This window comes from Ruegeria sp. BHSC223 (genome assembly GCF_059613025.1).
In genome coordinates this window covers 55074-109501 of sequence record NZ_JBXWRR010000006.1, presented here as the reverse complement: position 1 = coordinate 109501, position 54428 = coordinate 55074, and the positions used below count along the sequence as shown (strand labels likewise).

Genomic DNA, 54428 nt, shown 5'->3' with positions numbered 1-54428 from the left:
CGCCTCGTAGATGATACGGTCATTGGGAGCATGATCGCCCAACGGGCGCTCGAACTGAAACGCCTTGGCGGCACGGATGAAGTTCTTCAGGTGCCACGTGCCCGCGCCCACCTGCTGGCTGCGCGACATGTCGATGGGCGCGCCCATTTCCAGCGACATCGCCTGCGCCAGATCCTCGCCACGGGACTGGTAAATCTCGATCAGCTTTTCAACCAGGGCGATCCGCTCGGCGACGGGGGTTGCCATCCATCCCGGCAGCGCCGCTTTGGCGGCGGCGACGGCGGCATTGGTATCGGCCTCGGAGCCGAGGGAGATGACGGCACAGGGCTCTTCGGTCGACGGGTTGATGACCTGGAAATCATTGCTGACGGCAGGTGCAACCCAGGCCCCGTTGATGTAGAAATCACGCTTTTCGATCATGTCTGCCTCTCCTGATCAGACGGTTTTCGACCGGGCGGTCGGGAATCGGAGCCACTGTGTCACCCAAGACAGCGCGCGGCAAGGGGTGGTCGCAAAATTTGATCAAATTTTGCCGTCCCGCAGATTTCTTGTGGCGGCACCTTGTCGCGGGTGGTGTATCCGGGCGGACCAATCGCTAGATTGGGCGCAACTGACTCGCATTCACAGCAAAGGAGATCCCCCATGGGTTTGCGCATCAACGATATCGTTCCCAATTTCGAGGCCGATACCGACAAGGGGCGCATCGCGTTCCATGACTGGATCGGCGACAGCTGGGCCATCCTGTTCTCGCATCCCAAGGATTTTACCCCGGTCTGCACCACCGAATTCGGCGCCGTGGCGCAACTGGCCGATGAATGGGCCAAGCGCAACACCAAGGTGATCGGCGTTTCGGTCGACGGGGTCGAGGATCACAAGAAGTGGAAGGGCGACATCGAGAGCTTTGCCGGCGCCACCGCCGGCTTTCCGATCATCGCCGACGAAGGTCTGGCAGTCTCCAAGGCCTTTGACATGCTGCCCGCCGACGCCTATCTGCCCGATGGCCGCACCCCCGCCGACAGCGCCACGGTGCGCTCGGTCTTCATCATCAGCCCCGACAAGAAGCTGCAACTGTCGATGACTTACCCGATGTCGGTCGGGCGCAACTTTGCCGAGGTGCTGCGCGCGCTTGATGGGCTTCAGCGCACCTATCAGCAGCCGCTGGCCACCCCGGCCAACTGGGAAACCGGGCAGGACGTGATCGTCGCGCTGGCGCTGGACAATGCCGCTGCTGAAGAAAAATACGGTGCGCTGGACATCAAACTGCCTTATCTGCGGTTTGCAAAGAACCCGGGCTAAGCCCATCGCGGGCGCGGGGTGACCCGCGCCCGTCAACGATAGAAAGACCTTTGCCATGGCCTCTTTGAAACGCTGGCTCGACCTGCGCCGCAACCCCTGGAAGGCCGAGCATTATGCCGGGCTCAAGGCCTGGCGCGCCGACAATGCGTTGAAGACGCGGTTTCACACCTATGACGATCTTGCCCCCGAAGCGGTGGTTCTGGATGTGGGCGGGTTCGAAGGTGGCTGGGCCGATCTGATCCTGTCCTTTCAGCCGCAGGCGCGAGTACATGTGTTCGAACCTCACCCCCGATTTGCCGATACGCTGAGGGCGAAGTACGCCGACCAGCCGAATGTATCGGTTCATGATTTTGCCATGGGCGGGGCCGAGGGCACCCTGACGCTCAGCGACGATGGCGATGCCTCCTCGGCCTTTGGCGGTCAGGGTGGCGCGCTCACGGCGCCGGTGCGTCCTGTCGGCGCAGTCTTTGCCGAGCTGGGGCTGGACAGGGTCGATCTGATGAAGGTCAATATCGAAGGCGGAGAATACGATCTGCTGCCCGCCCTGCTAGAGAGCGGGCTGATGCCCCGCATCGCGCGGCTTCAGGTGCAGTTTCACCTGTTCGAACCGGCGCTGATCGACACCCGCGCGGCGATCTGCGCGCGGCTGGAGGAAACTCATGACTGCGCCTGGTGCTATTCGTTCATCTGGGAGGAATGGCGCCTGCGCTAAGGCGCCTTCAGCCGCGTGACAGCCGCCGCACCGCCGCACGATAGCGTGCGCGATGCCATTCGCGGGTCAGCCGTTCACCCAGGCTCTTATTCGCACCGATGGTGCTGCCGCCGATGGCCCCGGTCCGGTCGCTCAGGCCCGACGGGCTGATCACCCCCAGTCGCAACCCGGTATGCCAGTGCATCTGCAGGAACGTGTCGACCGGCCGGTCAAACGGTTCGGTCAGGGCCAGCAGCCGTTCCGCCGCCCAGCGCGCTACCAGCTGGCCCGAGGTGCGCAGCGGTGTCAGATCGGGCTGCATCAGCACTGCCTGCCCTTGCTGATCTATCGCCGGCGCGGTCAGGGTGCGGGTCTGGAACTGAATATAGCCCATCTGCGCCACATGGCGCTGCGCCAGCGCCAGCGCATCACCAAACCCTGCCTCCAACGCCATGTCATCCTCGATGATCAGTGCAGCCTCTGCTTCGCTCTTGACCAACCGGGCCCAGGCGGCACGATGGCTGAGGAAACAGCCGATCTCGCCCGGGCGCAGAGCAAAGGGATAAGCGGGTTTCAACAGCCCCGGTCGAAAGGCGCGGTCTCGCGCCTCCGGTGCCAGTGCCGCACCATCGACCGCAGGCAGAAGCACGGCATAGGGCAGCTTCGCCACCAGCGCCTCGGCCTGCGCGCGCCGGTCCTTGGCGCGTTCCAGATGAATGACGAAACCGATCGGATCCATCCCGGACCTCCCTGTCGCCGCCTGTCCAACGCGCGGCCCGAATGGAAAAGGCCCAGACAGGATGTCCGGGCCTTTCCGTCTGTGCAAGACCAGAGGCTTATTCCGCCTCAGAGGCCTCTTTCTTTTCCGGCACGATCTCTTCGCCGGTTTCCTGATCGACAACCTTCATCGACAGGCGCACCTTGCCGCGATCGTCAAAGCCCAAGAGCTTGACCTTCACTTCCTGGCCTTCCTTCAGAACATCCGAGGGATGGTTCAGGCGGCGGTTTTCGATCTGGGACACGTGCACCAGACCGTCGCGCTTGCCAAAGAAGTTCACGAAGGCGCCGAAATCGACGATCTTCACGACCTTGCCGGTATAGATCTGACCCTCTTCGGGCTCGGCCACGATGGACCAGATCATGTCATAGGCCTTCTTGATCGAGTCGCCGTTGGGCGAGGCGATCTTGATGATGCCATCGTCGTTGATATCGACCTTGGCGCCCGACACTTCGACGATCTCGCGGATCACCTTGCCGCCCGAACCGATCACTTCGCGGATCTTGTCGGTGGGGATCTGCATGGTCTCGATGCGCGGTGCATGGACCGAGAAGTCGGCAGCGCCCGACAGCGCCTTGTTCATCTCGCCCAGGATGTGCATCCGCCCATCCTTGGCCTGCGACAGGGCTTTCTCCATGATCTCGGGCGTGATGCCCGCAACCTTGATGTCCATCTGCAACGAGGTGATGCCGTTTTCGGTACCTGCCACCTTGAAGTCCATGTCGCCCAGGTGGTCCTCGTCACCCAGGATGTCGGTCAGAACCGCATAAGATCCATCGTCTTCCAGGATCAGGCCCATGGCCACGCCGGCAACGGCGGACTTCAGCGGCACGCCCGCATCCATCATCGACAGCGACCCGCCGCAGACCGATGCCATCGAGGACGAGCCGTTGGACTCGGTGATCTCGGACACGACGCGGATGGTATAGGGGAAGTCGGTCGGCGCCGGCAGCACCGCCTGAAGCGCACGCCAGGCCAGTTTGCCATGACCGATCTCACGACGGCCGGGCGAACCCACGCGGCCAACCTCGCCCACCGAGTAGGGGGGGAAGTTGTAATGCAGCAGGAAGTTCGATTTGAAATTGCCGTGCAGCGCGTCGATGAACTGTTCATCGTCGCCGGTGCCCAGCGTGGTCACGACCAGACCCTGGGTCTCGCCCCGGGTGAACAGGGCAGACCCGTGGGTCCGCGGCAGCAGGCCGGTTTCGGCCACGATCGGGCGCACGGTGGTGGTGTCGCGACCGTCGATCCGCTTGCCGCCCTTGACCACGTCGCCGCGCAGGATGCCGGCTTCGAGTTTCTTCAGGGCCGAGCCGAGATTGCCGTCTGCCAGCTGTTCCTCGGTCAGGGCGGCCTTGATGGCCTCGCGCGCGGCGGCAACGGCTGCGGTGCGTTCCTGCTTGTCTGTGATCGCGAAAGCGGCGCGCATCTGCTCTTCACCGGCGGCTTTGACGGCGGCGTAGAGGTCAGAGTAATCCGGCGGGGTAAAGTCGAACGGTTCCTTGGCGCACTGCTCGGCAAAGGCGATGATCAGGTCAACCACCGGCTGGATCTGCTCATGCGCAAAGGTCACGGCGCCCAGCATCTCGGCCTCGGTCAGTTCATAGGCCTCCGATTCCACCATCATCACGGCGTCCTTGGTCCCGGCGACAACCAGGTCCAGACGCTGTTCGGGGTTCAGGCGCAGGTCCTGCATGTCGTCGACGGTCGGGTTCAGGACATATTCGCCATCAACATAGCCGACGCGGCAGCCTGCGATCGGGCCCATGAACGGCACGCCCGAGATGGTGAGCGCGGCCGAAGCGGCGATCATCGCAACGATATCGGGATCGTTGACGAGATCGTGGCTCAGCACGGTGCACATCACCAGCACTTCGTTCTTGAAGCCGGGCACGAACAGCGGGCGGATCGGCCGGTCGATCAGGCGCGCGGTCAGCGTTTCCTTTTCGGTCGGGCGCGCCTCGCGCTTGAAGAAACCGCCCGGCACCTTGCCCGCGGCGTAGTATTTTTCCTGATAGTGGACCGTCAGGGGAAAGAAGTCCTGACCCGGTTTTTGCTCACGGGCAAAGGTCACGTTGGCCATCACGCGGGTCTCGCCCAGGGTGGCAACCACCGAACCGTCGGCCTGACGGGCAATCTTGCCCGATTCCAGTGTCAGCGTTTCCTCGCCCCACTGCATCGATTTCGTCGTTACATCAAACATGTGCGTATCCTAGATGGGAGCACTCCCAGGCGTATCCCGGGTCTCCCGTTTCAATGGCGGCCCCATTGCCGCCGACCCCGTTATCATTTCCTTCACGGTGCCGGGGTCCGGGCACCACGTCTCAGATTTTGCGCCCATACAGGAGTTTGCGACGGATTGAAAGAGGAATGGCGCGCGCCGGGAGCGCGGCGCGCGACCAGATGGTTTCCCAAATCAGATTGGGCGCACGATCAGTTGCGGCTGGCCGTCCGAGGTACGCCGGCTGGAGCGGCCATCCCATCCGATCTCGCCACTGACCCGTTGGCGCAGGGCCGAGAAACTGTCGAACCGGACCACATCGACCGGTTGGTCGAAATGCAACGTGATGCGGCGGTGGCCACCATCTCCCAGCACGGACAGGCCCCGGACTTCGGCGGTGAAGGGCTGGCCCAGATACTCGCCGGACACCCGGTCACCCACGCTGAAATGCAGCCGGTTGCCAGCCTCGGCCACCAGCGTGTTCCAGTCGCGGACACCGTGTTGGTGTGCCACGAGTTCAAGCGCGCGCGAATGGCTGATCGGGGTGCCCGCAGCGTGCAGATCGTCGCGCAGGCGACGGGCCTGCGCCTTGTACGCCTCGATGGGCGCGGTGGGTATTCTATGTGTCATCTTTGCCTCGTTTTCCAAAACGGGCGCATCAAAACGGACGGGGCTCGCATTGCCATCCAAGCGCCGGAAAAGGGCAAGGATCGTGATCAAGCGGGTTTCACCATGGCCAAATGGCCGCGAGCGGCAGGGAACCCGAACCTGGCGGTTAGATAGGCAAGAGACCCCGACCTGTCAACAAGCCCCCATGGAACAGCGTTTGAACCTACACAACGCCTCACGATTTCTTTACTAAGTGCCGAAACATAGAAGTACGTATTCATGATCACCACCCGCCTGCACGGCCGCCTTGGCAACCAGATGTTCCAATATGCCGCCGCGCGCGGTCTGGCCGCGCGTCTGGGCACGCAAGTCGCGCTGGACACCCGGTTGGCCGAGGCGCGCGGCGAAGGGGTGTTGACCCGCGTCTTCGATCTGGACCTCGCTACGCCCGACCGCCTTCCACCGCTGAAAGGCGACGGCTTCCTTCGTTATAGCGCCTGGCGGCTGCTGGGCCTGCCACCGCGCTTTCGGCGCGAGCGCGGGCTGGGCTACAACCCGGCGATCGAGGGGTGGGGCGACGGCAGCTATCTGCACGGGTATTGGCAGTCGGAACGTTATTTCGCTCCTATCGCCGACCGCATCCGCGCCGATTTCACCTTTCCCGCTTTTTCCAACAGCCAAAACGCGGAAATGGCCGCGCGGATCGGCGAATGCCCTGCAATCTCGCTGCATGTGCGGCGGGGGGACTACGTGGCGCTGGCCGCCCATGCGCTGTGCGACCAGCGCTACTACGAGGCCGCGCTGACCCGGCTCCTTGAGGGGGTCGCGGGCAATCCGGTTGTCTTTGTCTTTTCGGACGATCCCGGCTGGGCGCGGGACAACCTGCCGCTGCCGGTGCAAAAGGTGGTGGTGGATTTCAACGGACCCGAGACCGATTTCGAGGACATGCGCCTGATGACTCTGTGCCGCCACAATATCATCGGCAACTCCTCGTTCTCGTGGTGGGCGGCATGGCTGAACGCAAACCCGGACAAGCGGGTAGCCGGCCCCGCCCGCTGGTTCGGCGATCCGAACCTGCATAATCCCGACATCCTGCCGCCCAACTGGCTGAAGATCGAGGTTTGAGCATATAGCAAACGCCGCGGCGGGGGGCGCTGCCCCCCTGCACCCCCCGGAGTATTTGCGGCAAAGTGAAGGGAATTACGGTCGTTCAGAAGGGCGCGGGTGCGCGAAACGTCATCGAACGGCCGCTTTCCGGGTGCTTGAGGCGCAACTCCTCGGAATGCAGCATCAGTCGCGGAAACGCCTGCGCGGCGCCCGTGGCATAGAACGGATCGCCCAGGATCGGGTGACCCAGCGCCTGGCAATGCACCCGCAGCTGATGCGACCGCCCGGTGCGCGGAAACAGGCGCACGCGGGTGGTATCGCCTTCGTATCGCAGGACCCGCCAATCGGTCACGGCGGGTTTACCTGTCTCGTGACACACCATCTGGCGCGGGCGATTGGGCCAATCTACGATCAGCGGCAGATCGACGGTGCCTGTCTTGGGTTCAAGCTTGCCCCAAAGCCGCGCCACATAGGTCTTGCGGGTCTTGCGTTCTTCGAACTGGCGGCCAAGGTTGCGCTGCGCATGCGGCGTCTGGGCAAAGACCATAACCCCCGATGTATCCCGGTCGAGCCTGTGCACCAGCAGCGCACCGGGAAATCCCGCCTGCACCCGCGACAGCAGGCAATCGGCCAGATGCGCACCCCGCCCCGGCACCGACAACAGCCCGGCGGGCTTGTTCACCACGATCAGTTCGGCATCCTCGTGGATAACGTCCAGCGGGTCTTGTGGGGGAGTGTAGTTGTCGTCCATGACCGCATGCCCTAGCGCAGACGACGGCCTCTCGCAACGTCGTGCTTGCGCCGCCGGTCAGGTGGCGCAAGGCTGCGGCCAAACCATCGAGAGGAGAACGCAGATGCACCCCACGATCGCACGGATGCAAGAGGTGGTGGCCAAGGGCGACGAGAGCCTGATCCACGCCCTGCTGGCCGAGGATGTTCGCTTCTTGCCGCCGACCTACTACAAGACCTGGACCGGTCGCGACCCGGTCGCCGCGGTTCTGGGCCATGTCGGACAGGTGTTTTCCGAGTTCCGCTATCGCCGCGTCATGGGTGAGGGCAAGGATTGGGCGCTGGAGTTTCAGTGCAAGGTTGGTGATCTGGACGCGGTCGGCGTCGACCTAATTACCCTCAACGACGCCGGACTGATCCAGGAATTCGAAGTGGTCATGCGCCCGTACAAGACCATCGGCGCCCTGCGCGACGCAATGAACGCGCGGGTGATGACCGATGCACGTTTCCTCAAGTATCGCGAGGCGCTCAGCTGATCGGGATCGACCAGATTCTGCGCCTGCCCCTGTTGCCGGTTCTGGCCGCACAGGGACTGGCGGTACGGCGCAAGGCGCAGCTCTTGCCCGAACCCGCAGGTTCGCGCGCCGGCACGGCGGGCAGTGGCCCCCAGTTGCGGTTGCTGATCGCGGGCGACAGTTCGGCCGCCGGGGTCGGCGCCACGACCCAGGCCGAGGCACTGAGCGGCCGGCTGGTGGCGCGGCTCGCCCTGGAACATACGCTCGACTGGCGGCTCGAGGCGACAACAGGCCACACCACCCGCGACACGCTGGACCGGTTGGCCCGGCTGACCGGACCGTTCGACATCGCAGTCACGGCGCTGGGAGTGAACGACACCACACGCGGGTCGAGTGCGCGCGGCTTCGCCCGGCGTCAGGCGGCACTGCTGGATCATCTGACGGGCCCGCTCGGGGCGCAGGTGGTCATTGTCACTGCGGTACCAGACATGGCCTTGTTTCCGGCCCTGCCGCAACCGCTTGCCTGGATACTGGGTGCTCAGGCCCGGCGGCTCGACCGCGCCTTGCAACAGGTCGCGGCGCATCACCCCCAGGCGGTGTATCACCATCCCGTCATTCCACCCGATCCGGCAATGGCCGCCCGCGACGGCTATCATCCCAGCCCGCTGGCCTATGATCGGTGGGCCGAGGGGCTGGCCGGTCTGATCCGCGATCAGGCCGCGCGCCGCATCTGCCGCAGCATCGGGACGGAATAGATCACCAGCGCGGCCCAGATCATCGGAAAGGCAATCATGCGCGCGCGGTCGATCTCCTCGCCAAAGAGCGCCACGGCGGTGACAAAGATCATCGTGGGCGCGATGTATTGCAGGATACCCATGGTCGACAGACGCACCAGTTTGGCCCCGTTGGCATAAAACAGAAGCGGCACCGCCGTCACCACACCGGCCCCGGCCAACAACAGGCTGTCGGCCCCGAAGTCCCCGAAATGCCCCTGCCCCTGCGCCTTGATCCAGACCACATAAGCCAGCGCAAAGGGCGACAGGATCAACACTTCGAGCAGGAACCCCTGATTGGGACCGATCGGCAGCGACCGCTTGAACAAGGCATAAAACCCCCAACTGAAGGTCAGGCCCAGCGCCACCCAGGGCAATTCTCCCGCTTGAGCGATTAAAACAGCCACCCCTGCCGCGGCCAGCAGAATGGCACCCATCTGCGCCCGGCTCAGCCGCTCTCCCAGGAACAGCCCCGCCAGCGCGATGCTGAACAGCGGATTGATGTAATAGCCCAGCGCCGCGTCCAGCGCGCGACCATTGGCGATCGACCAGACATAGATCGCCCAGTTGACCGAGATCAGCGCCGCCGTCAGGCAGGCCATGCCCAGCATGCGCGGATTGCGCAATGCCGCGCGCAGATCGCGGGTGCGTCCCAGCGCCACCAGCAGCGCTCCGGCGACAGGCACCGACCAGATCACCCGGTGCGCCACCACTTCGACCGACGGAACATGCGCCAGCGCCTTCATGTACAGAGGCAGAAACCCCCACAACAGATAGGCGGTGATCGCCAGCACCAGCCCTTTGGGCGTATCCACATTCTCGGGCCGGTGATCGCTCATCTCGCATTCTCCTCTGCCCGCCCGTTGTGAACAGGCACGCCAGGAAAGAAAAGCACCAAATCCGTGAACTGGCCCATCAACACCCGTGATATCGCCCCTTCCTCTTGCCCGAAATATCCCGGAGCGCGAGGCAGCGCCTCGCACCCCGCGCGGAACGCGCGGCACCAACAGAGCGCGCCGCAGGCGCTCCTCTTGGCAGAACGCTAGACCTTCACCCGCTCGGATTTCGGATCATACATCGGGGCAAGCGCGGCCTCTGCACGGACACGTGTGCCCATCACGTCGATCTCGTAGGTCGAAGCCAGAACATCCGCCGCGCTTTCGCCTGCGCAGGGGACATAGCCCATGCCGATGGCACCGCCCAGGTGGTGGCCATAGGCGCCCGAGCTGAGATAGCCGACGATCTGGCCGTCCCTGAGCAGCGGCTCGTTATGATAGAGCAGCGGTTCGGGGTCGGTCAGGCGGAACTGGACCATGCGGGTCTTGAGCCCCTCGTCTTTCTTGCGCAGCACCGCGTCGCGGCCGATGAAATCGGGCTTGTCGGTCTTGACCGCAAAGCCCAGCCCGGCCTCCAGCACGTGATCCTCGGGCGTGATGTCATGGCCGAAATGGCGGAACGCCTTTTCGATCCGGCAGCAATCCATCACATGCATGCCGCAGAGTTTCAGGCCCAGGTCCTGGCCCGCCTCGAACAGGGTTTCAAACGCATGCCCCGCCATGTCGGAGGAGACGTAGATCTCCCATCCCAGCTCGCCCACGTATGTCACGCGGTGGACGCGGGCAAGGCCCATGCCCAGTTCGATTTCCTGCGCGGTGCCAAAGGGATTCACATCGTTGGAAAAGTCGTTCGGGCTGACCCGCGCCATCAACTCGCGCGCCTTGGGCCCCATCACCGCCAACACGCCTTCGCCCGCGGTCACATCGGTGATCACCACGCGGAAATCTCCCGCAAGGCGCATCATCCGGGTCTGGTCGGCATAGCGGGTGGCGGCAGGGGTGACCACCAGATAGGCGGTCTCGCTCAGGCGGGTGACGGTGACGTCGGCCTCGATCCCGCCATTCACGTTCAGGAACTGGGTATAGACGATGCGGCCAACCGGCACATCGAACTGGCCACCCGCGATATGGTTCAGATATGCGGTGGCGTCCGGCCCTTCGACGCGGATCTTGCCAAAGGAGGACATGTCATACATGCCCAGCCCGGTGCGGATCGCCTTGTGCTCCTCGGCCACGTTGTCGAAGAAGTTCTGCCGCCGCCAGCTGTAGCGATATTCGCGCTCCTGATCCGGGCGCGCGTACCAGTTGGCGCGCTCCCAGCCCGCCAATTCGCCGAACACGGCCCCTTGCGCCTTGAGATGTTCGTGGAACGGGGTGCGGCGCACCCCGCGCGAGGTGGCTTTCTGCCGATAGGGGAAGTGATCGGCATAGAGCAGGCCCAGCGTCTCGGTCGAGCGTTCGACCAGATAGCGCTTGTTGCCCTGAAAGGGCTGCATGCGGGCGATGTCGACATCGCCCAGGTCAAAGGGTTTCTCGCCGCTGTCCATCCACTGGCTGAGCGCACGGCCCGCGCCGCCCGCCGACTGGATGCCGATCGAGTTGAACCCGGCGGCGACCCAGACGTTGTCCATCTCGGGCGCAAGGCCGAGGTGATAGGCGTCGTCGGGGGTAAAGCTTTCGGGTCCGTTGAAGAAGGTGTGAATGCCCGCGCTGCCCAGCATCGGCATGCGGTTCACGGCGGCCTCAAGGATGGGTTCGAAATGGTCGAAATCCTCGGGCAGCTGGTCGAATTCGAATGTGTCGGGGATGCCGTCCATGCCCCAGGGTTTCGATTTCGGCTCGAACGCACCCAGCATCATCTTGCCGGCGTCTTCCTTGTAATAGGCGCATTCGTCGGGGACACGCAGAACCGGCATCTGGGTCAGGCCCTGGATGGGTTCCGAGACGATGTAGAAATGTTCACAGGCCTGGAGCGGCACGTTGATGCCCGCCATGCGGCCCACCTGATGGCCCCACATACCGGCACAGTTCACGATCATCTCGCAGGCGATATGGCCCTGCTCAGAGCCATCGTCGCTGATCCAGTCGACGCCGGTGACCCGGCGGCCCTGTTTGGCGATGCCGGTCACCTTGATCCGTTCCTTGACCACGGCGCCGCGCTGGCGGGCGCCCTTGGCCAGCGCCAGCGCGATATTGGCCGGGTCGGCCTGCCCGTCGGTCGGCAGCCAGACACCGCCGGTGACACCGTCGAGGTTGATGTGCTGATAGCGCTCCTTGACCTCGGCAGGCGACAGTTCCTCGACCGGGACGCCAAAGGCGCGGGCCATGGCGGCGTTGCGATAGAGCTCTTCCAGCCGCTCGCCCGTCAGCGCGACCGAGACCGACCCGACCTGCCGCATGCCGGTGGCGACGCCGGTCTCGGCCTCGAGCCCCATGTAGAGCTCGGCCGAATAGCGGGCGAGCTTGGTCATGTTGGAACTGGCGCGCAGCTGGCCGATAAGGCCCGCGGCATGCCAGGTGGTGCCCGAGGTCAACTGCTTGCGTTCGAGCAGAACGACGTCTTTCCAGCCGAGCTTGGTCAGGTGATAGGCGACCGAGCAGCCGACGACGCCGCCGCCGATGATGACCACGCGGGCCTGGGTGGGAAGATCAGCCATATATGTCTCCACAACTTGCGATTTGCCCGACAATGCCACGGGTGGGCGACAGGAAATCCATCAAAAACGTCACGGCAGCGGTGAAAATCACCGCTGCACAGCCGCACGTTTCTGCCGCCTCAGCACAAAGGGGGTAACCCCGTAGAAGCTTTTGTAGACCGCCGAGAATCCGTTCGGAAAACCGCAGGCCAGCCCGATTTCGCGTACGCTCATCGCGGTATTCAGCAGCAGAGAATTGGCCTTGGCCAGCCGCATCTCGCGATAGAAGTTGTTGGGCGTTGTCCCCATATAGGTTCGGAACTTGCGCTCCAACGAGCGATTGGACAGACCGAGCGCCGCAACGATCTCACCAATGGGCAGAGGGTCCTCGATATTGGCCTGCATCATCTTGATGCACTGATCCAGCGCCTCGTCCCCGGTCGAGGTGGTCTTGATCCCCGAGAACGGCTGCATCGTGGCAAAGTCGCGGATATGTTCGTGAAGCATGATATCGGCAACCGTCATCTTGGCCGGGCCCGAAACATGTCGCCCGATCACTGACAAAACCACGTCGACCGTCGCCCCCATGCCCGCGCAGGTCACCACCGGCCCCTGCTCTGTCGCCAGCGAGAAGGTCGCATCAAAGCGCGCGCCGCGTTCGCGCAGAAACGCGGCGTTTTCCCAATGGGTGGCCAGATCGGCGGTGCCGCGTTCGTTGATATATCGGCTCGCGGCCTCGGCCAGCAAAAATACCTGCGCCCCGCGAAAGGTGTAATCCTTGACGACGCGTCCCAGCGACAATTCGGGCTGGTCGGGATCGGAATTGCCGATGACGAACAGGTAGTCCGCCCTTGGTTGGGCCGGCACCCGCTCGGTCGCGACCACGGCGCCGCTGCTGCTTTCGATCAGACCGCCACGCAGGGAACGGTAAGTATAGGCAAAGGGGGGGTGCGGGCAGACCCGATTGGCGATCCGCAATACGTCGACCAAAGCGGCCAGTTCGGTCAGCACGAAACCGGGCGCGACGATGATATCGAACTGCGTTTGCCGGGTTTCGGCCTTGACCAGTTTCAGCGTTGTTTCGGCCCCCATGTGCCGCACTCCTCAGACGATACGATGCCCCGCCGCGCGCAGGCGACGGGCAAGATGCGCGATATGCTCGGGGCCGACCTCGCAACAGCCGCCGACGATGGTGGCGCCCTGACCGACCCAGCCCATGGCAAAATCGGCATAGGCCTCGGGCGTCAGGTCGACGCGGGCGGAGAGCGCCTCGACCGTGGGGCGGTCCTTGAGGAACCCTTCGGTGATGCGGGTGAAGCCGTTGGCATAGGCGCCGAAGGGCAGGCCAAAGCCCGCGATGATGTCGAGCGCGGCGGCCATGGCCTCGGGGCGGGAGCAGTTCACCAGCACCGCCTGGGGCTGGTATTGCGCGACGATGGCGGCCAGCTCACCCACCCCTTCGCCCGAGCGCAGGCGGCTGCCGTCGTCGTCCATCACGGTGACCGACAGCCAGACGGGTTTGCTGCCAAGGGACGCACCCCGGAGCGCGCCCTCGGCCTGAGCGACCGAGGCGGCGGTTTCGATCAGGAACAGGTCGACCCGGTCGTTCATCGCCCGGACGCTGTCGGCATAAAGCGCCTCGGCTTCCGCAGGCGGCGGGCAGATGTCGGGGCGGTAAGAGGCGCCGAGCGGCCCAAGGGCGCCTGCGATGCGGCCCGTGCCATGCGCGGCGCGGGCGGTTTCGGCCTGGGCCAGCGCGGTGTCGATCAGCGCCTCGAACTGGTCACCGATCCCGGCCGGTTCCAGCCGGTCGCGCAGCACCGCATAGGTGTTGGTGGTGGCGACAGTGGCGCCCGCCTCGAAATAGTCGCGATGGACGGCGCCGACGTGATCGGGCGCCTCGAGCATGACCGAGGTGGACCAGAGCGGCGTCGGGCGCTTGCCCGCGCGTTTGACCAGTTCCTGGCCGATGGAGCCATCAAGCAGGGTAATGTCGGTCATGGGTGCTCCTGTGGGGGGATGAGGACGATCTTGCCGGGCAGGCGTTTGGTCATGAACTCGGCCTGTGCCTGGGCGATCTGGTGGAGGGGATAGGTGGCCGAGACCAGCGGGCGAATGGCGCCCGTGTTGATCAGGTCGATGAGGCGGGCAAAGACCGCGCGCGGTTGGTAGGTGGCGCCGTGGAGGGTGATGTCGGGCAGGTAGATCTGGCGCAGATCGGCGGTGACCATCGGCCCGGCGATGGCGCCCGATACGGCGTAGTGGCCGCCGGGTTTCAGGGCGCGGATCAGGTCGGGCCAGAGCGGGCCGCCCACAACGTCGATCACCCGGTCGAAACGGGCGGGCGGGGGCGTGTCGTCGCGGCCCAGGATGGTTGTCGCCCCGGCGGCTGTGACGGCCTCGGCCTTGGCCGGCGCGGTCATCGCAGTGACGCTTGCGCCCAGATGCGCAGCCAGTTGTACGGCGGCGAGCCCCACGCCGCCCGAGGCGCCGGTGATCAGCACCATATCGCCCTGCCCCACGCCGCAGCGCGCCAGCAGGTTCCAGGCGGTGCCATAGGCACAGGGCATGGCGGCGATTTCGATGTCCGAGAGCGGCGAGGCGGTGACGTCGAAGAGGTCACCTGCCTCGAGCAGGCAATATTCGGCAAAGGCGCCGTCCAGCTCCGAGCCCAGCGCTACGAAGCCGAAGGGATTTTCCGGCGCCGGACGCGGCAGGTTGATCTGGCAGGTGACGCGCTGGCCGGTGGTCCAGCCGGTCACGCCCGCGCCCAGCGCCACGATGCGTCCACAAAGATCGCCGCCCTGGATGCGGGGGAAGTTGAGCGCCCCGGCCCAGCCGCCCGCCTCTCCGGTCTCGCCGCTGTCGGTAGCGCCGGTCACATCCGAGGAATACCAACCGATCCGGGTGTTGATGTCGGTATTGTTGACCCCGGCGGCCAGCACCCGGACCAGAACCTGCCCCCGCCCGGGGACCGGGACGGGGATGTCATCACACCACGCCAGTGCCTCTGGCCCGCCGTGGCGGGTCAGATAAACGCCGGACATGGTGGCGGGGATGGTCATGCGCGCAACCGCTCGTTTTCCGGATCCCAGAGCGGTTGATCGGGCTGCACCACGGCGCGGCATTTCTGCCCGTAGATCTCGACCTCCAGCTCGGTGCCCGGCACCGCCAGATCGGCGCGCACCATGCCCAGCGCGACGCTGGCGTTGATACGGTAACCCCAGGCGCCCGAGGTGGTCTCGCCCACGATCTGCCCGTCATGCCAGAGGCAGGACATATAGGGCGCATCGCAATCTCCGGCCTCGACCAGCAGGGTGACAAAGCTTTTCTTCACCCCGCGCTGTTTCTCGGCCAGGATCGCGGCCTTGCCCGGGAAATCCTGTGGCTTGTCGAGCTTGACGAAGCGTTCCAGCCCGCCTTCGAGCAACGAGTAGTCGGTGGAGAGGTCGCCCTTCCACGCGCGATAGCCCTTTTCGAGGCGCAGCGAGTTCAGCGCCCACATGCCGAAGGGTTTTGCCCCGGCGGCAAGGATCGCGTCATAGATGGCGGGCATGTGTTCGTTGAGCGCGTGCACCTCCCAACCCAGTTCCCCGGCAAAAGAAACGCGGATCAGAAAGGCGGGTTGGCCCGCGACGGTGGCGGCCTGATGCGTCAGCCAGCCTTGCGACAGGTCGGCGTCCGACAGCCCGGCGAGGATCTCGCGCGATTTCGGGCCGGTGACGATCAGCGTGTCGCGGGTGGTGGTCACATCCTCGACCGTGACACCGGCGGGCATGGCACCCAAAAGGATATCGCGGTCATGCCATTGCGCGGTGGCCGCGGTGATCATCACGAACTCGTCCTCGCCCAGCCGGATGCAGGACATCTCGGTCAGGATGCGGCCACGGTTTTCTGAAATATAGACAAGGTTCATCCGCCCCACCTTGGGCAGGCCGCCGGTGATCAGGCCGCGCAGCGCCTCGGCCGCACCTGCCCCCTTGACCAGAAAGCGCGAGAAGCCGGGCAGGTCGAGCACGCCGCAATGATCGCGCACGGCCTCGCATTCCTCTTTGATCCGCTGCTCCCACGGGCCGGAGCGGCCCCAGGTGTGGGTGCTATCCTCAGACGTGTCATCGCCCGGCTGCGCGAACCAGTTGGCGCGTTCCCAGCCGTTATAGACCCCCATAACGCCCCCCTGCGCCTTGACCCGGTCATGCACCGGCGAGAGTTTCTTGTCAGGGGCTGCAGGCCAGCGGTGCCAGGGGAAGTGCATGGCATATTCGTTGCCATAGACCTCCATCCCCTTTTTCACGCAGTAGTCGTGATCGGTGTAATCGGTATAGCGGCGCGGATCGCAGGACCACATGTCCCATTCGGTCTGACCATCGACGATCCATTCCGCCAACACCTTGCCCGCGCCGCCGCCCTGGGCGATGCCGAAGGTGAACACGCAGGCCTCGAAGGCGTTTTTCACGCCTGGCATCGGGCCGATCAGCGGCAATCCATCGGGGGCATAGGGGATCGGCCCGTTGATGATGCGGCTGACACCTGCGGTGGCGGTAACGGGCACGCGTTCCATTGCGTCGGCGACGATATCCGCGATCCGGTCGAGATCGTCGGACCAGAGCTGGAAACTGAAATCGTCGGGCATCGGGTCGCTGTCCACATCCCAATGGGCGCGGCAGTTGGGCTCGTAGGGGCCGATATTGATGCCGTTCTTTTCCTGCCGCAGGTAATAGGACACGTCCACATCGCGCAAGAGCGGCAGCTTGCGACCGTTCTCCTTGGACCAAGCCTCAAGCTCGGGGATCTGTTCGGTCAGCAGATACTGGTGGCTCATCACCATCATCGGCACGGTGCGCCCGCCATAGGGTTTGAACCATTCGCCCACCCGCTGGGCATAATAGCCTGCGGCGTTGACCACATAGTCACAGGCAATGTCGCCCTTGTCGGTATGCACGATCCAGCTGCCATCGGGCTGCTGGGCGACACCGGTCGCGGGACAGAAGCGGATGATCTTGGCCCCCATGTCGCGCGCGCCCTTGGCCAGTGCCTGGGTCAACTGCGCCGGGTCGATATCGCCATCGGTCGGATCGTAAAGCGCCCCGGCCATGTCATGAGTTTCCAGGAAGGGATAACGCGCCTTGGCCTCGTCGGGCGTCAGCATCTCCATCTTGATGCCCTGATAACGGCCCATGGCGCAGGCGCGCTCGAACTCCTGCATCCGCTCCTTGGTATGCGCCAGACGGATCGAACCGGTCTGATGATAGTTCATCGGGTAGTCGACTTCCTCGCCCAGACGGGCATAAAGCTCGGTCGAGTACCGCTGCATGTTCATGATCGACCACGAGGTCGAAAAGGTCGGCACGTTGCCAGCCGCATGCCAGGTAGAGCCCGCGGTCAGCTCGTTCTTTTCCAGCAGAACGCAGTCGGTCCAACCCTTCTTGGCCAAGTGATAGAGCGAGGACACCCCCACCACACCGCCGCCGATGATGACCACGCGGGCCTTGTTGGGAAAATCGGACATGTTCACTCCCTAGTCCTTGTGCGGCGCATCGTCCGCGATGTCGTAATAGTCGCCCTTGTCGGCGACAAAGATGTGCTTGGTCAGGCGCAGGCCGGTGGGGCCATCAATGGATCCAAGCGAAAAGCTGATCGTGTCTTCGTCATTGGCCTTCCAGAACAGGAAAGAGCCGCAACGAGCGCAGAACCCCCGCTTGGCGCTGTCGCTGGCGGCAAACCAGCTGACCGGGCCGGTGATGGTCAGTGCTGTCGCGGGCACAAAGGCCGAGGACCAGATGCCGCCCGATTGCCGCCGGCACTGACCGCAATGGCACATCGAGGCGCCCTGGGGCTCGGCTTCGGTCGCGTAGCGGATATCGCCGCACAGGCAGGAACCTTTGATCATGGCATTCTCCTCAATACACCGGTGGCGCGATCACCCAGACAGCAACGGCGGGTTCGTCATAAGGATTGGCCCATTGATAGGGTTCATGGCGGATACGGAAACTGTCGCCCGGCCCGACCGAGAAGACGCGCCCGCCAATGGTCAGCTCCAGCCGCCCCGACAGCATGTATCCAACCTCTTGCGTGGGTCGGTTGGCCGGGGTCTGCATCCGCGAATGCGGGGCAAAGGTGGAATGCACCATCTCGAAATCGTCGGTCAAATCCGGCGATAGCAGCTCTTCGATCAGCCCCTCCTCGCCCGAGCCCATGGGCCGCCGCGCGCCCGCCCGCACCACGTATCCCTGTTCCTCGGCCGGGGCGGCGGCATGGGCAAAGAGCATCGACATCGGCACGCCCAGGCAACCCGCAATCTGGCGCAGGTCCGAGATCGAGGGTTCGGACATGTCGCGCTCTACCTGACTGAGCCAGCCGACAGAGCGCCCCAGCCGCGCCGCGATCTCGCTCAGCGTCAGGCCACGCGCCTTGCGCAGGGCGCGCAGATCGGCGCCAAGCGTCGCGCTGGACGGGGCTTGCGTATTCACCGGCGCCTCCCAAGCTTCGTGAAAAAACTCCATAGAATTTCATGATGACGCGATTCTCGTGAAATTCTCAACACAAATTTCACGAACCAACAGAACACCGCTTCACTTTGCAGCAAATACTCCGGGGGAGTCGCCGCTTTGCGGCGGCGGGGGCAGCGCCCCCCCTTTTCCACCGCCGGTTCTTGCATCTCTAACCGGGCAAACGCTAAGACCCGCCCATGTGGAACGCGATCCTCTATCTCTGGGTCCTCAATGGGCTGACGGTGGCTCTGTTCGCCTGGGACAAGCTCTCGGCACGCTGGAACCGTGGCCGGGTGCCCGAGCATCTGCTGCTCTGGCTGTCCGCCCTTGGCGGCAGCCCGGCGGCGCTGTTGTCGCGGTGGCTGTTCCGGCACAAGACCCGCAAGCAGCCTTTTGGCCGCTGGCTCTGGTCCATCGTGCTGTTTCAGATCACCGCCCTGGTGATCCTATTGGGCAAAGACCTGCTCTAGAACTGCCCCCAGCGCTTCGGCATCCGCGACCGTAAAGGCATCCGGCAGGTCGCTGTCGATATCGAACACCGCGATCAGCGCTCCAGTCCCGTCAAACACCGGCAGGACCAGTTCCGACCGGGTGGAAGAGGCGCAGGCGATATGGCCGGGAAAGGCATCCACATCCGGCACCAGTTGCACCTCACCGGTCCGCGCCGCGGCACCGCAGACGCCCTTGTCAAACGGGATGCGCAAACAGCCGTGACCGCCCTGATAGGGGCCAATCTTGAGCACACCGGGCTCGGTCACCCGGTAGAAACCGGTCCAGTTGAAGCGGTCGTCCGAATGATGCACCTCGCAGGTGACCGTCGCCATCAGCGCCACCGGATCGGTCTCGCCCTCGGTCAGGGCGGCGATGGTCTTGGCGAGGGTGTTGTAGTCAACGGTCATGGCGGCTCTCCGCTGGGTCTGGCGTGAAACAAGCCTATCGCGCGGACAGGGAGCAAAGACAAGAGACGGGTCAGCCCAGAAGGCGGAACAGATGCGTGACCGCTGCCGCCCCGCGGGCCTGGCACGCAGCCTCTGATGGTACGGTCAGGCGCCCGATTACCCGGCGGATCTGCTGGTCGCCCACCAGCAAATCGAGGTAAAGGCCCGCCGCCGCCCCGGCATCGTCGAAACGCAACAGGCGCTCGGCCCGCGCCGCCTCCAGTACCTGCACGATCAGCGGCATCACGCTGTCACGCCCCGATTGCGCGATCAGCGCACCCAACTCGCCGCTTGGGTCGGCGGCGGCGGCACGGTTCAGCGCCACCGCCCGGTCACCCAGCAACAGCATCAAGAGCCGTGGCCCGAGCGCATGCAACGTGTCGCGGGATGGTCGCGCCGCGGCCAGATCGGCCTCCAGCTGCGCGCGAACCTCGGCAGCGTTGCGGATGACCAGCGCCCGGAACAGGCCCTGTTTGTCACCATACCAGCTGTAGAGCGTCTCGTTCGAGGCGCGCGCCAGCCGCGCGATCCCCTGCATCGAGGTGCCCGCATAACCCTTTTGTTCGAGCAGCGCATAGGCGGCTTCCTCGATCTGCTGTTGGCGGTCGGCGCGGCTGTCATCCTTCATCGGGTTTCCTTTCGCTTGACGTCAACCGTAATCATCATTACGGATACAGGCAACCGTAATCACAATTACGCTTTCGATGACACCGATTCAGGAGAATGACATGACCCAGACCGACCGCCCCAGCCTTGCCGCGCTTGTGGTGCTGATCCTGTTGCAGTTGATCATGCTGTCCGCACTCTACGCCGGAGTGCTCCCGCACCCACCCATCGCGACGCCGCTTTTCGGCATCGGGCCGTTCATAGGTGCTTCGGTCTCGGCGGCAATCGCGGCGATTGTGCTGGGAGAGAGCCGCGCCGGGCGGGTGCTGGCCGTGCTCGCCGTTTTGGGCGCGCTAGTCTCGTTCGGGCCGCAGAAATACCTCGACCCGCAGTTTCCGCTGATCTGGCCCGCCGTTATCGCGGCACAACTGGCCGCAATCACGGTGCTGGTGCGCCTGTTCCCTGCACTGTCGCGGCAAGGGGCCTGATCCGATGGAGCTGATGCTTGCCGGTTTCCTGCTGACCGCATTGGCCGCCATCGCCACCCCCGGGCCGACCGTCTTGCTGGCGTTGGGCAACGGGGCGCGGGGCGGCATGCGTGGCGCGGTGCCGGGGATCATGGGCGCGGCCCTGTCGGATATCCTGTTGATCACGGCGGCGGCGCTGGGCCTGGGGGCGGTGCTGAGTGCCTCGGCCCTGCTGTTCGGGTTGGTGAAATGGGCGGGCGTGGCCTATCTCGCCTATCTCGGGTTCCGGCTGATACGAGGGGCGACGCATCCCGGTACGATAGAGAGCGCCCCGCAGGAGCGCGCCACGACGGTCTTTCGCCGCAGCTTTCTGGTCGCAGTCACCAACCCCAAGGGTTATCTGTTCTTTGCCGCCCTCTTGCCGCAGTTCATCGACCCCACCCAGCCTGCGGCCCGGCAATATCTGGTGTTGGCCGCGCTCTTCGTGGCGACGGACCTGATGGTGATGAGCCTCTATGCAGCTGTTGGCGCCTGTTCACAGCGCCGGGGCGGGCGCTTGGCGAGGCAGTGGCTGGGCCGGTTCTGCGGCCTGGCGATGATCGGGGTTGCCGCGTCGCTGGCCCTGATGCGCCGCGCAGGGGCCTGAGGAACGCGCCGGATCGCTTCGGCGCGCCACTTTTTCAAAGGGTCAGACCCGCTCGATGGCGATGGCGGTGCCTTCGCCGCCACCGATGCAGATCGCGGCGACCCCACGCTTCAGCCCGCGCTTTTCCAACGCGTTGAGCAGCGTCACCATGATCCGCGCGCCCGAAGCGCCAATCGGATGGCCCAGCGCGCAGGCGCCGCCGTTGACGTTCACCTTGTCGCGGGACAGGCCCAGTTCATGCATGAAGGCCATCGGCACCACGGCAAAGGCCTCGTTCACCTCCCACAGGTCCACATCCTCGACGCTCCAGCCGATATTGGCGAGCAGCTTCCTGGCAGCCGGAACCGGGGCGGTGGTGAACCAGCCCGGCGCCTGGGCATGACTGGCATGCCCGAGGATACGGGCGCGCACGGTCAGGCCCTGGGCGGCGGCGGCCTCGGCCGAGGCCAGCACCAGGGCGGCGGCACCGTCCGAGATCGACGAGGCATTGGCCGCGGTCACGGTGCCATCCTTTCGGAAGGCGGGTTTCAGCGTCGGGATCTTGTCGGGCCGGGCGCTTTTGGGTTGTTCGTCGGCATCGGTCACCACCTCGCCCTTGCGGGTCTTGACGGTGACGGCGGCAATCTCGCCGTCAAAGGCGCCCGAGGCCTGCGCGTCGAGCGCGTTTTGCAGCGAGCGCAGCGCATAGTCGTCCTGCGCCTCGCGGGTGAACTGGTAATGCTCGGCGCAATCCTCGGCAAAGGTGCCCATCAGGCGGCCCTTGTCATAGGCGTCCTCCAACCCGTCGAGGAACATGTGGTCGATCACCTGGCCATGGCCGATACGGGCGCCGCCGCGCATCTTGGGCAAGAGGTAGGGGGCGTTGGTCATGCTCTCCATCCCGCCCGCGATCATGGTGTCGGTATGGCCCAGCGCGATCTGATCAAAGGCGATCATCGCCGCCTTCATGCCCGAGCCGCACATCTTGTTGAGCGTGGTGGCGGGCACCTCTTCGCCCAGACCGCCGGCGAAGCCCGCCTGGCGCGCGGGGGCCTGACCCTGACCGGCGGGCAGGACGCAACCCATCAGCACCTCGTCCACGGTGGCGGCCCCTGCCCCGGCCAGCGCGGCGCGAATCGCGGCGCCGCCCAGTTCGGCGGCGCTGACGCCGTCATACATGCCCTGGAACCCGCCCATCGGTGTGCGCGCGGCACCGGCGATGACAACTTCTTTCATCCTGTCCTCCTGAGGAAAGCTCTGCGCCTAAATACCGAATGGTAAGAATTGCCGTCTACCCTCGTGCGGCGAAAAGTAGCCACCCGAGGAGTGGGAGTATGAGTCTGACCAGCACCATGGCCGGTGACACAAGGGTGATCACCGTGAATGTAGAACGAATAGACGCCGCCATGGCGATCCAGTTCAAGGAAGACATGCGCCGTGAAACCGAAGCGGGACCCGATCGCGTGATTCTCGACCTGTCGCAGGTCACGTTCATCGATTCGAGCGGGCTGGGCGCGATTGTCGCTTCGATGAAGCAACTCGGCGGCAACCGACGGCTGGACCTCGCCGGGCTTACCCCGATCGTGGACAAGGTGTTTCGCCTAACCCGCATGGATACCGTGTTCAATCTGTTCGCAACGCTCGACGACGCGCTTGCGGTACACCCGAATTAACCCACCGGGGAGGCTGGCACGGTGCAGTTCAACGCGGATCGGCAAGGCTTTACCCTGAATTTCCGAGCCACAGAGATGGAGGCGCGAGAGGGGATTCGCGCGGTTGCGACCCAGTTGCGCCAGCGCGGCCTGTCCGAGGACCGGGCCGGCGATGTCGAAATCGCTTTGGCCGAAGCGATCAACAATGTGGTCGAACATGCCTATGCCGACATCAAACCGGGTCAGGTCCGCATCCGGTGCCAGATGCGTAGCAATAAGCTGCTGATCCGAATCTCTGACCAGGGACGCCCGCTGCCCGATGGGCAATTGCCCAAGGGCGAACCGGCCAGTGTCGATACCAATCTGGCTGACCTGCCCGAAGGGGGGTTCGGCTGGTTCCTGATCCGGCAACTGGTCAGCGAAATCCGTTATGAACGGCGACAGAACAGCAATTTGCTGTCGCTGCGGTTCGATCTGCCAAAGGTATCGTGATCAAAATCGAGTGCGCCACAATCTCGCCACAATCGCTCCGAACTCATGCCGCAATGAACGGTCAGAAACGAACCTGTAGCTGCATATGGCTTCCCTCGGCGTTGCGCGTTACAGCCCCCACCCAGTGCGCGGCGCCGAGGACTACCTCCCTGACATTCCCTCCTGAAAACCTCGTGTTCGCGAGATCGCTGGATTGATTTCCCGCGCCCGCCCCCTAGTGTCGCGGTACCACGAGGGAGACATCGATATGCGCGATTTTCACCTGCCCGGACGTTCGCCGGCCTATGCCACCGAGGGGATGTGCGCCACCTCGCACCCGCTTGCGGCGCAGGTTGCGATCGATCTGCTCAAACGTGGCGGCAACGCGATGGATGCGGCATTGGCCGCCGGTCTGGTTCTGGGCATCTGCGAGCCGCAGATGACCGGGATCGGTGGAGACTGTTTCGTGCTTTATACCAGACCCGGTGAAGACCACATCCGCGCCCTGAACGGCTCGGGCCGTGCCGCCGCTGGCGCCTCTGCCTCTGCTGCTGCCCTGCGCGCGCAAGGGCTGGAGCGCGTTCCGCTTGGCAGCCCCCATGCGGTCACCATGCCCGGCGCCATCGACGCCTTTTGCCATCTGGCCGAAGCCGAGGGGCGATTGGGTCTCGACACGCTACTGCAACCCGCGATCCATTATGCCGAGCACGGAGTTCCGGTGGCCCCACGCGTGGCTTTCGACTGGGCGCGAGAGGCGGGCACACTCAAGGGCGCGGCGCGGCGCCACTATCTACTGGAAGGGCGCGTGCCGAAGGCCGGCCAGGTCTTCGCCGCCCCCGGACAGGCCGAGGTTCTGCGCCGCATCGCCCACCTCGGGCGCGACGGGTTCTATACCGGAGAAGTGGCCGAGGACATGCTGGAAGCGCTGAACGCTCTGGGCGGCCCGCACCGCGCCGAGGATTTCGACGCCACCGCCTGCACCCCGACCGAACCTATCTCAGGACCCTACAAATCCGCCGATCTGGTAGAACATCCGCCCAACGGACAGGGTGCCACGGCGATCCTGCTGCTCAACATCCTGTCGCATTTCAACATCGCTACGATGGATCCGCTGGGCGCCGAGCGCATCCATATCGAGGCCGAGGCGGCCAAGCTGGCCTATGACGCGCGCAACCGGTTCCTAGCCGATCCCGACCATACCGACCGGCTGAATCACATGCTGGCCCCGAAAACGGCAGCGCGGCTGGCGGCATTGATCGACCCGAAACGCGCCATGGCCGCTGCCGCACTGCTGACCGAGGCGGTGCACAAGGACACAATCTATATCACCGTCGTTGACCGCGACCGCATGACGGTTTCGCTGATCTATTCGATCTTCCATGGCTTCGGGTCGGGCATCGCCTCGGAGAAATTCGGCATACTGCTGCAAAACCGCGGCGCCGGCTTCACCCTGCAAGCGGGCCACCCGAACGAGATGGCGGGTGGTAAACGGCCAATGCACACCATCATCCCGGGCATGCTGCGCGAGGGGCCCGGTACGTTGACCCCATTTGGCGTAATGGGCGGTGCGTATCAGCCGGTGGGCCATGCACGCTTCACCTCGAACCTGGTCGATTTCGGGATGGATTTGCAGACCGCCATCGACGCCCCACGCGCCTTTGCCGATGCGGGCGTGTTGAAGCTGGAACGCGGTTACCCGGACGCTGTGCGCCGGGCACTTGCCGATATGGGTCACAAGGTGGTCACACCGGAGGTCCCGCTGGGCGGCGCGCAGGCGATCCGCATCCGCACCGATGGTGTGCTGGAAGCCGCCAGCGACGCACGTAAAGACGGTTGCGCGCTGGGTTATTGAGCCCTGCGCGCGCTGCGCCGATTAGTTTAACTGGAAGTGCAGGGGATATGTCCCATCTTGGAACGGCCCGAACATGTCGGGAATATCCGGGTGCTCCACCGGCTCGCCGGAATAGTCGGCAATCAGGTTCTGTTCGGACACATAGGCCACGTAGTAGCTCTGGTCGTTCTCGGCTAGCAGGTGGTAGAAGGGTTGATTCTTCAGTGGCCGGCTATCCTCGGGGATAGCCTGGTACCACTCCTCGGTATTGGCAAATTGTGGATCCACATCGAACACGACACCTCGGAACGGGTGTTTGCGATGACGGACCACTTGCCCCAAATGATATTTGGCGTGTGATTTCATCATTGTCATTTCAGCCCCTAATGCAATTAGTACCGTCAACCGCCGCCCGGTGTCCAACAATTGATCGATAATTAAGGGAAACAGTCTGTGAACCTTGCCGTAACAGTGCTTGAAATTGTCGCACCTGTTTTTCTGCTGGCAGCTATCGGGTTCGGCTGGGTGCGGATGGGATTCGAGTACAGGCTGCAATTCGTAACCCGGCTGGGAACCATGTTGGCCGTACCCTGCCTGATCTTTGTCGCGCTGATGAAGACCGAGATTCCGGGCGGCGATCTCAGCCGCTTCAGCCTCGCCTCGGCGCTGGCGATTCTGGCGCTGACCATGGTGTTCGGATTGATCGTGCGGGTCAGCGGGCTGGACCGGCGAACCTATCTGCCGCCGCTGTTGTTCGGAAACACCGGCAATCTGGGCCTGCCGCTGTGCATGTTCGCCTTCGGGGTCGAGGGGCTGAGCTATGCGGTGGTGTTCTTTTCGCTCAGCGCGCTCTGGTCGTTTTCCTATGGTATCCACGTCGTCGCGGGTCAGGGATCGCTGTCCAAGGTCGCGCGTGAACCGATGGTCTGGGCAACGCTGCTGGGGGCGCTGTTCCTTACCCAGGGCTGGCAGACCCCGCGTTTTCTGACCAACGCGCTGGAACTGATCGGACAGATGGCGGTGCCGCTGATGCTGATTACGCTGGGTGTGGCGATTGCCCGCCTGTCGATCCGACGGATCGGACAGGCGGTGGGACTGTCGATACTGAAACTGGCGGTCTGTTTCCCGATCGGCTGGCTTGTCGCGCAAGGCTTTGGCCTAAGCGGCCCGGCACTTGGGGTACTGGTGGTTCAGATGTCGGTCCCCGCAGCGGTTTCGGCCTATCTGCTGGCCGAACGATTCGGCGCCGATGCCGAGGCGGTGGCCGGGATGGTGATGGTCTCGACCCTGCTGGCGGTCGGCGCCTTGCCTCTGGTTCTGGCCGCAGTTCTCTAGCGAATGTGATTCCATCATTTCGCAGAATGCGTTAAACTGCCCAAAAAAAGGCAAGAGGCAGATGAGCAGATCTCTTTGCGCGCTGGTTGCGGTGCTGTTGATGGTATCGTGCAGCGGTGGGTCGAAAAACCCGCCGCGCAATCTTGATGATGCTTGCAGTATTGCGGGCGAGCGCCCCGAATACATCAAGGCGTTCAAGCAGACGGAACGCAAATGGGGCGTGCCCGTGCATGTCCAGATGTCGACCATTTATTACGAAAGCCGTTATCGTTCCGACGCGCGCACGCCTCACCAGTTCGTGCTGGGCGTGATTCCGGTGGGTCGGCAAAGCAGCGCTTTCGGCTATAGCCAGGCGCTGGACGGAACCTGGGACCAGTATCGCAAGGAAACCGGGCGGCGCGGCGCCAAACGCGACCGGATCAAGGACGCCTCGGATTTCATCGGCTGGTACATGAACAAGACGCGCGAGAAAAACGGCATTTCGCTTGGCGATGCGCGCAACCAGTATTTGGCTTATCACGAGGGGCATGCAGGATATGCCCGTGGCAGCCATAACGGAAAGTCCTGGTTGCTGCGTACTGCCGATGATGTAGCGGCACGGGCAAACATGTATCAGCGGCAGCTTTCAAGCTGCCGCCGCTATCGGAATTGACTCTGGATTCCGGGGGCCTGCTCAGCGGTTGACCGAGACGCCCGGCTGACCGTCGATGAACAGGTTCTGATTCAGGCTGTTACCCTTGGTCAGTTGCCCGAGGATCACCGTGGTGCGCGACCCGGCGCCATCATGGACCACCCATTTGCGCAATTCGACCGGATCATCGGTAAAGCTGAGGTCGATACGCCCGTAGTCGGGGTTCTCTGGGTCCTGCGCGGTGACCACGGTGGCGGTACCGTCAAAGGCATGCCCCACCACCATATTGGCCCGGTCCAGGTCCACCGTTCGCGCCAGAACGATCGACAAGGGCGTCCGGTTCAGCGGATACTGCTCGGGCGGCTGGTTCGATTTGGGATCGTGGATGATCACGGTGCCGCCCTTGGCCAGCACCACCGAGCGGTCGGGCGGGTCGTATTCGAACCGCATCCGGCCGGGCCGTTGCAGCCACAGTTTGCCGGTACTCAGCGAGCCGTCATCGTTGATCTGGGTGAACGTGGTCTGAACGGTTTTGAGACCGTTCAAATAGGTCGATATTTCAGCCAAAGGCAGCTTGTCCGCCGCCCAGGCCACAGGCGCGACCAAGGTCAGCGCAAGTGCGAGTGCAATCCGTTTCATGTCACCCCAGATAAGCATTCGCCCGGCGCCGGAAAAGATCACCCCTGCTCCGGCACCAGGATTTCGCGTTTGCCCACATGATTTGCCGAAGAAACAACGCCTTCGTCCTCCATCTGCTCGACCAGCCGGGCGGCCTTGTTATAGCCGATGGCAAGTTTCCGCTGAATGTAGGAGGTCGAACATTTGCGGTCCTTGATGACGATGGCCACCGCCTGATCATACAGCGCATCCTCGCCATCGGTGTTGCCGCCGGTGTTCAGCCCGAGCACCGCGTCGATATTGTCGGCCTTGTCATCGTCCGGGCCTTCGACCACGCCACCGATATAGTCGGGCGGGCCGAACTGTTTCAGGTGGTTGACGATCTCCTCGACCTCTTCGTCGCTGACAAAGGGGCCATGGCAGCGCGTGATCTTGGCCCCGCCCGCCATGTAAAGCATGTCGCCCTGCCCTAGCAGCTGTTCGGCGCCCATCTCGCCCAGGATGGTGCGGCTGTCGATCTTGGAGGTCACCTGGAAGGAGATCCGGGTGGGGAAGTTGGCCTTGATCGTGCCGGTGATGACATCGACCGAGGGGCGCTGGGTGGCCATGATCAGGTGAATGCCCGAGGCGCGCGCCATCTGGGCCAGACGCTGGATACAGGCCTCGATCTCCTTGCCCGCGACCATCATCAGGTCGGCCATCTCGTCGACGATGACGACGATATAGGGCAGCGGGATGGGCTGGAATTCCTCGGTCTCGAACACCGGTTCGCCGGTCTCGTCGTCAAAGCCGGTCTGCACCGTGCGGCTGAACATCTCGCCCTTGGCCAGTGCCTCGCGGACGCGACCGTTGAATCCCTCGATGTTGCGGACGCCCATCTTGGACATCTTGCGATAGCGGTCCTCCATCTCGCCCACCACCCATTTCAGGGCAACGACGGCCTTTTTCGGGTCGGTCACCACCGGAGAGAGGAGATGCGGAATGCCGTCATAAACCGAGAGTTCCAGCATCTTGGGATCGATCATGATCAGCCGGCATTCGGCGGGCGTCAGCTTGTAGAGCAGGCTGAGGATCATGGTGTTGATCGCCACCGATTTACCCGAACCGGTGGTGCCCGCGATCAGCAGGTGGGGCATCTTGGCGAGGTTGGCCACCACCGAGTCACCACCAATATCCTTGCCCAGCGCCAGCGGCAGACTCATGTTGCTGTCGCCAAAATCACGGCTGGCCAAGATTTCGCGCAACACTACCTTTTCACGATTCTCGTTTGGCAGTTCGATTCCGATTACCGAGCGACCCGGCACGGTCGAGACACGCGCCGACAGGGCCGACATCGAGCGCGCGATATCGTCGGCCAGACCGATGACGCGGCTGGCCTTGAGGCCCGGTGCCGGTTCCAGCTCGTACATGGTGACGACCGGACCGGGGCGAACCGAGACGATCTCACCCTTGACGCCATAGTCGTCCAGCACGTTCTCCAGCATGCGCGCATTTTCCTCGAGCGCCTCGTCGCTGAGATGGTGACGCTGGATGTTGGTGGGGTTGGAAAGCAGGTTCAGCGGCGGCAGTTCGAAGGCGACAGCGGGTTCTTCGAAGGCAAGCGCGGGCTGCGCCTCCGCTTGCGCGCGGCGCGATGGCACAGGGTTGCGCCGCACCGGCTGCTCGACCACCGGCTTGCGCGGTTGAGCGGCCGGGATGTTGGACATCGGTTGCGGTTGTGGCGTCGGGACGGCCTGATACGGCGAGGCGTCGTCTGACGGCAGCGTGCCGGATTCGAACCGGTCTTCCGTCTTCCAGTCCTCATAATGCTCCTCAGTCGGCATCGGCTGGAAACCCGAAGCCTGGGTCATGTCCGGGAAGACCGAGGATACGGCGGTAACTGTCTCAGAAACCGCCGCGGCCTGCTGCGGCGCTCGCTGCGCGGCGGTCACCGGTGGTTCGGCGGGCAGATCGCCCCGGCGGCGAGTATCCAGCACCAACGGATCGGGACCGCGTCCGCGCCCCTTGGTCAGCGGGCGTTGCGGATCGGGCGTTGGTGCAACTACGCCCGCCGCCTCTTTGCGACTGCGCACGACGGCGGCGATCTTTGAGGCGATATGATCGGCTCCCGGCATCTTGTCATAGCCCTGAACCGGTTCGGGTTCGACAAGTTCCAGCTGGGGCATGGGTTCGGGTCGACGGATCAGCGCCGGCATCCGTGCCAGCAGGCCGGATTTCGGTTGCGGTGCCGATCTGGGGAGATCGTCGTCCTCGAGCAGAGCCTCGGCATTGGCCGCCTCTTCGGCCATTCTGGCCTCTTCGGCGGCAAGCCTGGCCGCTTCGCGCCGCTCGGCGCGCAGCGCCTGTCGCGCCCGAGCCGCCGCAACCCCGGCCGATGCGCCACGGCCCAGCAGGGTCATCACCCCGCCATAGACCAGGATCGCGCCTACCATCGCATGGCGCAGACCGCGCCGGATCTCAGACGAGGTAAAGCCCAGTACAAAGGCCGCCATCGTCAGCATGATCACGGCCATGGCCAGCGAGGTCAGCTTGACCATCAGATGCGACCCCAGCGGAACCAGCGTCAGCAGCGCCCCCATCACGGTATCGCCAAACAGACCGCCCAGACCGAAGCTGTGGGTTGCGCGCCAGGCCTCGCCGGGAACAAGAGTGGCGGCATAGACCGACACGACCGCGATCCAGATCGGCATGAAGACCAGCCGGCCAATGGCCCGGTCCTCACCTGAATGCAGGGCAAAGCGCAGACCCCAGGCGATCAGCACCAACGGGATGCCCCAGGCGCCGCCACCGACGATCATGAACAGCGGCGCCGCGATCGACGCACCAATCCGCCCGGTCCAGTTCTGCACCGGCGCATCGGTCGACACCATCCAGTTGGGATCGTCGGGCGTATAGGTGCCCACCATCGCCGCTGCGAGCAGGCCCAGCACGATCAGCGCCAGTCCCAGCAATTCCTTCCCGCGCCGCTCGATCGCGGCCTGCATGTTGCTGTCCAGAAGTGGATCGCGACTGCGTGCGTGATATGATGCCATGCTACCCTCGAACCTCAGCGATAGATGCAGTCGCGAAGGGCGATCAGCCCGCGCTGCAAGTCTTGTTTTGGGGCCACCATCGCGACCCTGATATATGTCTCTCCAGGGTTCTGCCCCGGTTTTCCCTGTGCCAGATAGGCGCCGGGCAGCACCCGGACGCCGGTTTCGCGCCATGCCTTGAGCGATGCTGCCTCGCCATCATCGACGGGCAACCAGAGAAAGAAGCCAGCCTCGGGCGGCTGATAGCCCTGCACCCCGGCAAAGACCTGATCGGCCAGCGCGTATTTCTCCTGATAAAGCGCGCGATTTTCGGCGACATGCGCCTCGTCCGCCCAGACCCGCGCGGCGGCGGCCTGCAACGGACCGGGCAGCGGCGCTCCGGAATAGTTGCGCAACTGCTTGACATGTTTCAGCGTTTCCGGCCCACCCGCGATCAGGCCCGAGCGCAGGCCCGCCAGGTTCGAGCGTTTCGACAGAGAGTTGAACAGCACCACCCGCTCGGGATCGGCGCCCATCTCTTGGGCGACGGTCAGCGCGCCCGTGGGCGCTGTGTCACGGTAGATCTCGGAGTAACACTCGTCGGCGAAAATGCGGAAATCGTATTGTTCGGCCAGACCGATCAGTTCCATCCAATATGCACGGCTGGCGACTGCGCCCTGCGGGTTGGCGGGCGAACAGATATAGGCCACGGCGGTGCGGTTCAGAACCTCGGTGGGCAGGCTGGCGTAGTCGGGCAGATGTCCGGTGGCGGCGGTCGCGGGCACGAAATGCGGCTCGGCGCCCACTGAAATCGCGGCAACCATATAGACCTGATAGAACGGGTTCGGACACAGCACGATTGGTCGCTGTCCGTTCTTCTGCTCGGGGCAGAGCGCCATGGCGGCGTTGTAGAGACCCTCGCGCGTGCCATTCAGCGCCATCACGTTTTTCTCGGGGTCGAGCGTCACGCCATAGCGGCGCGCGATCCAGTCCGTGATCGCGCCGCGCAGTTCGGGTGAGCCCTCGTTCGGCGGATAACTTTGGAACAGATGGGCATTCTCGACGATCACTTCGGTAACCCAGGCCGGGAAATCGTGCTTGGGCTCTCCGATGGTCATATGCACGACTTCGCCGCCCGCCGGATGGTGGTCGAGCAACGCACGCAGGCGCGGGAATGCATAGGCCGGTAGGTTCGAAAACCGCTCGGGGAAGTTCATCTGGTCTGCCTCGTGTCGGGATCGTCAACGCCCCGTTTGCAAACCAAAGTATAGACGATCCCCGCGTGCGTCCAGACAAAGCGTTGCCTGCGCAGGGAATTGTGGCATTCAGGTCAGCGCCTGCTCTGCCGCCGCGCCCACGCGCAACAGCGCCTCTTCGCCGTCCGGGCGCCCCAGCATCATCAGACCGCAGGCCGGCATGCCCGTGGGCAGGCTCAGCCCGCTGAGGCCCATCAGGTTGCCGATGCGGGTATTGCGCAGCGCCAGCAGGTTTTCGGACACGTAATAGTCGTGGTCGCTGAGCAGCCGGTCACGGTCGGGCGGCAGGATTGGTGCGGTGGGCATCAGCACCGCATCGAACCCGGCAACCGCGCCATCCCAGGCCGCGCGGCAGGTTTCCAGCCGCGCCCAGGCGGCTACGTAATCGGGACCCGAGAAACCAGCACCGGCGCGGAACCGTTCCAGGATCTGGTCATACATGGCACTGGGATTGGCCTCGATCACGTCACGCCACAGGCCATAGGCCTCGGCGGTATAGAGAACACCCGACAGGGCCATCGCATCGACCAGCTCGGGCACATCAAGCGGCACGATCTCGGCCCCTGCGGCGGACAGACGCGTCAGCGCGGACTCGAACCCCGCGCCCGGCGCCTCACGCAGATCATCCAGCGCCACGGTTTGCAACACGGCCAGACGGCACCCTTTGAGCGATACGCCCCGCAGGTCAGCGGCGCGCCCCCCCTCCAGCAGGGCCAGCGCCTCGGCCGCATCCTCGACCGAGCGGGCCAGCGGGCCGACCGTGTCGAACTTCAGGCAGAGCGGCACCACCCCTTCGAGGCTGAGCCGCCCCGACGTGGTCTTGAGCCCGACCAGATCGTGCCATGCCGAGGGGATGCGGACAGACCCACCGGTATCCGAGCCGATGCCACAGGCGGCAAGGCCGAACGAGACCGAGGCCGCCGCCCCCGAAGAGGACCCGCCCGGCACCCAGGCCGGATCATGCGGGTTGGGCGGGGTTGCGGTCACCGGGTTGAGGCCAAGACCGGAAAAGGCCAGCTCGCTCATATGGGTCTTGCCCAGGCAGACGGCGCCCGCAGCGGTGGCATTACGCAGCACCAGGGCGTCCGCCTCGGGCACGCGTCCCGCGAGCAGGGCCGAGCCGGATTCGGTGGCCACGCCCGCGCTGTCGAACAGGTCCTTCCAGCTGAGCGGTACACCATCGAACAGCGACCGGCGCAGGCCCAGCCTGGCGCGTTCGGCGGCGGCGCGCGCCTCGACCCGCGCACGGTCGGCGGTGACGCGGGCATAGATGCGGTCGCGGTCTGGATGGGCATCGATAGCGTCCAGATAGCATTCGGTCAGTTCGACAGGGTCGATCTTCCCCGCCGCGATGCCGCGCCCCAGACCGCTTGCCGTCATCGTCAGCCAATCGCTCATCTTACCCTCCCGCTTGCTTTTGCCGCGACGGTAGCGACAGGACTGCGCATGGACAATCCCGAACCGGCGCGCATATTGCGACTCATGGAACATAGAGCCGATATCGCAATCGTGGGTGGCGGGCTGAACGGTCCGGTGCTGGCCCTGGCGCTGGCCCAGAGCGGGCAAAGCGTCACCCTGGTGGATGCCCTGCCCGACCCGCTGCGCACCGACGCCGCATTCGATGGCCGCGCCTATGCGCTGGCGCTGGCCTCGCAACGGCTGCTGGCCGCTGTGGGCGTCTGGGATCATGTGGCGGGTAACGCCCAACCGATGCTGGAAATCAAGGTCAGCGACGGCCATGCCGGCGCAGGCCCCTCCCCCTTCTTCCTGCATTTCGACCATGCCGAGATCGAAGAAGGGCCAATGGGCTATATGGTCGAGGACCGCTATCTGCGGCGCGCGCTGCTGGCCGCGATGGAGGCGGCACCGGGCATCACCCGGCTGAACGGCACCACCGTTACCGCGCAACAAACCGATGCCACCGGCGTTACGCTGACCTTGGCGGATGGCTCGCAGTTGCGTGCCGGGTTGGTGGTGGGCTGTGACGGACGCAAGAGCGGCACCGCCGCGCGCGCGGGCATCAAGCGGACCGGTTGGGACTATGGCCAGACCGCGCTGGTCTGCGCCATCGCGCATGAGCGGCCGCATCATGGCATTGCGCATCAGTTCTTCATGCCGCCGGGGCCGCTGGCGATCCTGCCGCTGCCCGGCAATCGCAGCTCGATCGTCTGGAGCGAGCGGACCGAGGCCGCCACCCGCATCAATGCCCTGCCCGAGGCGGAATACCTGGAAATCCTGCGGCCCCGGTTCGGCGATTTCCTGGGCGAGATCCGGTTGGAGGGTGCTCGCTTCACCTATCCGCTGAACCTGACCGTGGCCAATGCCTTTGTCGGCGAACGGTTGGCGCTGGTGGGAGATGCCGCGCATGGCATGCATCCTATTGCCGGTCAGGGGCTGAACGCGGGCCTGCGCGACGTGGGCGCGCTGGCCGAGGTTCTGATTTTGGCCACCCGCCGGGGCGAGGATATCGGCTCGGTATCCGTATTGGAGCGGTATCAGCAATGGCGCCGGTTTGACACGGCGACGCTGGCACTGGCGACCGATGCCTTTAACCGGCTGTTTTCAAACGACAACCCGATCCTGAGGTTGGGCCGCGATCTCGGTATGGGCGTGATTGGCGCCTTTCCCGGGTTGCGGCGCGGCTTCGTGCGCGAGGCGGCCGGGCTGACCGGTGACCTGCCGAAACTGATGCAGGGCCGCGCGATCTGAGCGCGGCTCCTCCGCCCTGGCGGGCGTCCTCGCCTCAGGCGTGACCCGCGCGCTGTGCCCGATAGCGCTGCGCCCAGTCCCGGCTTTCTGCGCCGGAGAGTTTGGCAACCGCCGGGGTCAGCCCCTGCGCCCGGCCCGGATCTTGCTCCAGATGCGCAAGAATGGCCGAGACCACCTCTATCGGCGTGTCCGCGAGGTCTTCGTAGTCGATGACGAGCGGCGTGATGCCCTGAGCAGCGAACCATTTGGTCCAGCCCGCTTCATAAGTCTCAAGCGCGCGCACTTGGGTGTCTATCGCGGCGAAATCGTAGACCGGGTCGCGATGGGGGGCGAGGCGTTCGACCTCGCTGCCATCGGGCGCGATATGCCAGAGGCCCGATTGCTCGGCCCGTACCCGCGACACCGCTTGCGCCACCTTGTCCCGGCGGCGCAGATGCAGATAGCGGGTTGGTCCAAATGCCGCCTCGATCAAGGCCGTATCGCCGGGCGATCCGGGATAGAGATGGTCGAGCATGCCCAGCATGTCGCCCAGATTCTCGCGCATCAGGCGCAGCCCGAACACAGGCGTCCCGCCTCGCCCCTCGACCAGCGCCGCATCGAGATACGCACGGTCAAATCCGGCCGCGCCCAGGCGCAGCGTCTCGGGCAGGCCCCAATCCTTGGCCCACCAATCAACGGATTGTGTGCGAAAGAAGGAATCAGGGGCTCCGGCCACGCCGGTGGCCGCCAGATAGCCGCAAAGAAGGGTGCTGCCGCTGCGCGGCGTCCCGCAGAGGATATAGGCCGCAGGCCGTTCAGTCATCCAGCGGGCGCGCCTCGTCCACCAGCATCACCGGGATCCCGTTGCGGATCGGAAAGGCCAGCTTGGCCCCCTTCGAGATCAGTTCCTGCGCCTCGGCATCGTATTCCAGCGTGGCATGGGTGAGCGGGCAGACCAGCGCCTCGAGCATGCGGCGGTCAAAGGCAGCGGGGGTTTCACTCATTGCAGGGGGTCCTTGCCGCTGTTGCCGCAGAGGGCGAATTCGATCAGGGTGACCAGCGTTTCACGCCGGGTCTTGAGGCAGGGTGCTTCGAGCAGGGCCTGTTTGTCCTCGGGTGTGAAATCCAGCAGCATCGACAGCGAATTGACCAGCAGCTCATCATCGGCCTGGGTCAGGCTGTCCCAGTCGGTGCACATGTCGCGCGCCTCGAAGAACCGTTGCAGCAGTCGCAGGAAGGCATCCCGGTCGAACCGGGGATCGGGCGCGCAAGCGGCGGCCAGATCGTGATCGAAGCTTTTCCAGCAGACGGTGCAGCGGCGATAGGGTGCAAACCCGTCGACCTCGGACTTTATCCGAAAGCGCGACACACCGGTCAGGGTGATCATGTAGCGCCCGTCCTCGGTCTCGGAGAACTGGGTGACCCGCCCGGCACAACCGATCTGATGCAGCTTGCCGCCATCCTGACGACAGGGATTGGGCTGTACCATACCGATCAGACGCTGCGGCGTGCGCAACGCGTCATCCAGCATCTGAAGGTAACGCGGTTCGAACACATGCAGCGGTAGCCGAGACCGGGGCAGCAGCAGCGCTCCGGGCAGCGGAAAAACCGCCAACGTGTCGGGAAGGTCAGCGGATTGCATCATGCCTTCAACTGTAGCTCTATCGCACGATTAGGCAAATATCATCGAGCTGAGTTTGCGACGGCCATTGAGCACGATCGGATCGTTGGGCTTGAGCGCATCGAAGATGGTGAAAAGCTGCGCCTTGGCGGCGCCCTCGTTCCACTCGCGGTCACGGCGGAAAAGGTCGAGCAGTTCGGTAACCGCCTCTTCGGTCCGGCCAGCGGCATGCAAAGCCTGGGCCAGATCAAACCGGGCCTGATGGTTGTTCGGATCGGCCTCGACCGCGGCGGCAAGTTCGGCGACCGGACCGGCATTCGACGCCTGACGCGCCAGTTCCAGCTGGGCATGGGCGGCTTCCAGCTCGGGCTTGGTCGAGATCGCGGCGGGTGCACCGTTCAAAATGGCTTCGGCCTGGTCCAGATCGCCCAGCGCGATATGGGCACGCACCAGCCCGCCATAGGCGGCGGCATGGTCGGGCTCTTCGCCGAGGATCGCGGCAAAGGTTTCTGCCGCATCGGCAGCGGCGCCCTGCTCCAGCATCTCCTCGGCGGCGGCTACCGCCTCGTCGAGCTGGGCGCCGGGCGCCTCGCCACCGGCGGCGGCGACCACCCGGTCGATGAAGCCCTTGATTTCGGAAGCGGGCAACGCCCCCTGAAACCCGTCGACCGGCTGACCCTGATAAAAGGCATAGACTGTCGGGATCGACTGGATCCGCATCTGGCCTGCGATCATCTGGTTTTCATCGACATTGACCTTGACCATCTTCACCGCGCCCTTGGCGGCGGTCACGGCGGCCTCGAGCGCGGGGCCAAGCGTCTTGCAAGGGCCGCACCACGGCGCCCAGAAATCGACGATCACCGGAACCGTCTGGCTGGCCTCGACCACGTCGGCCATGAAGGTGGCTTCGCTTGTGTCCTTGATCAGATCGCCTGCGGGGGTCGCACCCGCGCCATTCAGAAGTTCCATCGTCTCTTTTCTCCGGTTCGGATTTGGCCCCTATATGCGCCTGACATGCAGGGAAACCAAGGCCTCAGTTCTCTCCTGGGGCCGGATTCTATTCGATCAAAGGTCGAAACTGGCAAAGACCGGGGCGTGGTCGCTGGGTTTCTCCCATCCGCGCGCGTCGCGCAGAATGCGACTGGAATGGCCCGCACGCGCGATATCCGGCGTGGCCCAGACGTGGTCCAGCCGACGGCCCTTGTCGGCGGCATCCCAATCCTTGGCCCGGTAGGACCACCAAGAATACAAAAGACCCTCGGGGATGTCCTGGCGAGTGATGTCGACCCATTTGCCCGCGTCCATCACCTGGCCCAGATGGTCGACCTCGATCGGCGTGTGCGACACGATCTTGAGGAGCTGCTTGTGGCTCCAGACATCGTCCTCGCGCGGGGCGATGTTGAGATCACCCACCAGAATGGATTTCTCGGGACTGTTGGCGTGGAACCAGTCGCGCATCTCGGTCAGGTAGTCGAGTTTCTGGCCGAACTTCTCGTTCACCTCGCGGTCGGGCACATCGCCCCCGGCGGGGACATAGAAGTTGTGGATCGTCACCCCGTTTTCCAGCCGCGCCGCGACATGGCGAGCATGGCCGAGGGTGGCGAAATCCTCGCGCGCGACTTCCTCGATCGGCAGGCGCGACAGGATGGCGACGCCGTTATAACCCTTTTGACCATGCGCCACGACATGCCGGTATCCCAGCTCGGCAAAGCTTTCGACCGGCATCTTGTCGACCGGCGACTTGATCTCTTGCAGGCACAGGATGTCAGGCCCCTCTTCGGCCAAAAGCTTGCACACGATGGGTTCGCGCAGGCGGACCGAGTTGATGTTCCAGGTGGCAAGGGTAAAGGGCATGGCGCGTCTCGCTTTCGTCGGGTCCGGCGAAACCTATCGCCTTGTCCGTCGATGTCCATGGCCTGTACAAAAAAAGGGCCGGGCACTAGGCCCGGCCAGTCCAACAGGGAGGTGCATGTCATGACCCGGACATGCGCGGGTTGGGGTCAGGCTAAAGTTACCACAAAGATTCCACTTTGACCTGAATCAATATCAAAAATTACGCCACCAGCCTGTATCCGCCGGATTCGGTGACCAGCAGGCGCGCGTTTGACGGGTCTGGCTCGATCTTCTGGCGCAGGCGATAGATATGGGTTTCCAGCGTGTGGGTGGTGACCCCGGCATTGTAACCCCAAACCTCGTGCAGCAGCACGTCGCGCGGCACCACGCCGTCGGTCGAGCGATAGAGATACTTGAGGATGTTGGTTTCCTTTTCGGTCAGGCGGATCTTGCGATCATCCTCGGTGATCAGCATCTTCATCGCCGGCTTGAACGTATAGGGCCCCAACTGGAACACAGCATCCTCGGATTGTTCGTGCTGGCGCAGTTGCGAGCGGATGCGGGCCAGAAGAACCGGGAACTTGAACGGTTTGGTCACATAATCGTTGGCGCCGGCATCGAGACCCAGAATGGTGTCGGCGTCGCTGTCATGTCCTGTCAGCATGATGATCGGGCTTTTGACGCCCTGCTTGCGCATCAGGCGGCACAACTCACGCCCATCGGTATCGGGCAGGCCCACATCCAGAATCACCAGATCATAGATCGCCTCTTTGGTCCGCTCCGATGCCGCATGGCCGGTCTCGGCCTCGAAGACATCGAAATCCTCGGTCATGACCAGCTGTTCGCTCAGCGCCTCGCGCAGGTCGTCGTCATCATCTACCAGCAGGATTTTTTTCAGCTGCGCCATACCCGCATCCTCCAGATTTCGTTTCCCAACAGGTGAGGGCGCAGCACGAATTCGGCAAGTTTTGCTGCATATCTCTCACGCGGTCGTGTTTTACTTGCGAGATTTATTTCACATTTCCGCCGACAGCGACTAGGTAAAAGCCGTGAACGTTATAGGATAACACCCGATGAGTCTGATCCCGGATATCACCGAGCTTTTGGCCCGCGCCCGTGCCGACCTGCGTATGGGGGTGCCGGTCGTGTTGCGGGACGAGGACGGGGATTGCACTCTGGCGCTTGCGGCCGAGACGCTGACAGCGGAGCGGCTGGCGGATATGCGGCAGTTGGGCGATCCGGTCATCGCTATCACCGGGCGCAGGGCGGAAACGCTCAAGGCGCGGGCCTATGATGGCGATCTGGCGCGAGTAAGCCTGCCTGCCGGGGCCGATCTGCGCTGGGTCCAGGCGGTGGCCGATCCATCGGACGATTTGAATACGCCGATGAAGGGGCCGCTGACGACATTGCGACAAGGCAAGGCCGGCTTGCACCGCCTGGCGATCAACCTGACCAAATCCGCCCGTCTGCTGCCGGCGGCGGTGCTGGTGTCGCTGCCCGAAGGACGCGATTTCGCCGCCGCGCACGGGCTGACCACGATTGACCACGCTTCGGCCGCGCCGCATCTTTCCGAGCGCAGTCCGCTGCACGTGGTCTCGGCCGCGCGCTTGCCGATGGAGGTCTCCGAGGCCGGGCGCCTGCATGTGTTCCGCCCCGAGGATGGCGGCGAAGAGCATTACGCGGTCGAGATCGGCCGCCCTGATCGGGACAAGCCGGTTCTTGCCCGGCTGCATTCGGCCTGTTTCACCGGCGACCTGATGGGCAGCCTGAAATGCGATTGCGGCCCGCAGTTGCGCGGCGCGCTGGCACAGATGGGGGCCGAGGGCGCGGGCGTTCTGCTCTATCTCAACCAAGAGGGGCGCGGCATTGGCCTTGCCAACAAGATGCGCGCCTATTTCCTGCAAGATCAAGGGTTTGACACGGTCGAGGCCAACCACAGGCTGGGGTTCGAGGATGACGAGCGCGATTTCCGGCTCGGCTCGGACATCCTGAAATCGCTGGGCTTCAAATCGGTGCGGCTGCTCACCAACAACCCCGCCAAGATCGCCATGATGGAACGCACCGGCATCGCGGTGACGGAACGGGTGCCGCTCAAGGTAGGCGAGACCGCGCATAACCGGGGCTATCTGGCGACCAAGGCGGCCAAATCGGGCCATATGTTGTGAGCCCGCAGGACTTGGTCCTGACTCCGCGCGGGGTGCGGTTCTGGGGCCGCTATCTTCCCTGCTCCATCGGCAAGGGCGGCATCCGGGCCGACAAGCGCGAGGGCGACGGGGCGACCCCCGTCGGCATCCATCGCATCGTCGGCATGCTGTATCGCGCTGACCGGATCGCACCGCCTGCCCCATGGGCACGGCCCATCGGTCCGGGCGATCTGTGGTCGGACGATATGGGCGACGCGGCCTATAATCATCTCGTGCACGCGCCATACGGGCATAGCCACGAACGCCTGCGCCGCGGCGATCCTCTTTACGATCTGGTATTGGTGACCGACTGGAACTGGCCCGAGGCGGAACCGGGGCGCGGCTCGGCCATTTTTGTCCATCAATGGCGAAGGCCCGGCTATCCGACCGAGGGCTGCGTGGCCTTCAGCCGCGCCGATCTGCACTGGCTCGCGCGTCGGGTGCGGCCCGGAACGCGGTTGATCATCCCGCCGCTTTGACCCGGTCGCCGAAAATGGCTGAGCCGACCCTGACATGGGTGGCTCCCAGCGCGATGGCGCTTTCGAAATCACCGCTCATGCCCATGCTCAGACCCTCTAGCCCGTTGCGCGCAGCGATCCTGGCCAGCAACGCGAAATGCAGCGCGGGCTCCTCTTCGACCGGGGGGATGCACATCAGCCCGCGCACCGGCAGGTCAAGCGCGCGGCATTCGGCGATGAACCCGTCCGCTTCCATTGGCAGAACACCCGCCTTCTGATCCTCTTCGCCGGTGTTGACCTGAATGAACAGGTCGGGACATTTGCCCATTTCCTGCGCCAGCCGGGCAAGTGTCGTGGCCAGCTTGGGGCGATCGACCGAGTGGATGGCGTGCACCAACTCCATCGCCTGACGCGCCTTGTTGGTCTGGAGCGGGCCGATCAAATGCAGTTCCACACCCTCGTACCGCTCCATGAAGGCAGGCCATTTTCCTGCCGCCTCCTGCACGCGATTCTCGCCGAAGATGCGATGCCCCTGCTCCAGCACCGCCTCGACGCGTTCGTTGGGTTGTACCTTGGACACCGCGATCAGCTTGACCGACCCCTCGGGGCGGCCTGCGGCCTGTTCGGCCCTTGCGATGCGGTTCGTAATCTCTTGCAGCGACATGTCGTCCCCCGATCTGGCTTGCTGCAGAAAAACACCATGTCGACGCAAAAGAAAAGGGCAGGTCCGAAGACCTGCCCCCATTCGATACCGTCAAGCGGTGTACAGCTTAGAAGCTGAAGTACACACCGGCCTGGAAGGTGTCGTTGTCGTTCGACGCACGACGGTAGCCTGCTTCGAAGGAAGCGCCGCCGCCCAGGTCGTACGAGTAGTGGATACCGTAGGAACCACCTTCGTTCTGGTTCGAACCGGCGATTGCATCGCGGTTGTCGCCACGACCGGCCAGAACGTCAGCTGCGCTGACTGCTTCTTCGTCGGTGTAGAAGACCAGCAGGTTCGAAGCCGAGCCGATGTCCATGTTGCCATAGATGCCGAACTTCGAGATGCCGTCGTTGTCAGCATATGCAACGCGTGCGCCGAACTGGCCACCGTCCCATGCGACCGACACCAGGGTCTTGTCTTCCCACATGGCGTCCGACGACTGGTGCGCAGCTGCGACAGTCCAGTCACCGAAGTTGTAGGCCAGCATCACGCCGATACGGTCCGAAGCAACGGCGCCGTTACGGGTCGAGTACGACAGGTGGCCGGTGAAGCCGCCGGTCGAGTACAGAGCTTCGATGCCGTTCACGCCGGTACCTGCCGACGAGTATGCATCCCAGTTGAAGAACTCGTTGTTCACGTTACCAACGTGCGAGTAGAAGCTGGCGCCGTCGATACCGATACCTGCGGTACGGGTCTCGAGGTAGGTGCCGGGCATGTTTTCAACTGCGCCGATGATGTTGCCGACGTTCACGCGGAAGCCCTGGTAAGACACACCAAAGCGAGCGCCGTTGAATGCTGCGCCACCCGGGGTGTTGTCACGGCTTTCGGCCTGTGCACGGAAGCGAGCGTCGAACGCAACACCGGCGTCGGTTTCTGCCGACATGTCGAACTGCAGACGCAGACGGCTGGTGATGGTGGTCTTCGAGACACCGTTCACGGCGCGGTCGTTGGCGTCGTTGTAGTCCAGACCGAAGCGGCCGTAACCGCTGAGACGAACGTCTGCTGCTGCGACGCTTGCGGTAGCGATCAGCGCAGTCGTTGCGAAGAGAACTTTTTTCATCGTGTTTCCCTCGGTTTTCATTCATACGCCCAAACCAGTGAATCCGGCGTGGGTATGGACAGGGGTTTCGCTCTTTCGCCCCCCTGTTTGCAAGTCTTGGCGGCAAGCCCGGCGCAAAGTCGTCACGGATGGTGCAGCTTTGCCACAGTCCGGTGACCCGGCAGCGGATTTTCCGCCTCACGGCCCATCAGAAAGCGGACAAATCCGCCTCGTACGCGCGCGTTCCCCCTATAGAGGCTTGCCCCCCTCACGCGGCTTGGGTAGGACATTTCCCAACAGAAAGCAGTGGGACCGTCCAATGACCTTGCAGAACGCGTTCAAAACCACCCTCGTGCTTGCCTTGGGCCTGGGCCTGGCCGCTTGCGGCAACCGTGGTGGTGGCGTGCGCATCGCCGATGCGCCTCCGGCGGACGATTCCTATATCACCAACAACCGCGAAAGCGCGCCCACCAACTACGAGAAATCATCGATCTGGGACGTTTTCGGCCCGTCCAAGGCTGAACAGACCGTCCAGGTGAACCGTTATCTCTGGGCGGCCTCGCTGGATGTGCTCAGCTTTCTGCCGATCCAGTCGGTCGATCCGTTCACTGGCGTGATCGTAACCGGCTACGGCACCCCGCCGGGTGGCGGACGCTCGTACAGGGCCACCGTGCACATCAAGGATCCGGCGCTTGAAGCCCGCGCGCTGAAAGTGTCGCTGCAAACCAGCGGCGGCGCTCCGGTCAATGCCGCCACCGCCCGCGCGGTCGAGGACGCGATTCTATCGCGCGCGCGCCAGCTGCGCATCGGCGACGACAAACTCTAGAACCTCGCGCCAATTCGCTTTATCACCACGCCGGGTTCACGCCCGGCGTTTGCATTCATCAAGGACCAGAACCGCCATGTCGCGCTATTCCGCCACCGAAATCGAAGCCAAATGGCAAGAGGCCTGGGACAAGGCCGGTATCTTCAGGGCCGCGCGCACGGCGGACAAGCCGAAATACTATGTGCTCGAGATGTTCCCCTATCCCTCGGGGCGCATCCATATCGGCCATGTGCGCAACTACACGATGGGTGACGTGATCGCGCGTTACAAACTGTCGAACGGGTTCAATGTGCTGCACCCGATGGGGTTCGACGCCTTTGGCATGCCAGCCGAAAACGCCGCCATGGCCAGCGGCGGCCACCCCAAGGACTGGACCTACACCAACATCGACACGATGGTCGCGCAGATGAAGCCGTTGGGCTTTGGCCTCGACTGGTCGCGGATGTTCGCCACCTGTGACCCGGAATATTACGGTCAGCAACAGGCACTGTTCCTCGATTTCCTCGAAAAGGGGCTGGTTTATCGCAAGAACGCGGTGGTGAACTGGGACCCCGTCGACATGACCGTTCTGGCCAATGAGCAGGTCGAGGACGGGCGCGGCTGGCGGTCTGGCGCGCTGGTCGAGCGGCGCGAACTGACGCAATGGTTCTTCAAGATCTCGGACATGTCGGGCGAGTTGCTGGATGCGCTCGACACGCTGGATGACTGGCCCGCCAAGGTGAAGCTGATGCAGGCCAACTGGATCGGCAAGTCGCGCGGGCTGCAATTCTCCTGGGCGCTGACCGCACCCGCCCATGGCATCGAGGCGCTCGACGTCTATACCACGCGGCCCGACACGCTGATGGGGGCCAGCTTCCTCGGCATCTCGCCCGACCACCCGCTAACCAAGGCATTGGAGGCCGAGAACCCGGAACTCGCCGCCAAGGTGGCCGAGATGCGCAAGGGCGGCACCACCGAGGAAGCCATCGAAAAGGCCGAGAAGCTGGGGGCCGATACCGGGCTGCGCGTGCGCCATCCGCTGAACCCTGACTGGGAGCTGCCGGTCTGGGTCGCCAACTTCATCCTGATGGATTACGGCACCGGCGCGATCTTTGCCTGCCCTGCGCATGACCAGCGCGACCTTGATTTCTGCCGCAAATACGACCTGCCGGTGATCGACACCTTTGTGGCGCTCGACGATCCAAAGCCGGTCGAGACCGAGGCCTTTGTGCCCCTGAAGACCGAAAAGGTGAAATGGATCGACCATTTCGCCGGGCTGGATGTGGCCACCGGACAAGAGGCGATCGACGCCACCATCGACTGGATGGAGGCAAAGGGCCTGGGCACTGGCGTGACCAAGTTCCGCCTGCGCGACTGGGGCCTGTCGCGACAGCGCTATTGGGGCTGCCCGATTCCCGTGGTCCACTGCGATAGCTGCGGCGTGGTGCCCGAGAAAAAGGAAAACCTGCCCATCCGGCTGCCCGACGATGTCACCTTTGACGTGCCCGGCAATCCGCTGGACCGGCACCCGACCTGGCGCAACTGCGCCTGCCCGTCCTGCGGTCAGCCCGCCCGGCGTGAAACAGACACGATGGACACGTTTGTCGATTCGTCTTGGTATTTCGCGCGCTTCACCGCCCCGCGCGCCGAAACGCCCACCGATATGGCCGAGGCCGAATACTGGATGAATGTCGACCAGTATATCGGCGGCATCGAACACGCGATCCTGCACCTGCTCTATTCGCGCTTCTTCGCCCGCGCGATGCATATTTGTGGCCACCTGCCCGAGAAGTCGAAAGAGCCGTTCAACGCGCTCTTTACGCAGGGCATGGTGACCCATGCGATCTACAAGACCACCGGCGCCGATGGCCGCCCGGTCTATCACTACCCCGAGGCTGTGCGTCTCGAAGGCGGCAAGGGCTATCTGGAGGATGGCACCGAGGTCGAGATCATCCCCTCGGCCAAGATGTCGAAATCCAAGAACAACGTGGTGGACCCGGTGGCCATCATCGACCGTTTCGGCGCCGACACCGCGCGCTGGTTCGTACTGTCCGACAGCCCGCCGGAACGCGACGTGGAATGGACCGATGCCGGCGCCGAAGCCGCGCACAAGCACCTGAACCGGGTCTGGAACCTGTGCGACAGGATCGCCGCGATGGACCCCGCCACCCCCGGCGAAGGTGACGACGACCTGTTGCGCGAGATGCACAAATGCATCCGCGACGTGACCAACGGGATCGAAAGCTTTGGCTTCAACGCCTCGATCGCCAAGCTCTATGCCTTTACCAACACCCTGGCGAAATCCAAGGCCGGGGCGGCGGCACAGAAACAGGCGATCATGACGCTGGCACAACTGATGTCGCCGATGACCCCGCACCTGGCCGAGGACATCTGGGCCCATCAGGGCGGCAAAGGCCTGATCGCGGCAGCCCCTTGGCCAGTCGCGGACGAGGCGATGCTGGTCGATGCGCTGGTTACCCTGCCGGTGCAGATCAACGGCAAGCGCCGCGCGGAAATCAGCGTGCCCGCCGATATGGACAAGACCGAGGTTGAAAAACTGGCACTCTCCACCGATGCTGTGCAAAAGGCGCTGGATGGCGCCGCACCGAAAAAGGTGATCGTCGTGCCGGGCCGGATCGTCAATGTGGTCGTTTAATCGCAGAACCCTGCTGATGCTGCCGCTGGCGCTGGCCGCCTGCGGCTTTCAGCCGGTCTATGGCCCTGGCGGAGCGGGCGATGCGCTGCGCGGCCGGGTCGAGGTTTCGGCCCCCGATGATGTCGAAAGCTATTGGCTGGTGCAGAATCTGGAACAGAGCCTGGGCCGGACCGCTGCCGCCGGCACCGACTATCTGCTGGACGTCAAGGTGCGCACCGCCTCGCAGGGGCAGGCAATCACCGCCTCGAACGACACCACCCGCTATTCCATCGTCGGCACCGCCGCCTATACCTTGACCGACAAGGAAAGCGGCGCAGTGATGGCCTCGGGCGAGGTCCGCAATTTCACCGGCTATTCCGCCACCGGATCGACCGTCGACACGCTGGCGGGGGAACGGGACGCGCGCCAGCGCCTGATGGTGATTCTCTCGGATCAACTGGTCACCCAGCTTTACGCAACGCTGGACCAACCGGCATGAAGCTGTCCCCGCGCGAGGCGGATGGCTATTTCGCCCGACCCGACGCGGGCAAGACGGGCATCCTGATCCACGGGGCCGATGCCATGCGCATCGCGCTGAAACGCCAGCAGATCATCGCGGCACTGATTGGTCCGGGGGGCGAGGAAGAGATGCGCCTGACCCGAATGCCGGGGGCTGAATTGCGCAAGGACGCGGCCCAGCTTTTGGACGCGGTCAAGGCGGTTGGGTTCTTTCCCGGCCCGCGCGTTGTCTTTGTCGAGGATTGCCCCGAAACCTCGGCCCCCGCAGTTCTGGCAGCGCTTGAGGACTGGCAGCCGGGCGATGCGCAGATCGTGGTGACCGCCGGTCAGTTGAAGCCGAGTTCCAAGATCCGCAAGGCCTTCGAAACCCATCCCAACGCCTATGCCGCCGGCATCTATGACGACCCGCCCTCGCGGGCCGAAATCGAACGGATGCTGACCGCCGCCGGCATCCGCGACGTCCCGCCCGAGCCGATGACGGTTCTGTCCGATCTGGCGCGCGATCTGGGGCCGGGCGATTTCGCGCAGACGATGGAAAAGCTGGCGCTTTACAAGCTGGGAGACGCGGCACCTTTGGGGCTCGAGGACATTGCGGCCTGTGCCCCCCGCTCGACCGAGGCGGCGCTGGACGATGTTCTGAACGTGGTGGCCGAGGGCAAGGAGGGCGAGATCGGACCATTGATCCGTCGTCTGCAAGCCCAGGGCACGACGCCGGTCAGCCTGTGTATCGGGGCAACCCGACATTTCCGCACGCTCTATGCCTGTGCCTCGGCCCCCGGTGGCCCGGCGCAGGGCATCGGCACATTGCGCCCGCCGGTCTTTGGCCCACGCCGCGACCGCATCCTGAGCCAGGCCAAGCGTTGGGGCGCAAGGCGACTGGAAGCGGCCCTGACGGTGCTGACTGATACCGACCTCGCCTTGCGCTCGGCCGGGCAATCGGCGCCCCAGATGGCGCTGGTCGAGCGGGCGATGATCCGGCTGGCGTGGCTGTCCCGGTCACGGTGACGTTACGGCCTCGCACGCAGGGCTTGACCCCGCGCGCGCCGACACCATCCTGCAACGGGATCATCAGAATGGGAGAGGATCATGTACAAGGTCTATGGGCGGGTCAAAAGCCGTGCTTCGCGTGTTTTGTGGCTGCTCGAAGAGTTGGGGCAACCCTACGAATTCGTCGATGTCGGCCCGCATGACCCACAGGTCAAGGCCCTGAACGGCAGCGGCAAGATCCCGGTGCTGGTCGATGGAGAGCACGTGATCACCGACAGCTCTGCCATCATGACCTATCTTACCGACAAGCATGGCGACCTGACCTACCCCGCCGGAACGCCCGAACGCGCCAAGCAGGACGCCTTGTTCCACACGATCCTTGACGAGATCGACGGGGTGCTGTGGGTCGCCGCCCGCCACGGGTTCATCCTGCCCGAGGACAAGCGCGTGCCTGCCGTCATCGACTGTGCCAAATGGGAGTTCGAGCGCAATCTGGCGCGTCTGGAATCCCGTCTGGGCGACCCGTTCGCAATGGGAGACAAGATGACGATCGTCGATATCCTGTTGGTACATTGCCTCAACTGGGCCTTTGGTGCCGGTTTCCCGATCACTTCGGACCGGATCAAGGCCTATGGCAAGGCGGTACGCGCGCGCCCCGCGTTTCAGCGCATGGGTGCATTGACCCCGGCCTGAACCCAAGCCGCCGCCGCGCGGCCGGCCCAGCGGCCGGTCGCCAGGCATCCGGTCAGGAGGTAGCCGCCAGTCGGCGCCTCCCAATCCAGCATCTCGCCCGCGCAGAACGTGCCGGGCATCTGCTTTAGCATCAGTCCCTCATCCAGCGTCGTGCGCGGCACCCCGCCTGCGGTCGAAATCGCCTCGTCCATCGGGCGCAGGCCAGCATGGTGCACCGGCAATCGCTTGAGCAGCGCTGCCAATGCCTCGGGCGCCTGCGGCAACGGGCGGCCGAATTCCATCAGCAATGCCCGACATTCCGGAGCCAGTTTCAGCACCTTGCGCAGATGCGACGACAGGCTGGCCTTGCCCCGCGGACGCGCCAATCGAGCGGCCACCTCTTCCAGCGGCAGGTCGGGCAACAGATCGACAAACAGGGGAACGCCCTGCCGGACCGCCGCCGAGACCGCATAAATGCCGCCGCCCTCAAGCCCACGGGCAGAAATCACCGCCTCGCCCCGGCTGCTCAGCGCGCCCGCCTGCCAGGCCACGCCCTTGACCGGGTGACCGGCCAGCGGCGCCATATGCGCGGACCAATCGACCAGCAGCCCGGCATTGGCGGGTGCAAAGGGTGTCAGCTCGACCCCGCGCGCGCCCAGCACCCCGGCCCAGGCCCCGTCCGAGCCGAGCCGGGCCCAGCTGGCCCCGCCCAGCGCAAGCACGGTGACCAAAGGTTCGATCCGTTGCGCCCCCTCGGGCGTGTCGAAACAGAGCGCACCACCCTGCCAACCGGTCCAGCGCCAGCGGGTACGAATCTCGACCCCGTGTCCCGCCAGTTCCGCCAACCAGGACCGCAACAGCGGAGAGGCCTTCATCGCGGTCGGAAACACCCGCCCCGTCGAACCGGTAAACAGGTCCTGCCCCAGGTCGCGCGCCCAATCCTGAACCGCATGGGCATCAAAGGCCGCCAGCATCGGGCGCAGCCAGCCAGCCGCATCGCCATAGGCGGCAAGCAGCCGCTCAAGAGGTTCGTCCTTGGTCAGGTTCAGACCCGACTTGCCCGCCATCAGGAACTTGCGCGCAACCGAGGGCTTGGCCTCGGCCACCAGCACCGGCAGGCCGGCGCGGGCCAACTCGCCAGCGGCCATCAGACCCGCGGGTCCTGCCCCTATGACGACCGCCGGTTTCATGCCTGCCGCGTCTCGATACTGCCGGAAAGTTCCACCACCCGATGCGGATAGGGGATTTCGATGCCGTTCTCCTTGAGCGCGTTCCAGATCAGGAACAGCACATCGGACATGAACTTGTTCTTGCCGTCATCGATCCCCTCGACCCAGAATTCGACCGCGAAATCGACCCCGCTATCGCCGAAACCGCGCAGCTCGCAATCGGGTGGAAAGGGGCTTGCCAGCACACCGGGATGTGTCGCCACCGCCGCTTCGATGATCGCGGGCACCCGGTTGATATCCGTGTCATAGCTCACCGAAAACGGTGCCTCGTACCGGTTGGCGCTTCCCTGATCCGAGAAGTTCACTACCCGCGTGGTGATGAAATCCTCGTTCGGGACCACGATCCAGCGCCCGTCGAATGTCTCGAGGATGGTTGCGCGCGCGGTCATCTTGACGATGGTGCCGGCCTCTCCCCCGTCGAGTTCAACGTAATCGCCGACGGTTGCCTGCCCTTCGAGCAGCAGGATGACGCCCGAGATGAAATTCGACGCGATCTTTTGCAGGCCAAAGCCGAGGCCGACGCCGATGACACCACCCAGAACGGCCAGCGAGGTCAGGCTGATCCCCATGATGTTCATCACCAGCAGGAAGGCGATGCCGAAGATACCGATCTCGACCGCCTTGACGGTCAGTTCGCGCATCGCCGGGCGCATTTCACGCTGTTGCTTGATGAATTGCGCCGACTGGTCGTTGGACCAGCGCCCGAGCCAGAAAATGGCGCCGCCCACGACAAGGAAACGCAACGCGAAGAGCAGCGAAAAGGACAGGTTGCCCAGCGGCACCACGGTCTCGTCCAGCCTGGCCATGGCCGGTTCCAGAAGGCCCAGCGCATAGAGCGCCGCCACCGGGATCAACACGTAACGGCCCAGCAGCTTCATCAGCGGATCGTCGAGGATTTCGCGCACCAGAATGCGGGCGGCCAGGAACAGGAACACCCGCTTGCCAAAGGCAATCACCGCGCCCGAGCCGAACAGCGAGCGGGTGACACTCTCGCCGATGCCGGTAAAGACATAGGCCAGGAGCGGCAGCAGAAGCGGCACAAAGACCAACACGAAACGGCGGGTCCGCGACAGCGGATCCATCTGTCCCGATGGTGGGGTCAGCAGGCGCGACAGTGGCCCACGCAACCGGCGCGCGGCATAGAGCGCCACCAGATAGGCCACCATCAACAGGGCGAATTGCGACCAGGCGGCCGCGCTCGACAGCCAGCCCAGCGCAATTGTCCAGAGACGCTCGCCCTGTTCGATCAGGCTGTTCAGCAGCTCGGTCTGGGCCTGTGTTCCGAATTCCATGGGTCTCTCCACTTGCGCCGTTTGCACGGTGGTGCATCCTCTTGCCCATGACAGACAAGGAAAACAAGTGCTCGGATCTCCCCCCACCCGAAGGGGTCTGCCCGTTATGCGAACGGCCGATACCCGAAGGCGACGGCAGCCAGCACCACCTGATCCCCCGGCTGAAGGGTGGCAAGGGAGGACCGACGGTCCTGTTGCATGTCATCTGCCACAAGGAGGTCCATGCCACCCTGACCGAGGCGGAACTGGCGCGCAGCTTTCACACGGTAGAGGCTCTGCGCGCCCATCCCCGGTTGGCGAAGTTTCTCGCCTGGGTGCGCAAACGACCCCCCGGGTTTCGCTCGAAAGTGCCGGGCGGGCGGCGCAAACGCTAGCAACTCAGAGCCTTGACGCGCGACGGCGACCGGAAACCTGCAAGGTTTCCGGCCCGGTTTCGGTGCACGAAACCGGCGCTGTCCTGAAGGGCTGGTCAGGAACAGAGCCGGGAAATACCTGCCGCAACCGCCGGATCGGCGGCCAGGGAATCGGCCACCAGCGCGCGGGCGGTCTCCATCAGCTGTTCGGCGGCTACGATCCGGTCGATCAGGCCGAAGTCATAGGCCTCCTGCGCAGAGATTTTTTGCCCCGCCATCAGGATCAGCCGGGTCCGCGCCGGGCCGATCAGCGCCGCCATGCGGGCCGGATCGGAAGGTTGCGGCAGAAAGCCAAGCTTCATCACCGGATAGAACACCTTGGCCTCGGGCACCGCGATGCGCAGGTCGCAGGCCAGTGCCATGCCGTTGGCGCCACCCGCCAGTGTGCCGTTCAGGGCCGCGACCGTCAGGCAAGGCAGCGCCGCGATCGCGCCTGACAGCCGCTCCCACAGGTCCGAGGTCGCCAGCCCCGCCCGCGCGGCCTCGAGATCGGCGCCGGCGCTGAACACCTTGCCACGCCCGGTCAGGATCAACGCCCGCGCCTCGCCCGCCGTCTCGGCGATCTCGACCAGCCGTTCCAGCATGGCCGCCGTCAGCGAATTGGCCTTGTCGGGGCGGTTCAGGGTGACGGTCCACAGACCGCCCTCCTTTTCGAGTTCGATCATGCCAGCCCCACACGCTTGCGAATTTCTTCGTCCCTGAGCGAGATCTCGGTGCCCAGAAACGCGTCTGACTCGGGCCCGCACATCCACAACAGCGCCCGCGCCGGCCAGTCGGCCGGGATATGCGCCGACCAATCGAGCTGGCTGACCGGGTTGATGCCCGACCCCTTGATCTCGCGCTGCATCTGGGTGGCAACCGTACCCGGCGACAGGCCCATGGCGCGGATGCCGTGATGGCCCTCTTCCAGATGCAGGCAGGCGGTCAGCATCGCTGCGCCGGCCTTGGACGCGCAATAGTGGCTCCAGGCCTCGACCGGGTTATGGGCGGCGCCTGAACTGACGGTCAAGATGGTTCCGCCCCCCGCTCTACGCATCACCGGCAGTGCCGCGCGCATGCCGTAATAGACACCCTTGAGGTTGATATCGATGGCGTGGCCCCATCCAGCCGGGTCCGAGCTGGCCAGATGCGAGATCGGCTCGATCACACCTGCGTTATTGATCAGCACGTCGAGCCCGCCGAACCGCGACACCGCCGCGTTCACCGCACCCGCCACCTGCGCCGCGTCGGCCACGTCGCAAGCCAGTGCCAGCGCGGTCTCGCCGATCTCGGATGCCTGCTCGGCCAGCGCCTCGGCGCTGCGTGCCAACAAGACGACATTGGCCCCGGCCGCGGCAAAGACGCGCCCGGCCTCGGCCCCGATCCCCCGGCTTGCGCCAGTGATCATAACGGTTTTTCCCTGCATTCCGGTCATCCACCTTCCTCCCGTGTCTGCTCTGCCAAGTCCTACGCCGTGACTCGGGAAGGGTCCAGTACCACCCCCCTTGACGCCCGTTGCCCACCGAAACACGATAGGGACGAAATTGATCCAGAGAGGTTCTTGTGATGCCCGTTTTCCTCCGCCGCACGTCCGGCGCCGTACTCGCCTATGCCATTGCAACCCAGGGCGCCTGGGCCGATCTGACCGCCGAGCAGGTCTGGGCCGACTGGAGCGCCTATCTGGGCGGCATGGGCTATGACGTCGCAGGCACGGAAAGCCGATCGGGCAACACGCTGACGATCACCGATTTCAGCATGTCCATGGGCATTCCCGAGCAGGACAGCGCGATGTCGTTCTCGATGCCACAGATCACCATGACCGATCAGGGCGACGGATCGGTGCGGATCGGCCTGCCCGAAGAATTCCCGCTGACCTTCGTTTTCTCTGTCGAGGACGAGGCACCGGTAACCGGTACTCTCACCTATACCAACCGCAACATGTCCATGGTCGCGACCGGCGACCCGGATGACATGACCTATGATTACAGCGCCGATCAGGTCAGCCTGCGGCTCGCCTCGCTGGAGGCCGATGGCGAGACGATGCCCGCCGATGCGCTGAGTTTCCTGCTGGAGATGACGGCCATCTCCGGCACCTCGGAAATGAAACTGGGCGAGATGCGCGACCTAGTGCAAAGCTTCACCGCCTCCGGCCTGACATATGCGCTGTCTTTCGACGATCCCGACTCGGACGATGCGGGGAACTTCTCGGGCACGCTTTCGGATGTACACTATTCCGGCACCGGCAGCCTGCCGACCAGTTTTGACGCGACCAACTTCTCGGACATGCTGAAATCGGGTTTCGCCTTTGACGCGCTGATGAGCTATGGCGCTGGCAGCGGCAATATGGCGGCCAAGGGTGATGGCGACGATTTTGCCATGACATCCTCGTCACAGGGTGGTGATTTCCGGATCGCCATGGATGCCAGCCATGTGGTCTACGATCTCAAGGGCCGCCAGTCGCAGATTTCCATGACGACACAGGACCTGCCCTTTCCCATTGATCTGGCGATGGCGGAATCGGGGTTCAAGCTGGATATCCCCACCCAGGCGGGCGACGATCCGCAACCCTTCAGCTTTGGCATGAACCTGACCGATTTCACCATGTCGGACATGATCTGGGGCATGTTCGACCCCGCCGGTGCCCTGCCGCGCGATCCGGCGACCGTGGCGCTTGACCTGTCGGGCCTGGCGACGGTTCTGGTCGATTTTCTCGACCCGACCGTGGCAGAAACGCTCGAAGCGACCGGCGGTGCGCCGGGCGAGTTGAACGAGTTGACCATCAACCAGCTGCTGGTCTCGCTGGTGGGGGCCAAGCTGACCGGTACTGGCGCCTTCACCTTTGACAATTCCGACTACGAATCCTTTGACGGCATTCCGGCGCCTTCGGGCGTGGCCAACCTGACCCTGTCCGGGGCAAATGCGCTGCTCGACAAGCTGATCGCCATGGGTTTCGTGTCCGAGGATGACGCCATGGGCGCACGGATGATGATGGGCATGCTGGCCGTACCCGGCGATGCGCCCGACACGCTGAACTCGAAGATCGAGATCAACGAACAGGGCCATATCCTCGCAAACGGTCAGCGTATCAAGTAACGGCTCCAGCGGGGTGCGCGCATCGGCTGCGCGCCCTGCTGACACCTTGGTCACCCGAACCGCGCCCTGCGGGGCTTGCAGCGGGCGGCGGCGGGGGCTACCTCCCTGACAACAGCCAAAGGACAGCCCATGCCGCACAAGGCCGAAGACCTCAGC

Annotated in this window: 57 protein-coding genes (2 of these 57 cut by a window edge); 24 read left to right on the top strand and 33 right to left on the bottom strand. The window is 64.2% G+C overall.

What is annotated here, in order from left to right:
• Positions 1 to 420: the 5' end (the start) of an aldehyde dehydrogenase family protein gene (locus AC2FNY_RS11910; protein WP_496802574.1), read on the bottom strand. It extends 1020 nt beyond the left edge of the window; only the first 420 of its 1440 coding nucleotides appear in the window; it begins with the start codon at positions 418 to 420; its stop codon lies off the left edge, out of view.
• A gap of 222 nt (positions 421 to 642) precedes the next feature.
• Here AC2FNY_RS11910 and AC2FNY_RS11905 point away from each other — a divergent pair, with 222 nt between their 5' ends.
• Positions 643 to 1296, top strand: a complete 654-nt coding sequence (locus AC2FNY_RS11905; RefSeq protein ID WP_234163152.1) for a peroxiredoxin — start codon at positions 643 to 645, stop codon at positions 1294 to 1296.
• A 55-nt stretch (positions 1297 to 1351) separates the two neighbouring features.
• A complete protein-coding gene (locus AC2FNY_RS11900) occupies positions 1352 to 2008 on the top strand; it encodes an FkbM family methyltransferase (protein WP_496802573.1) in 657 nt (218 codons plus the stop codon).
• Positions 2009 to 2015: 7 nt separating this feature from the next.
• Here AC2FNY_RS11900 and AC2FNY_RS11895 read toward each other — a convergent pair whose 3' ends face one another.
• From AC2FNY_RS11895 to AC2FNY_RS11885, 3 genes are all read right to left on the bottom strand, one after another.
• Positions 2016 to 2726 (bottom strand): glycosyltransferase family 25 protein, encoded by a 711-nt coding sequence (locus AC2FNY_RS11895; protein ID WP_496802572.1) that lies wholly within the window; start codon positions 2724 to 2726, stop codon positions 2016 to 2018.
• A gap of 97 nt (positions 2727 to 2823) precedes the next feature.
• Positions 2824 to 4968 carry a polyribonucleotide nucleotidyltransferase gene (gene pnp / locus AC2FNY_RS11890; RefSeq protein ID WP_496802571.1) on the bottom strand — a complete coding sequence of 715 codons (2145 nt, stop codon included), beginning with the start codon at positions 4966 to 4968 and terminating at the stop codon, positions 2824 to 2826.
• Positions 4969 to 5181: 213 nt separating this feature from the next.
• Positions 5182 to 5616: a glyoxalase superfamily protein gene (locus AC2FNY_RS11885; protein ID WP_234138484.1), complete on the bottom strand. Its 435-nt coding sequence runs from the start codon at positions 5614 to 5616 to the stop codon at positions 5182 to 5184.
• A 258-nt stretch (positions 5617 to 5874) separates the two neighbouring features.
• Here AC2FNY_RS11885 and AC2FNY_RS11880 point away from each other — a divergent pair, with 258 nt between their 5' ends.
• Positions 5875 to 6720, top strand: coding sequence for an alpha-1,2-fucosyltransferase (locus AC2FNY_RS11880; protein ID WP_496802570.1), 846 nt, complete (start codon positions 5875 to 5877; stop codon positions 6718 to 6720).
• An 85-nt stretch (positions 6721 to 6805) separates the two neighbouring features.
• On the opposite strand, the gene AC2FNY_RS11875 is transcribed toward AC2FNY_RS11880, so the two are convergent.
• Positions 6806 to 7453, bottom strand: coding sequence for an RluA family pseudouridine synthase (locus tag AC2FNY_RS11875; protein ID WP_234138479.1), 648 nt, complete (start codon positions 7451 to 7453; stop codon positions 6806 to 6808).
• A gap of 103 nt (positions 7454 to 7556) precedes the next feature.
• On the opposite strand from AC2FNY_RS11875, the gene AC2FNY_RS11870 reads away from it, so the two are divergent.
• Positions 7557 to 7967, top strand: a complete 411-nt coding sequence (locus AC2FNY_RS11870; RefSeq protein WP_234138478.1) for a nuclear transport factor 2 family protein — start codon at positions 7557 to 7559, stop codon at positions 7965 to 7967.
• A 32-nt stretch (positions 7968 to 7999) separates the two neighbouring features.
• Positions 8000 to 8701, top strand: coding sequence for an SGNH/GDSL hydrolase family protein (locus AC2FNY_RS11865; RefSeq protein WP_496802569.1), 702 nt, complete (start codon positions 8000 to 8002; stop codon positions 8699 to 8701).
• Here AC2FNY_RS11865 and rarD read toward each other — a convergent pair.
• From rarD to AC2FNY_RS11825, 8 genes are all read right to left on the bottom strand, one after another.
• Positions 8659 to 9558 (bottom strand): EamA family transporter RarD, encoded by a 900-nt coding sequence (gene rarD / locus AC2FNY_RS11860; protein WP_234138474.1) that lies wholly within the window; start codon positions 9556 to 9558, stop codon positions 8659 to 8661. The genes AC2FNY_RS11865 and rarD overlap by 43 nt on opposite strands.
• A gap of 203 nt (positions 9559 to 9761) precedes the next feature.
• The gene (locus AC2FNY_RS11855) at positions 9762 to 12212 is read right to left on the bottom strand and encodes a GcvT family protein (RefSeq protein ID WP_496802568.1); all 2451 of its coding nucleotides are present in this window, start codon (positions 12210 to 12212) and stop codon (positions 9762 to 9764) included.
• Between the two features lie 87 nt (positions 12213 to 12299).
• A complete protein-coding gene (locus AC2FNY_RS11850; RefSeq protein WP_234144391.1) occupies positions 12300 to 13283 on the bottom strand; it encodes a GlxA family transcriptional regulator in 984 nt (327 codons plus the stop codon).
• A 12-nt stretch (positions 13284 to 13295) separates the two neighbouring features.
• Positions 13296 to 14192: a homocysteine S-methyltransferase family protein gene (locus tag AC2FNY_RS11845; RefSeq protein ID WP_496802567.1), complete on the bottom strand. Its 897-nt coding sequence runs from the start codon at positions 14190 to 14192 to the stop codon at positions 13296 to 13298.
• Entirely contained in the window at positions 14189 to 15256 is a 1068-nt protein-coding gene (locus AC2FNY_RS11840) for an alcohol dehydrogenase family protein (protein ID WP_496802566.1), read from the bottom strand. Before AC2FNY_RS11840 ends, AC2FNY_RS11845 begins: the two co-directional genes overlap by 4 nt.
• A complete protein-coding gene (locus AC2FNY_RS11835; protein ID WP_496802565.1) occupies positions 15253 to 17700 on the bottom strand; it encodes a GcvT family protein in 2448 nt (815 codons plus the stop codon). The genes AC2FNY_RS11840 and AC2FNY_RS11835 overlap by 4 nt, the downstream gene beginning before the upstream one ends.
• 9 nt (positions 17701 to 17709) lie before the next feature.
• Complete coding sequence (locus AC2FNY_RS11830) at positions 17710 to 18081, bottom strand: GFA family protein (protein WP_496802564.1); 372 nt, start codon at positions 18079 to 18081, stop codon at positions 17710 to 17712.
• 10 nt (positions 18082 to 18091) lie between these two features.
• On the bottom strand, positions 18092 to 18694 hold the full coding sequence (locus AC2FNY_RS11825) for a helix-turn-helix domain-containing protein (RefSeq protein WP_496802563.1): 603 nt from the start codon (positions 18692 to 18694) through the stop codon (positions 18092 to 18094).
• Positions 18695 to 18879: 185 nt separating this feature from the next.
• Here AC2FNY_RS11825 and AC2FNY_RS11820 point away from each other — a divergent pair, with 185 nt between their 5' ends.
• Positions 18880 to 19152, top strand: coding sequence for a DUF1294 domain-containing protein (locus AC2FNY_RS11820; protein WP_164130478.1), 273 nt, complete (start codon positions 18880 to 18882; stop codon positions 19150 to 19152).
• Here AC2FNY_RS11820 and AC2FNY_RS11815 read toward each other — a convergent pair.
• Both AC2FNY_RS11815 and AC2FNY_RS11810 read right to left on the bottom strand, forming a co-directional pair.
• Positions 19129 to 19581 carry a GAF domain-containing protein gene (locus AC2FNY_RS11815; RefSeq protein ID WP_496802562.1) on the bottom strand — a complete coding sequence of 151 codons (453 nt, stop codon included), beginning with the start codon at positions 19579 to 19581 and terminating at the stop codon, positions 19129 to 19131. The genes AC2FNY_RS11820 and AC2FNY_RS11815 overlap by 24 nt on opposite strands.
• Positions 19582 to 19651: 70 nt before the next feature.
• Positions 19652 to 20248: a TetR/AcrR family transcriptional regulator gene (locus tag AC2FNY_RS11810; RefSeq protein WP_496802561.1), complete on the bottom strand. Its 597-nt coding sequence runs from the start codon at positions 20246 to 20248 to the stop codon at positions 19652 to 19654.
• A 100-nt stretch (positions 20249 to 20348) separates the two neighbouring features.
• On the opposite strand from AC2FNY_RS11810, the gene AC2FNY_RS11805 reads away from it, so the two are divergent.
• Entirely contained in the window at positions 20349 to 20714 is a 366-nt protein-coding gene (locus AC2FNY_RS11805; protein ID WP_234167544.1) for a hypothetical protein, read from the top strand.
• Positions 20715 to 20718: 4 nt separating this feature from the next.
• A complete protein-coding gene (locus AC2FNY_RS11800; protein ID WP_496802560.1) occupies positions 20719 to 21339 on the top strand; it encodes a LysE family translocator in 621 nt (206 codons plus the stop codon).
• A 42-nt stretch (positions 21340 to 21381) separates the two neighbouring features.
• Here the strand turns inward: AC2FNY_RS11800 and AC2FNY_RS11795 are convergent, their stop codons facing one another.
• Positions 21382 to 22554, bottom strand: a complete 1173-nt coding sequence (locus AC2FNY_RS11795; protein ID WP_496802559.1) for an acetyl-CoA C-acyltransferase — start codon at positions 22552 to 22554, stop codon at positions 21382 to 21384.
• A 98-nt stretch (positions 22555 to 22652) separates the two neighbouring features.
• Here AC2FNY_RS11795 and AC2FNY_RS11790 point away from each other — a divergent pair, with 98 nt between their 5' ends.
• The 3 genes from AC2FNY_RS11790 to AC2FNY_RS11780 all read left to right on the top strand — a co-directional run bounded on the left by AC2FNY_RS11790 (position 22653) and on the right by AC2FNY_RS11780 (position 25293).
• The gene (locus tag AC2FNY_RS11790; protein ID WP_496802558.1) at positions 22653 to 22991 is read left to right on the top strand and encodes an STAS domain-containing protein; all 339 of its coding nucleotides are present in this window, start codon (positions 22653 to 22655) and stop codon (positions 22989 to 22991) included.
• A 21-nt stretch (positions 22992 to 23012) separates the two neighbouring features.
• Positions 23013 to 23462: an ATP-binding protein gene (locus tag AC2FNY_RS11785; RefSeq protein WP_496802557.1), complete on the top strand. Its 450-nt coding sequence runs from the start codon at positions 23013 to 23015 to the stop codon at positions 23460 to 23462.
• Between the two features lie 247 nt (positions 23463 to 23709).
• Positions 23710 to 25293: a gamma-glutamyltransferase family protein gene (locus tag AC2FNY_RS11780; protein ID WP_496802556.1), complete on the top strand. Its 1584-nt coding sequence runs from the start codon at positions 23710 to 23712 to the stop codon at positions 25291 to 25293.
• A 21-nt stretch (positions 25294 to 25314) separates the two neighbouring features.
• Here AC2FNY_RS11780 and hspQ read toward each other — a convergent pair whose 3' ends face one another.
• Positions 25315 to 25641 (bottom strand): heat shock protein HspQ, encoded by a 327-nt coding sequence (gene hspQ / locus AC2FNY_RS11775; RefSeq protein ID WP_234138440.1) that lies wholly within the window; start codon positions 25639 to 25641, stop codon positions 25315 to 25317.
• Positions 25642 to 25725: 84 nt separating this feature from the next.
• On the opposite strand from hspQ, the gene AC2FNY_RS11770 reads away from it, so the two are divergent.
• Together AC2FNY_RS11770 and AC2FNY_RS11765 are read left to right on the top strand one after the other, a co-directional pair.
• Positions 25726 to 26607: an AEC family transporter gene (locus tag AC2FNY_RS11770; protein ID WP_496802555.1), complete on the top strand. Its 882-nt coding sequence runs from the start codon at positions 25726 to 25728 to the stop codon at positions 26605 to 26607.
• 61 nt (positions 26608 to 26668) lie between these two features.
• Positions 26669 to 27259, top strand: a complete 591-nt coding sequence (locus tag AC2FNY_RS11765; RefSeq protein WP_234138436.1) for a transglycosylase SLT domain-containing protein — start codon at positions 26669 to 26671, stop codon at positions 27257 to 27259.
• Between the two features lie 21 nt (positions 27260 to 27280).
• Here the strand turns inward: AC2FNY_RS11765 and AC2FNY_RS11760 are convergent, their stop codons facing one another.
• The 4 genes from AC2FNY_RS11760 to AC2FNY_RS11745 all read right to left on the bottom strand — a co-directional run bounded on the left by AC2FNY_RS11760 (position 27281) and on the right by AC2FNY_RS11745 (position 33521).
• On the bottom strand, positions 27281 to 27877 hold the full coding sequence (locus tag AC2FNY_RS11760; RefSeq protein ID WP_234144407.1) for a LolA family protein: 597 nt from the start codon (positions 27875 to 27877) through the stop codon (positions 27281 to 27283).
• A 38-nt stretch (positions 27878 to 27915) separates the two neighbouring features.
• The gene (locus AC2FNY_RS11755) at positions 27916 to 30888 is read right to left on the bottom strand and encodes a DNA translocase FtsK (RefSeq protein ID WP_496802554.1); all 2973 of its coding nucleotides are present in this window, start codon (positions 30886 to 30888) and stop codon (positions 27916 to 27918) included.
• A 14-nt stretch (positions 30889 to 30902) separates the two neighbouring features.
• A complete protein-coding gene (locus AC2FNY_RS11750) occupies positions 30903 to 32084 on the bottom strand; it encodes an aminotransferase class I/II-fold pyridoxal phosphate-dependent enzyme (RefSeq protein ID WP_496802553.1) in 1182 nt (393 codons plus the stop codon).
• A gap of 108 nt (positions 32085 to 32192) precedes the next feature.
• Positions 32193 to 33521 carry an amidase gene (locus AC2FNY_RS11745; RefSeq protein ID WP_496802552.1) on the bottom strand — a complete coding sequence of 443 codons (1329 nt, stop codon included), beginning with the start codon at positions 33519 to 33521 and terminating at the stop codon, positions 32193 to 32195.
• Between the two features lie 48 nt (positions 33522 to 33569).
• Here AC2FNY_RS11745 and AC2FNY_RS11740 point away from each other — a divergent pair, with 48 nt between their 5' ends.
• Positions 33570 to 34832, top strand: coding sequence for an FAD-dependent monooxygenase (locus tag AC2FNY_RS11740; RefSeq protein WP_496802551.1), 1263 nt, complete (start codon positions 33570 to 33572; stop codon positions 34830 to 34832).
• Positions 34833 to 34866: 34 nt separating this feature from the next.
• On the opposite strand, the gene AC2FNY_RS11735 is transcribed toward AC2FNY_RS11740, so the two are convergent.
• The 6 genes from AC2FNY_RS11735 to AC2FNY_RS11710 all read right to left on the bottom strand — a co-directional run bounded on the left by AC2FNY_RS11735 (position 34867) and on the right by AC2FNY_RS11710 (position 39172).
• Entirely contained in the window at positions 34867 to 35634 is a 768-nt protein-coding gene (locus tag AC2FNY_RS11735; protein ID WP_496802550.1) for a Stf0 sulfotransferase family protein, read from the bottom strand.
• Complete coding sequence (locus AC2FNY_RS11730; RefSeq protein WP_234138416.1) at positions 35627 to 35815, bottom strand: Trm112 family protein; 189 nt, start codon at positions 35813 to 35815, stop codon at positions 35627 to 35629. The genes AC2FNY_RS11735 and AC2FNY_RS11730 overlap by 8 nt, the downstream gene beginning before the upstream one ends.
• Positions 35812 to 36456 (bottom strand): LON peptidase substrate-binding domain-containing protein, encoded by a 645-nt coding sequence (locus AC2FNY_RS11725; RefSeq protein ID WP_234138413.1) that lies wholly within the window; start codon positions 36454 to 36456, stop codon positions 35812 to 35814. Before AC2FNY_RS11725 ends, AC2FNY_RS11730 begins: the two co-directional genes overlap by 4 nt.
• Positions 36457 to 36483: 27 nt before the next feature.
• Positions 36484 to 37401, bottom strand: a complete 918-nt coding sequence (gene trxA, locus AC2FNY_RS11720; protein WP_234138410.1) for a thioredoxin — start codon at positions 37399 to 37401, stop codon at positions 36484 to 36486.
• Between the two features lie 96 nt (positions 37402 to 37497).
• The gene (locus tag AC2FNY_RS11715; RefSeq protein WP_234176820.1) at positions 37498 to 38286 is read right to left on the bottom strand and encodes an exodeoxyribonuclease III; all 789 of its coding nucleotides are present in this window, start codon (positions 38284 to 38286) and stop codon (positions 37498 to 37500) included.
• A 199-nt stretch (positions 38287 to 38485) separates the two neighbouring features.
• Positions 38486 to 39172 carry a response regulator transcription factor gene (locus tag AC2FNY_RS11710; protein ID WP_234138406.1) on the bottom strand — a complete coding sequence of 229 codons (687 nt, stop codon included), beginning with the start codon at positions 39170 to 39172 and terminating at the stop codon, positions 38486 to 38488.
• 166 nt (positions 39173 to 39338) lie between these two features.
• Here AC2FNY_RS11710 and ribA point away from each other — a divergent pair, with 166 nt between their 5' ends.
• Both ribA and AC2FNY_RS11700 read left to right on the top strand, forming a co-directional pair.
• Complete coding sequence (gene ribA, locus AC2FNY_RS11705; RefSeq protein WP_496802549.1) at positions 39339 to 40430, top strand: GTP cyclohydrolase II; 1092 nt, start codon at positions 39339 to 39341, stop codon at positions 40428 to 40430.
• A complete protein-coding gene (locus tag AC2FNY_RS11700) occupies positions 40427 to 40927 on the top strand; it encodes a L,D-transpeptidase family protein (RefSeq protein WP_496802548.1) in 501 nt (166 codons plus the stop codon). The genes ribA and AC2FNY_RS11700 overlap by 4 nt, the downstream gene beginning before the upstream one ends.
• Here the strand turns inward: AC2FNY_RS11700 and AC2FNY_RS11695 are convergent.
• Positions 40911 to 41570 (bottom strand): YggS family pyridoxal phosphate-dependent enzyme, encoded by a 660-nt coding sequence (locus AC2FNY_RS11695; protein WP_496802547.1) that lies wholly within the window; start codon positions 41568 to 41570, stop codon positions 40911 to 40913. The two genes, AC2FNY_RS11700 and AC2FNY_RS11695, sit on opposite strands and share 17 nt — an antisense overlap.
• A 106-nt stretch (positions 41571 to 41676) precedes the next feature.
• A complete protein-coding gene (locus AC2FNY_RS11690) occupies positions 41677 to 42669 on the bottom strand; it encodes a porin (RefSeq protein WP_234182603.1) in 993 nt (330 codons plus the stop codon).
• Between the two features lie 298 nt (positions 42670 to 42967).
• Between AC2FNY_RS11690 and AC2FNY_RS11685 the strand changes: the two genes are divergently transcribed.
• The 5 genes from AC2FNY_RS11685 (at position 42968) to AC2FNY_RS11665 (ending at position 48287) form a co-directional block, all read left to right on the top strand.
• A complete protein-coding gene (locus AC2FNY_RS11685; protein WP_496802546.1) occupies positions 42968 to 43474 on the top strand; it encodes a DUF3576 domain-containing protein in 507 nt (168 codons plus the stop codon).
• Between the two features lie 76 nt (positions 43475 to 43550).
• The gene (leuS, locus tag AC2FNY_RS11680) at positions 43551 to 46109 is read left to right on the top strand and encodes a leucine--tRNA ligase (protein WP_496802545.1); all 2559 of its coding nucleotides are present in this window, start codon (positions 43551 to 43553) and stop codon (positions 46107 to 46109) included.
• Positions 46096 to 46587 carry an LPS assembly lipoprotein LptE gene (gene lptE / locus AC2FNY_RS11675; protein WP_234138389.1) on the top strand — a complete coding sequence of 164 codons (492 nt, stop codon included), beginning with the start codon at positions 46096 to 46098 and terminating at the stop codon, positions 46585 to 46587. Before leuS ends, lptE begins: the two co-directional genes overlap by 14 nt.
• Positions 46584 to 47612: a DNA polymerase III subunit delta gene (holA, locus tag AC2FNY_RS11670; RefSeq protein ID WP_234144424.1), complete on the top strand. Its 1029-nt coding sequence runs from the start codon at positions 46584 to 46586 to the stop codon at positions 47610 to 47612. Before lptE ends, holA begins: the two co-directional genes overlap by 4 nt.
• Before the next feature lie 81 nt (positions 47613 to 47693).
• Entirely contained in the window at positions 47694 to 48287 is a 594-nt protein-coding gene (locus tag AC2FNY_RS11665; protein WP_234144425.1) for a glutathione S-transferase family protein, read from the top strand.
• On the opposite strand, the gene AC2FNY_RS11660 is transcribed toward AC2FNY_RS11665, so the two are convergent.
• Positions 48257 to 49456: a TIGR03862 family flavoprotein gene (locus AC2FNY_RS11660; protein WP_496802544.1), complete on the bottom strand. Its 1200-nt coding sequence runs from the start codon at positions 49454 to 49456 to the stop codon at positions 48257 to 48259. The two genes, AC2FNY_RS11665 and AC2FNY_RS11660, sit on opposite strands and share 31 nt — an antisense overlap.
• On the bottom strand, positions 49453 to 50787 hold the full coding sequence (locus tag AC2FNY_RS11655) for a mechanosensitive ion channel family protein (protein WP_496802543.1): 1335 nt from the start codon (positions 50785 to 50787) through the stop codon (positions 49453 to 49455). Before AC2FNY_RS11655 ends, AC2FNY_RS11660 begins: the two co-directional genes overlap by 4 nt.
• A 47-nt stretch (positions 50788 to 50834) precedes the next feature.
• On the opposite strand from AC2FNY_RS11655, the gene AC2FNY_RS11650 reads away from it, so the two are divergent.
• Complete coding sequence (locus tag AC2FNY_RS11650; protein ID WP_496802542.1) at positions 50835 to 51161, top strand: HNH endonuclease; 327 nt, start codon at positions 50835 to 50837, stop codon at positions 51159 to 51161.
• Between the two features lie 95 nt (positions 51162 to 51256).
• On the opposite strand, the gene AC2FNY_RS11645 is transcribed toward AC2FNY_RS11650, so the two are convergent.
• Together AC2FNY_RS11645 and AC2FNY_RS11640 are read right to left on the bottom strand one after the other, a co-directional pair.
• Positions 51257 to 51865, bottom strand: a complete 609-nt coding sequence (locus AC2FNY_RS11645) for an enoyl-CoA hydratase/isomerase family protein (protein ID WP_496802541.1) — start codon at positions 51863 to 51865, stop codon at positions 51257 to 51259.
• A complete protein-coding gene (locus tag AC2FNY_RS11640; protein ID WP_496802540.1) occupies positions 51862 to 52614 on the bottom strand; it encodes an SDR family oxidoreductase in 753 nt (250 codons plus the stop codon). The genes AC2FNY_RS11645 and AC2FNY_RS11640 overlap by 4 nt, the downstream gene beginning before the upstream one ends.
• A 131-nt stretch (positions 52615 to 52745) precedes the next feature.
• Here AC2FNY_RS11640 and AC2FNY_RS11635 point away from each other — a divergent pair, with 131 nt between their 5' ends.
• Together AC2FNY_RS11635 and AC2FNY_RS11630 are read left to right on the top strand one after the other, a co-directional pair.
• The gene (locus AC2FNY_RS11635) at positions 52746 to 54272 is read left to right on the top strand and encodes a DUF2125 domain-containing protein (protein WP_234216425.1); all 1527 of its coding nucleotides are present in this window, start codon (positions 52746 to 52748) and stop codon (positions 54270 to 54272) included.
• A gap of 129 nt (positions 54273 to 54401) precedes the next feature.
• Positions 54402 to 54428, top strand: the start of a protein-coding gene (locus tag AC2FNY_RS11630; RefSeq protein ID WP_496802539.1) for a TldD/PmbA family protein. The gene runs 1320 nt beyond the window's last position; 27 of the gene's 1347 nt are visible here — the first part of the coding sequence; the start codon lies at positions 54402 to 54404; the stop codon falls past the right edge of the window.

What these genes read in the sequence shown, in the direction of transcription:
- AC2FNY_RS11685 (WP_496802546.1), top strand. Translation starts at nt 42,968, where the DNA reads ATGACCTTGCAGAACGCGTTCAAAACCACCCTCGTGCTTGCCTTGGGC.
- AC2FNY_RS11830 (WP_496802564.1), bottom strand. Translation starts at nt 18,081, where the DNA reads ATGATCAAAGGTTCCTGCCTGTGCGGCGATATCCGCTACGCGACCGAA.
- AC2FNY_RS11745 (WP_496802552.1), bottom strand. Translation starts at nt 33,521, where the DNA reads ATGAGCGATTGGCTGACGATGACGGCAAGCGGTCTGGGGCGCGGCATC.
- AC2FNY_RS11695 (WP_496802547.1), bottom strand. Translation starts at nt 41,570, where the DNA reads ATGTCGCTGCAAGAGATTACGAACCGCATCGCAAGGGCCGAACAGGCC.
- AC2FNY_RS11725 (WP_234138413.1), bottom strand. Translation starts at nt 36,456, where the DNA reads ATGATGCAATCCGCTGACCTTCCCGACACGTTGGCGGTTTTTCCGCTG.
- lptE (WP_234138389.1), top strand. Translation starts at nt 46,096, where the DNA reads ATGTGGTCGTTTAATCGCAGAACCCTGCTGATGCTGCCGCTGGCGCTG.
- AC2FNY_RS11805 (WP_234167544.1), top strand. Translation starts at nt 20,349, where the DNA reads ATGACCCAGACCGACCGCCCCAGCCTTGCCGCGCTTGTGGTGCTGATC.
- AC2FNY_RS11845 (WP_496802567.1), bottom strand. Translation starts at nt 14,192, where the DNA reads ATGACCGACATTACCCTGCTTGATGGCTCCATCGGCCAGGAACTGGTC.
- hspQ (WP_234138440.1), bottom strand. Translation starts at nt 25,641, where the DNA reads ATGATGAAATCACACGCCAAATATCATTTGGGGCAAGTGGTCCGTCAT.
- AC2FNY_RS11645 (WP_496802541.1), bottom strand. Translation starts at nt 51,865, where the DNA reads ATGATCGAACTCGAAAAGGAGGGCGGTCTGTGGACCGTCACCCTGAAC.
- holA (WP_234144424.1), top strand. Translation starts at nt 46,584, where the DNA reads ATGAAGCTGTCCCCGCGCGAGGCGGATGGCTATTTCGCCCGACCCGAC.
- AC2FNY_RS11825 (WP_496802563.1), bottom strand. Translation starts at nt 18,694, where the DNA reads ATGGAGTTTTTTCACGAAGCTTGGGAGGCGCCGGTGAATACGCAAGCC.
- AC2FNY_RS11765 (WP_234138436.1), top strand. Translation starts at nt 26,669, where the DNA reads ATGAGCAGATCTCTTTGCGCGCTGGTTGCGGTGCTGTTGATGGTATCG.
- rarD (WP_234138474.1), bottom strand. Translation starts at nt 9,558, where the DNA reads ATGAGCGATCACCGGCCCGAGAATGTGGATACGCCCAAAGGGCTGGTG.
- AC2FNY_RS11820 (WP_164130478.1), top strand. Translation starts at nt 18,880, where the DNA reads ATGTGGAACGCGATCCTCTATCTCTGGGTCCTCAATGGGCTGACGGTG.
- AC2FNY_RS11895 (WP_496802572.1), bottom strand. Translation starts at nt 2,726, where the DNA reads ATGGATCCGATCGGTTTCGTCATTCATCTGGAACGCGCCAAGGACCGG.
- AC2FNY_RS11665 (WP_234144425.1), top strand. Translation starts at nt 47,694, where the DNA reads ATGTACAAGGTCTATGGGCGGGTCAAAAGCCGTGCTTCGCGTGTTTTG.
- AC2FNY_RS11750 (WP_496802553.1), bottom strand. Translation starts at nt 32,084, where the DNA reads ATGAACTTCCCCGAGCGGTTTTCGAACCTACCGGCCTATGCATTCCCG.
- AC2FNY_RS11875 (WP_234138479.1), bottom strand. Translation starts at nt 7,453, where the DNA reads ATGGACGACAACTACACTCCCCCACAAGACCCGCTGGACGTTATCCAC.
- AC2FNY_RS11850 (WP_234144391.1), bottom strand. Translation starts at nt 13,283, where the DNA reads ATGGGGGCCGAAACAACGCTGAAACTGGTCAAGGCCGAAACCCGGCAA.
- AC2FNY_RS11690 (WP_234182603.1), bottom strand. Translation starts at nt 42,669, where the DNA reads ATGAAAAAAGTTCTCTTCGCAACGACTGCGCTGATCGCTACCGCAAGC.
- AC2FNY_RS11835 (WP_496802565.1), bottom strand. Translation starts at nt 17,700, where the DNA reads ATGTCCGATTTTCCCAACAAGGCCCGCGTGGTCATCATCGGCGGCGGT.
- ribA (WP_496802549.1), top strand. Translation starts at nt 39,339, where the DNA reads ATGAGTCTGATCCCGGATATCACCGAGCTTTTGGCCCGCGCCCGTGCC.
- AC2FNY_RS11735 (WP_496802550.1), bottom strand. Translation starts at nt 35,634, where the DNA reads ATGACTGAACGGCCTGCGGCCTATATCCTCTGCGGGACGCCGCGCAGC.
- AC2FNY_RS11660 (WP_496802544.1), bottom strand. Translation starts at nt 49,456, where the DNA reads ATGAAACCGGCGGTCGTCATAGGGGCAGGACCCGCGGGTCTGATGGCC.
- AC2FNY_RS11900 (WP_496802573.1), top strand. Translation starts at nt 1,352, where the DNA reads ATGGCCTCTTTGAAACGCTGGCTCGACCTGCGCCGCAACCCCTGGAAG.
- AC2FNY_RS11655 (WP_496802543.1), bottom strand. Translation starts at nt 50,787, where the DNA reads ATGGAATTCGGAACACAGGCCCAGACCGAGCTGCTGAACAGCCTGATC.
- AC2FNY_RS11790 (WP_496802558.1), top strand. Translation starts at nt 22,653, where the DNA reads ATGAGTCTGACCAGCACCATGGCCGGTGACACAAGGGTGATCACCGTG.
- AC2FNY_RS11640 (WP_496802540.1), bottom strand. Translation starts at nt 52,614, where the DNA reads ATGACCGGAATGCAGGGAAAAACCGTTATGATCACTGGCGCAAGCCGG.
- leuS (WP_496802545.1), top strand. Translation starts at nt 43,551, where the DNA reads ATGTCGCGCTATTCCGCCACCGAAATCGAAGCCAAATGGCAAGAGGCC.
- AC2FNY_RS11715 (WP_234176820.1), bottom strand. Translation starts at nt 38,286, where the DNA reads ATGCCCTTTACCCTTGCCACCTGGAACATCAACTCGGTCCGCCTGCGC.
- AC2FNY_RS11710 (WP_234138406.1), bottom strand. Translation starts at nt 39,172, where the DNA reads ATGGCGCAGCTGAAAAAAATCCTGCTGGTAGATGATGACGACGACCTG.
- AC2FNY_RS11855 (WP_496802568.1), bottom strand. Translation starts at nt 12,212, where the DNA reads ATGGCTGATCTTCCCACCCAGGCCCGCGTGGTCATCATCGGCGGCGGC.
- AC2FNY_RS11870 (WP_234138478.1), top strand. Translation starts at nt 7,557, where the DNA reads ATGCACCCCACGATCGCACGGATGCAAGAGGTGGTGGCCAAGGGCGAC.
- AC2FNY_RS11635 (WP_234216425.1), top strand. Translation starts at nt 52,746, where the DNA reads ATGCCCGTTTTCCTCCGCCGCACGTCCGGCGCCGTACTCGCCTATGCC.
- AC2FNY_RS11795 (WP_496802559.1), bottom strand. Translation starts at nt 22,554, where the DNA reads ATGAAAGAAGTTGTCATCGCCGGTGCCGCGCGCACACCGATGGGCGGG.
- AC2FNY_RS11730 (WP_234138416.1), bottom strand. Translation starts at nt 35,815, where the DNA reads ATGAGTGAAACCCCCGCTGCCTTTGACCGCCGCATGCTCGAGGCGCTG.
- AC2FNY_RS11815 (WP_496802562.1), bottom strand. Translation starts at nt 19,581, where the DNA reads ATGACCGTTGACTACAACACCCTCGCCAAGACCATCGCCGCCCTGACC.
- AC2FNY_RS11740 (WP_496802551.1), top strand. Translation starts at nt 33,570, where the DNA reads ATGGACAATCCCGAACCGGCGCGCATATTGCGACTCATGGAACATAGA.
- AC2FNY_RS11780 (WP_496802556.1), top strand. Translation starts at nt 23,710, where the DNA reads ATGCGCGATTTTCACCTGCCCGGACGTTCGCCGGCCTATGCCACCGAG.
- AC2FNY_RS11810 (WP_496802561.1), bottom strand. Translation starts at nt 20,248, where the DNA reads ATGAAGGATGACAGCCGCGCCGACCGCCAACAGCAGATCGAGGAAGCC.
- AC2FNY_RS11840 (WP_496802566.1), bottom strand. Translation starts at nt 15,256, where the DNA reads ATGACCATCCCCGCCACCATGTCCGGCGTTTATCTGACCCGCCACGGC.
- AC2FNY_RS11800 (WP_496802560.1), top strand. Translation starts at nt 20,719, where the DNA reads ATGGAGCTGATGCTTGCCGGTTTCCTGCTGACCGCATTGGCCGCCATC.
- AC2FNY_RS11760 (WP_234144407.1), bottom strand. Translation starts at nt 27,877, where the DNA reads ATGAAACGGATTGCACTCGCACTTGCGCTGACCTTGGTCGCGCCTGTG.
- AC2FNY_RS11650 (WP_496802542.1), top strand. Translation starts at nt 50,835, where the DNA reads ATGACAGACAAGGAAAACAAGTGCTCGGATCTCCCCCCACCCGAAGGG.
- AC2FNY_RS11885 (WP_234138484.1), bottom strand. Translation starts at nt 5,616, where the DNA reads ATGACACATAGAATACCCACCGCGCCCATCGAGGCGTACAAGGCGCAG.
- trxA (WP_234138410.1), bottom strand. Translation starts at nt 37,401, where the DNA reads ATGGAACTTCTGAATGGCGCGGGTGCGACCCCCGCAGGCGATCTGATC.
- AC2FNY_RS11755 (WP_496802554.1), bottom strand. Translation starts at nt 30,888, where the DNA reads ATGGCATCATATCACGCACGCAGTCGCGATCCACTTCTGGACAGCAAC.
- AC2FNY_RS11905 (WP_234163152.1), top strand. Translation starts at nt 643, where the DNA reads ATGGGTTTGCGCATCAACGATATCGTTCCCAATTTCGAGGCCGATACC.
- AC2FNY_RS11880 (WP_496802570.1), top strand. Translation starts at nt 5,875, where the DNA reads ATGATCACCACCCGCCTGCACGGCCGCCTTGGCAACCAGATGTTCCAA.
- pnp (WP_496802571.1), bottom strand. Translation starts at nt 4,968, where the DNA reads ATGTTTGATGTAACGACGAAATCGATGCAGTGGGGCGAGGAAACGCTG.